Origin of the sequence: Rufibacter ruber (assembly GCF_014138425.1) — a bacterium.
GTDB classification, from domain to species: domain Bacteria; phylum Bacteroidota; class Bacteroidia; order Cytophagales; family Hymenobacteraceae; genus Nibribacter; species Nibribacter ruber_C.
In genome coordinates this window covers 344,121-401,791 of record NZ_JACJIQ010000002.1, presented here as the reverse complement: position 1 = coordinate 401,791, position 57,671 = coordinate 344,121, and the positions used below count along the sequence as shown (strand labels likewise).

At 54.2% G+C, this 57,671-nt stretch carries 37 protein-coding genes (2 of these 37 cut by a window edge); 25 read left to right on the top strand and 12 right to left on the bottom strand.

Translation table 11 applies throughout. From position 1 onward, the window contains the following. Positions 1-162: the 3' portion of a DUF72 domain-containing protein gene (locus tag FHS90_RS04175; RefSeq protein ID WP_182511975.1), read on the top strand. The gene continues 747 nt to the left of window position 1, outside the view; the window shows 162 of its 909 coding nt (coding positions 748-909); the start codon falls outside the window, past its left edge; its stop codon occupies positions 160-162. 397 nt (positions 163-559) lie between these two features. Here FHS90_RS04175 and FHS90_RS04170 read toward each other — a convergent pair whose 3' ends face one another. From FHS90_RS04170 to FHS90_RS04130, 9 genes are all read right to left on the bottom strand, one after another. Continuing rightward, positions 560-1,864 carry a sensor histidine kinase gene (locus FHS90_RS04170; RefSeq protein ID WP_182511973.1) on the bottom strand — a complete coding sequence of 435 codons (1,305 nt, stop codon included), beginning with the start codon at positions 1,862-1,864 and terminating at the stop codon, positions 560-562. Further along, on the bottom strand, positions 1,848-3,230 hold the full coding sequence (locus tag FHS90_RS04165; protein ID WP_182511971.1) for a sigma-54-dependent transcriptional regulator: 1,383 nt from the start codon (positions 3,228-3,230) through the stop codon (positions 1,848-1,850). Before FHS90_RS04165 ends, FHS90_RS04170 begins: the two co-directional genes overlap by 17 nt. 461 nt (positions 3,231-3,691) lie before the next feature. Continuing rightward, positions 3,692-4,876, bottom strand: coding sequence for an ABC transporter permease (locus FHS90_RS04160; protein ID WP_066839065.1), 1,185 nt, complete (start codon positions 4,874-4,876; stop codon positions 3,692-3,694). Next, the gene (locus tag FHS90_RS04155) at positions 4,873-6,114 is read right to left on the bottom strand and encodes an ABC transporter permease (protein WP_066839070.1); all 1,242 of its coding nucleotides are present in this window, start codon (positions 6,112-6,114) and stop codon (positions 4,873-4,875) included. Before FHS90_RS04155 ends, FHS90_RS04160 begins: the two co-directional genes overlap by 4 nt. 10 nt (positions 6,115-6,124) lie before the next feature. Then, positions 6,125-6,817: an ABC transporter ATP-binding protein gene (locus tag FHS90_RS04150; RefSeq protein WP_182511970.1), complete on the bottom strand. Its 693-nt coding sequence runs from the start codon at positions 6,815-6,817 to the stop codon at positions 6,125-6,127. Between the two features lie 333 nt (positions 6,818-7,150). After that, on the bottom strand, positions 7,151-8,641 hold the full coding sequence (locus FHS90_RS04145) for a TolC family protein (protein WP_246386652.1): 1,491 nt from the start codon (positions 8,639-8,641) through the stop codon (positions 7,151-7,153). A gap of 7 nt (positions 8,642-8,648) precedes the next feature. Further along, entirely contained in the window at positions 8,649-9,899 is a 1,251-nt protein-coding gene (locus FHS90_RS04140; protein WP_182511968.1) for an efflux RND transporter periplasmic adaptor subunit, read from the bottom strand. 522 nt (positions 9,900-10,421) lie between these two features. Next, positions 10,422-12,491 (bottom strand): insulinase family protein, encoded by a 2,070-nt coding sequence (locus tag FHS90_RS04135; protein WP_182511966.1) that lies wholly within the window; start codon positions 12,489-12,491, stop codon positions 10,422-10,424. A 33-nt stretch (positions 12,492-12,524) separates the two neighbouring features. Continuing rightward, a complete protein-coding gene (locus FHS90_RS04130) occupies positions 12,525-13,850 on the bottom strand; it encodes a M16 family metallopeptidase (protein WP_182511964.1) in 1,326 nt (441 codons plus the stop codon). A 218-nt stretch (positions 13,851-14,068) separates the two neighbouring features. Here FHS90_RS04130 and FHS90_RS04125 point away from each other — a divergent pair, with 218 nt between their 5' ends. The 24 genes from FHS90_RS04125 (at position 14,069) to FHS90_RS04010 (ending at position 45,802) form a co-directional block, all read left to right on the top strand. Then, positions 14,069-14,521, top strand: a complete 453-nt coding sequence (locus FHS90_RS04125) for a DUF4890 domain-containing protein (RefSeq protein WP_182511962.1) — start codon at positions 14,069-14,071, stop codon at positions 14,519-14,521. 601 nt (positions 14,522-15,122) lie between these two features. Beyond that, entirely contained in the window at positions 15,123-17,531 is a 2,409-nt protein-coding gene (locus tag FHS90_RS04120; protein ID WP_182511960.1) for a penicillin acylase family protein, read from the top strand. A gap of 209 nt (positions 17,532-17,740) precedes the next feature. Beyond that, positions 17,741-18,073, top strand: coding sequence for a hypothetical protein (locus FHS90_RS04115; RefSeq protein WP_182511959.1), 333 nt, complete (start codon positions 17,741-17,743; stop codon positions 18,071-18,073). Positions 18,074-18,399: 326 nt separating this feature from the next. After that, positions 18,400-18,909, top strand: coding sequence for a GFO_1088 family ECF-type sigma factor (locus FHS90_RS04110; RefSeq protein WP_066837784.1), 510 nt, complete (start codon positions 18,400-18,402; stop codon positions 18,907-18,909). Next, complete coding sequence (locus tag FHS90_RS04105; RefSeq protein ID WP_246386650.1) at positions 18,899-19,837, top strand: HEAT repeat domain-containing protein; 939 nt, start codon at positions 18,899-18,901, stop codon at positions 19,835-19,837. The genes FHS90_RS04110 and FHS90_RS04105 overlap by 11 nt, the downstream gene beginning before the upstream one ends. 20 nt (positions 19,838-19,857) lie before the next feature. Then, positions 19,858-20,691: a DUF4097 family beta strand repeat-containing protein gene (locus FHS90_RS04100; RefSeq protein WP_074987995.1), complete on the top strand. Its 834-nt coding sequence runs from the start codon at positions 19,858-19,860 to the stop codon at positions 20,689-20,691. Between the two features lie 152 nt (positions 20,692-20,843). Then, the gene (locus FHS90_RS04095; protein WP_182511957.1) at positions 20,844-21,563 is read left to right on the top strand and encodes a DUF4097 family beta strand repeat-containing protein; all 720 of its coding nucleotides are present in this window, start codon (positions 20,844-20,846) and stop codon (positions 21,561-21,563) included. Positions 21,564-21,857: 294 nt separating this feature from the next. Then, positions 21,858-24,302, top strand: coding sequence for a TonB-dependent receptor (locus FHS90_RS04090; protein ID WP_182511955.1), 2,445 nt, complete (start codon positions 21,858-21,860; stop codon positions 24,300-24,302). 255 nt (positions 24,303-24,557) lie between these two features. Further along, the gene (gene nagA, locus FHS90_RS04085; protein WP_182511953.1) at positions 24,558-25,709 is read left to right on the top strand and encodes an N-acetylglucosamine-6-phosphate deacetylase; all 1,152 of its coding nucleotides are present in this window, start codon (positions 24,558-24,560) and stop codon (positions 25,707-25,709) included. Between the two features lie 131 nt (positions 25,710-25,840). Further along, positions 25,841-26,773 carry a 1-phosphofructokinase family hexose kinase gene (locus FHS90_RS04080; RefSeq protein ID WP_182511951.1) on the top strand — a complete coding sequence of 311 codons (933 nt, stop codon included), beginning with the start codon at positions 25,841-25,843 and terminating at the stop codon, positions 26,771-26,773. 202 nt (positions 26,774-26,975) lie between these two features. Next, on the top strand, positions 26,976-28,619 hold the full coding sequence (locus tag FHS90_RS04075) for a TldD/PmbA family protein (RefSeq protein WP_182511949.1): 1,644 nt from the start codon (positions 26,976-26,978) through the stop codon (positions 28,617-28,619). A 79-nt stretch (positions 28,620-28,698) separates the two neighbouring features. Then, positions 28,699-29,106: a four helix bundle protein gene (locus tag FHS90_RS04070; protein WP_123131783.1), complete on the top strand. Its 408-nt coding sequence runs from the start codon at positions 28,699-28,701 to the stop codon at positions 29,104-29,106. Between the two features lie 39 nt (positions 29,107-29,145). Then, on the top strand, positions 29,146-30,462 hold the full coding sequence (locus FHS90_RS04065) for a TldD/PmbA family protein (protein ID WP_182511947.1): 1,317 nt from the start codon (positions 29,146-29,148) through the stop codon (positions 30,460-30,462). 252 nt (positions 30,463-30,714) lie between these two features. Beyond that, positions 30,715-31,335, top strand: a complete 621-nt coding sequence (locus FHS90_RS04060) for a DUF4159 domain-containing protein (protein WP_182511945.1) — start codon at positions 30,715-30,717, stop codon at positions 31,333-31,335. 92 nt (positions 31,336-31,427) lie between these two features. Beyond that, positions 31,428-31,928 (top strand): hypothetical protein, encoded by a 501-nt coding sequence (locus FHS90_RS04055; RefSeq protein WP_182511943.1) that lies wholly within the window; start codon positions 31,428-31,430, stop codon positions 31,926-31,928. Between the two features lie 49 nt (positions 31,929-31,977). After that, positions 31,978-32,973, top strand: a complete 996-nt coding sequence (locus FHS90_RS04050) for an AAA family ATPase (RefSeq protein WP_182511941.1) — start codon at positions 31,978-31,980, stop codon at positions 32,971-32,973. Between the two features lie 45 nt (positions 32,974-33,018). Continuing rightward, complete coding sequence (locus tag FHS90_RS04045) at positions 33,019-33,396, top strand: endonuclease domain-containing protein (RefSeq protein ID WP_182511939.1); 378 nt, start codon at positions 33,019-33,021, stop codon at positions 33,394-33,396. A 188-nt stretch (positions 33,397-33,584) separates the two neighbouring features. Next, a complete protein-coding gene (locus tag FHS90_RS04040; protein WP_182511937.1) occupies positions 33,585-34,469 on the top strand; it encodes a DUF58 domain-containing protein in 885 nt (294 codons plus the stop codon). A gap of 482 nt (positions 34,470-34,951) precedes the next feature. After that, on the top strand, positions 34,952-35,404 hold the full coding sequence (locus tag FHS90_RS04035; RefSeq protein WP_182511935.1) for an RNA methyltransferase: 453 nt from the start codon (positions 34,952-34,954) through the stop codon (positions 35,402-35,404). Between the two features lie 267 nt (positions 35,405-35,671). Next, entirely contained in the window at positions 35,672-37,228 is a 1,557-nt protein-coding gene (locus FHS90_RS04030) for a BatA domain-containing protein (protein ID WP_182511933.1), read from the top strand. Further along, the gene (locus FHS90_RS04025) at positions 37,225-37,743 is read left to right on the top strand and encodes a hypothetical protein (protein WP_182511931.1); all 519 of its coding nucleotides are present in this window, start codon (positions 37,225-37,227) and stop codon (positions 37,741-37,743) included. The genes FHS90_RS04030 and FHS90_RS04025 overlap by 4 nt, the downstream gene beginning before the upstream one ends. 412 nt (positions 37,744-38,155) lie before the next feature. Then, positions 38,156-40,381 (top strand): DUF4175 family protein, encoded by a 2,226-nt coding sequence (locus FHS90_RS04020; RefSeq protein ID WP_182511929.1) that lies wholly within the window; start codon positions 38,156-38,158, stop codon positions 40,379-40,381. Then, positions 40,378-42,162, top strand: coding sequence for a hypothetical protein (locus FHS90_RS04015; protein ID WP_182511927.1), 1,785 nt, complete (start codon positions 40,378-40,380; stop codon positions 42,160-42,162). Before FHS90_RS04020 ends, FHS90_RS04015 begins: the two co-directional genes overlap by 4 nt. A 340-nt stretch (positions 42,163-42,502) precedes the next feature. Further along, positions 42,503-45,802: a T9SS type A sorting domain-containing protein gene (locus FHS90_RS04010; RefSeq protein WP_182511925.1), complete on the top strand. Its 3,300-nt coding sequence runs from the start codon at positions 42,503-42,505 to the stop codon at positions 45,800-45,802. A gap of 429 nt (positions 45,803-46,231) precedes the next feature. Here FHS90_RS04010 and FHS90_RS04005 read toward each other — a convergent pair whose 3' ends face one another. The 3 genes in view from FHS90_RS04005 to FHS90_RS03995 are tightly spaced (at most 40 nt apart) and all read right to left on the bottom strand, a layout consistent with a single transcriptional unit that may run on beyond the window. Continuing rightward, positions 46,232-48,265 carry an OmpA family protein gene (locus FHS90_RS04005; RefSeq protein WP_082893791.1) on the bottom strand — a complete coding sequence of 678 codons (2,034 nt, stop codon included), beginning with the start codon at positions 48,263-48,265 and terminating at the stop codon, positions 46,232-46,234. 40 nt (positions 48,266-48,305) lie between these two features. Beyond that, complete coding sequence (locus FHS90_RS04000; RefSeq protein WP_066839025.1) at positions 48,306-49,262, bottom strand: PorP/SprF family type IX secretion system membrane protein; 957 nt, start codon at positions 49,260-49,262, stop codon at positions 48,306-48,308. 12 nt (positions 49,263-49,274) lie between these two features. After that, positions 49,275-57,671: the 3' portion of a PKD-like domain-containing protein gene (locus tag FHS90_RS03995; protein ID WP_182511923.1), read on the bottom strand. Its footprint extends 3,813 nt past the window's final position; 8,397 of the gene's 12,210 nt are visible here — the last part of the coding sequence; its start codon lies beyond the right edge, outside the window; its stop codon occupies positions 49,275-49,277.

Sequence of the window (57,671 nt, the reverse complement as noted above, 5' to 3'; positions counted from 1 at the left end):
GACCAAGGCCTGCAAACCGTGTATTTCTTCATGCACCAGCCAGAAGTACTGGACGCGCCGCCCACGCTCGTCTATTTGATGGAGCAACTAGAGAAGAGAACCGGCATTGCCCTGCCCCGCCCGCAAAAAGTGCAGCAGTTTGTGCAAGGGCAGCTTTTCTAAGCGCAAGAACGCCCGAAAGCTATTAGTGCGTTTTGGGTCTGTTTTTCTAAAAACATGCCCAAAACAGAAACCCCCTTCTGTCTCACCGGTTTTCAAAACCTGTAAGAACTTTTGTGTCAGGAACAGGATTTCCAGCATTGAGGTTGATTTTCAGGATTTAGTTAGCCTCTAAAATTGACGGAGACACTCGCCCTCTGAAAGACCCGGCCAGGTCTTGTGAGCAAGCGTTTTCAGGCTGTTTTAGCCAAAATAGCCCAAAAACGCACTTATATAATTTTCTCTCCCTTAGAAAAAGAGCGAGGGAAACCAAGATGCGTTTTCGGCCTGTTTTGGCCAAAACAAGCTAAAAACGCAACAGCAGAACTCCCTCATTGTGGGAGAGGGGCTGGGGGTGAGGTCAAGAAACAAACTGAGTCTGAAACGTAGTCACGCCGTCTGCGCCTGTCTGCAGGGAGAAGGGGAAACCGTGCTGCAGCAGAATCTCCCGCACCATGGTCAGGCCAATGCCCTGGCCGTTGGCTTTGGTACTGAAGAACGGGCTAAAGAGCTTTTCCTGCACCTCAGGCGCAATGCCTTGGCCGTTGTCCTGGATGAGCAGTTGTGGCGGGTTCGCTACCGTTTTCACCTTTACCCAGCCACCTTCCTCCACAGCTTCCACGGCATTCTTCACCACGTTAATGAGCACCTGCTCCAGTTGCTGCACGTCTACTTCCACCGTAGGTGAAACTGAGTCCAGCTCCCAGTGCCACAACACCCCTTTGCGCTCAACGCTGGGCAGCATGAGCCGTTGAATGCTGTGGAGCAGCTCATGCAGGCTCACAGGTTGCTTGGTAGGCGGCGGTATGCGCACCACATTGGCAAAGTTGGCCATGAAACCGGCCAGGTTCTGGTTGCGGGTGATGCACACCTGCAGCGCCTCGTCAAAGTCTGGGCGGGTGCCCGGGTCCAGTTGCGGTGAGAAATATGCGAAGGAGTGTAAAATGGAATTGACCGCGCCAATGGAGTTGTTAATTTCATGCGACATCATCCTGATCAGCTTCTCATAGGCGTTGCGCTCCTTTTCCAGCAGTTCCTGGGTGAGTTCCTCTATTAAAATAAAGTAGCGGTGGTAGCCTTTGTCTAGGAACCTGATTTTGCGGCAGCGGTACGTCTGAATGCCGTTGGGCCTGATGATGCGCTGCTCATCTTTAGGCAATTTTCCCAATGAAGCACCCCAATGCCCTGGCAGATCCGCCAGCGGTTTGGCCACCAGATCTCTGCCGCTGGCCTGCAGCAGCACCGCCGCCGCAGGGTTCAGGCCCGCCACGCGGTCGTGGCTATCTAATAGGATGATGCCCGAGGGCGAGGCTTCAATCAGGCGTTCCAGCAGAAAATGTTTCTCGGTCTGCACCACCCGCTCCTGCCGCAGCTCCTCCATCATCTGGTTGTACACCTCCACCAGCTGGTCTACCTCTTTTTGGCCCGTTTTCAGGAATTTGATCGAAAAATCACGATCCCTGATGGACTCCACGCCCGCGGCAATGAGGTTGAGCGGCCGCACGAAAGACGTGTACAGCTTCACGGTAAACAACAAACTGGCGACAATCAAGACCTCTGCGGCCACAAACAGCCAGCGGTTGTAGGCCACCAGCTGCCAGGCCAGCACCAGCATGGCGCCGTAAAGCAGCACGGCCACCAGTACAAACTTACTCCTGAGCGTCATACGGAATGTTGAACTTCTCCAGCCGTCGGTACAGCGCCCCGCGGCTCACGCCTAAAGCCTTGGCTACTTTGCTCACGTTGTTATGGTAATACGCCATAGATTTCTTAATCATGCTGGCCTCCAGCTCTTCCAGAGTCATGGCCCCTACACTGGGCAGGGCCTTCTCCTCCAGTTTTCTAAGGCCGCCCTGCAGTTGGTTCTGAAAATCCTCCACCTCCAGCAGGCTTTTGCCACTTACCAGCACCGTGCGCTCCACCAGGTTCTTCAATTCCCGAATGTTACCCGGCAGCGGCTGTTCTCTGAGCCATTTAAGGGCTTTATTACTCACCTGCAGCTCCTGCTTGTGGTAGGTTTTCTTGAGGTTGTTCACAAAATGCTGCACCAGCAGCGGTATGTCCTGGTTGCGTTCGCGCAGGGCGGGCAGCTTCACGGTAATCAGGTTGATTCTATAATAAAGGTCTTCCCGGAACTTGCCCTCGGCCACCATCTCCTGCAGGTTGCGGTTGGTGGCGCAGACCACGCGTATGTCCAGGTTGCGGGAGCGGCTGTCGCCGAGGACCTCATAGGTGCGGTCCTGCAGCACGCGCAGCAGTTTCACCTGGCTGGCCAGGTCCAGTTCGCCAATCTCGTCCAGGAAGATGGTGCCTTTGTTCGCCATCTCGAAACGGCCTACGCGGTCGGTTTTGGCGTCTGTGAACGCGCCGCGGCGGTGCCCGAACATCTCGCTTTCAAACAGGCTGGCCGAGATGCCGCCCAGGTTCACCTTCACAAACGGTGCCTTGCGGCGATGGCTGTTTTTGTGAATGGCCTCAGCAATGAGCTCCTTGCCCGTGCCGCTTTCGCCTTCAATCAACACCGAGGCATCTGTGGCGCTGATCTGACCCACGTTGCGCAGCACCTGCAGCAGGCCAGGGTCTTCGCCCACTAGCATGGAGAAGTCATACTGGTCGTTCAGCTGCTTGCGGGTGAGCTTGCCTGCGGGAACCTCAGTGGTAGGCTGCGCCAGTTCCAGCGCCGTCTTCACGCTCTGCAGCAGATGGTCGTTGTTCCAGGGCTTGGTGATGAAATCGGCCGCGCCGCCTTTGATGCCCTCTACCGCCAGGGTGATGGAACCCCAGCCCGTGATCAAAATGACCGGCACCTGCGGGTAAAGCTGCTTCAGCTGGCCCAGCAACTGCAGACCGTCTTCGCCCGTGGTCTCCATGGAAAAGTTCATGTCCAGGAGCATAAGCTGCGGGCGCAGGGTAGCCGCAGCCTGCAGCGCCTCGGCGGGGTTAGCCGCCTGGGCCGTGGCATAGCCCGCCTGTTTGAGCAACAAGCTCAGGGAAGCCCGCACGGCTACGTCATCGTCAATAATTAAAATCATGGGGTTCATTCAGCGCGTTGGTTGAAATTACTGTTTTTAAGCTGATTTCAGAAAAACAGGTCAAAAACAGCTTGTGCAGAGGCGCACATAAGAGCTGCGAGGTAAAAGGAAGTTCAGAGTTCTGAGTTTGATAATAGAAAAAGCTGGCGCGAGTCTCCAGACTCGTGCCTTGGGATAAGGGGTAGTCTCTGACTACCCTCGCTGCCCCGCAGCGACCGAGCGCATGGCTGAGCTACTTTCCGCTCTTGCCCAGAAAGAAATCCAATAGAGAAATTTCATGTAGCACCAGCTCTCGGTTCCCGGCGAGTCTGGAGACTCGCTTCATCCGTAGTCACGAGTCCAGAGACTCGCGCCAGAAAAATTTTGCGTTTTAGGGCTGTTTTCTGAAAAACAGCCCTAAAACGCAAAAACCTCACCCTCTGGCCCCCTCTCCGTGGGAGAGGGGGCCAGAGGGTGAGGTTTTACTCTTCATGCAAAGCCACGGCCGGATGAATCTTTGCGGCTTGCCAGCTGGGGTACACGGCACAGACAGTAGCCAGCAAAAAGATGAGCAGCGCGGCAGCTGCTATGCCTTGCCAGTAAATCTCCGTGGAAAGCTGGAACACATGCAGCAGCGGGAACTGCGCCGCCAGCAACAGGCCCAGCAGCAGCCCGAAGGTGGCCATCACCAGCACTTCGCCCACAAACTGGTTCCGGATTTGTTTGGTGGTGGCGCCCAGCGCTCGGCGCAGGCCAATCTCTGAGTAGCGGCGGTTGATGTTGTACCAGAGCACCCCAAACAAGCCCAGGGCCACGTTGAAAATCAGGAAACCGCAGACCACGCCCATGGCCACCATAGGCACCCAGGTTAATTTGGATTTGCTTTGGCGCATTTTCTCCAGCGTGGTGACTTCTATGGTCCAGTCTTTGGCAATGCGCGACAGGTCTTTCACCATCTTTTCTTCAAAGACCACACCCGTGCCCGGTTTTACCTTGATGAGCAAACTGGAGTACAGCTGATCGGGTTTGGCCTTCTCCAGGTTGATGCGCTGGAAAAGCGCGGGTTCCTCTTCGGCAAACTCGCTGTCGGCGCGGTAATGGGGCATCACACCCACCACGGTAAAACTGGTAGAATCATCTACCTTTATTTGTTTGCCCAGCGCTTCTCCCTCGCCAAACAGCCGGTCTTTCAAGACCTGGTTGATAACCACTGAAGGGTGGAGCGCAGCGGCATCCTGCGGCCCGAACCACCGGCCCTGGTCTACCGACAACTGGAAGACGTCTTTGTAGGCATCTTGCACCTCGTAATTATTGGTTTGCACCGATTCTTTGTTCCCGTAAGAAACCCCCATGCTCCAGCTGCTGAACGCAAAGGGAACATTGTTGTGGGTCAGAGAGGCGGCCTCTACCTCCGGGAAGGATTTGATGCGCTGCATCATCTGCTCCTGTATGGCCTTGGCCTGCCCCATGGAGTCTGCGTTGGACCTGAAGGAGAGCTGCCACACGTTCTGGTAATGAATGCCCAGCGGTTTCTTATAGTTATGGTAGTTGTAGAGCACAAAGCTGATGACTGCGAACAGCACCATGAATGAGAAGAACATTTCAGTGATGAGCAGGAAGTTGCTTTTCTTCCGGTTCCAGATCAGTTTAAATAAATGGCGTATCATTTGGAGCCTCCTCTCAAAGCCTCAACGGCGTGTAAACGTGACATTTTAAAAGCGGGGTACACCCCGGAAATCAACCCGAACACCAGGCACAGGAGCAGCCCCCAGGCGAACACCCGCAGATTCAACCCCAGTTGCGAATAGACGATAATGCCGCTGTCATTGATCAGCGCCAGCACCCCCGCCGAGAGCAGAAAACCCAGCACACCTCCTAGCAGCGTCAGGAAAACGTTCTCCACCACAAACTGCCCGATGATGGTATTAGACGAAGCCCCAAACGCCTTGCGCACGCCAATCTCAGAAGACCGCTCCATGATGCGGCTAATGTTGATGTTCACCAGATTGATGGTAGGCAAAAGCATGAACAGAAAGGCCGCCAGCGCTAACATGGTGTACAGGAAACCTACTTTGTCTTCTTTGCCGCTGCCCAAAAAACTCCGGGCGAAACTCTCCACAATGGTATCTGGGTAAGAGTGTACCTGCTTTTTCTCTTTGGGGTCCAATTGGCTCACCTGCCGGATTATGTGGGCGTATTCTTCCTTTATCTTAGGAATGTCTGACGCTTGTCGGGCTTTGATGGTGGCAAAATAACCGCCTCGCAGGCCGGTGTCTTTAAATTCCTGGCTTTTGAGGGTGATGGGCACCCAGACATCGGCGTAGGACTGGATTCTCAGCACCGGCACGTCTTCCACCACGCCAATGACCCGGTATTTCACCTGGTCTACCTCAATGGTCTGCCCCAGGGCCGGCCCCGCCCCGAAGTAGTTCTTGCGCGTCGTCTGGTTGATCACGGCCACCCGGCTGGCGTTCTTCACCTCCTGCGCCCCAAAGGGATTTCCCTCCAGAAAGTGAAAGTCCAGGATCTCCCAGAACTGCTGGTCTGTGTGTTTGATGTCCAGCGCCAGCTTTTTGTTATGGATGTAGCTGTTCACCTGCGTAAATACTGAGTGGACGGAGACTTTCTCGGGCGTTTGCATGCGCCGCACATAGCGGTTCAGGAAGTAATAGCTGGGCGGGCCGCTGCTGGAGTAGCCTTCGCCCTGTTCTTCGCGCAGGTTGTTCACAAACAGCAACCGGTCGGTCTCCCGCTCCGGCATCTGCGGCCCGAACACGTGGTCAAAGAGCGAGGTCACCACCATCAAAACCATCAACGTGAAACTGATGCCAAAAAGGCTGATGAAGGTGAAGAACTTCCGGCGCAGCAGGACCGCCCAGGCAATTTTCAGGTAATTCTTTAACATGGCCGTACGGTTAAATCTGGGCTTCTACTACCATTGAATCTGCCACCTGCTGCCCGTCAAAGAACCTGATGAGGCGGTTGGTCTTGAGCGCCATGTGCTCGTCATGGGTCACCATCACAATAGTGGTGCCTTCTTCCTGGTTCAGGCGCAGCAGAATGTCCATGATCTCGTCGCCCATCACGCTGTCCAGGTTTCCGGTGGGCTCATCTGCCAGGATAATCTCCGGGTTTCCCGCCAGGGCCCGGGCAATGGCTACCCGCTGGCGCTGCCCACCGCTGAGCTGGCTGGGGAAGTGCTTAGTGCGGGCACTCAGGCCTACTTTCTCCAGGGCCGCCAGCGCCCGCTTACGCCGCTCACCCGCGCTCACGTTCCGGTACAGCAACGGCAGTTCTACATTATCTACCACGCTCAAGTCATGAATCAAGTGATAGCTCTGGAACACGAACCCGATCTTCTCATTGCGCAGCCGGGCCAGCTGCTTGTCTGAATGTGTTTTCACCGGCTGCCCGTCAATGGCCACGTGGCCGCTAGACGGGTCATCTAGCAGGCCCATGATGTTGAGCAGCGTAGATTTTCCGCAGCCCGAGGGCCCCATGACAGACACAAACTCCCCACGTTCCACGAACAGGTTCACGCGGCTGAGGGCTACCGTCTCTATGGTCTTGGTGCGGTAGACTTTTTCAATGTCAACTAACTGTATCATAATGTATATGCTAAGGTGCTAATTTTTTAATGTGCTGTTGTGCTATTTTCTTAATGTATGCTTGTTCACTTCAATCTGTTACTTCAGAAGAAACTGCCCCATTGAAGGGGGACACCTGCCGGTCATGGCGTCCCCAACTATGGCGCGGAAGTTACTCCCGTGACTTTCATTATTAGTCACGGAAGTAACTTCCGCGCCATAAAAAAAATCTGGTTCAGCAATGTTTGCCCTCCTGTGTAAACATCCCTCCTTCGCCCTTCAAAGAGGGACTCACAACCAGAAGAGCTGTTCCCCGTTTTTGGCCTGTTTTAGCCAAAACAGGCCAAAAACACATTACCTGGCTCCCCTCTCCGCGGGAGAGGGGCTGGGGGTGAGGTCCGCCAGCGGTTGCCCGCGCTCAAAATCATAGAGGGTAAGCGCCCGAAGGCGGTAATAGGCTACCCAAAACGCTTGCAGGGCTTCCACGTAGGCGCGGCGGGCCTGGTCTTTTTCCTGCAGGGCTATGTTCAAATCTGTGATACTGATGCGGCCCACCAGAAACGTGGATTTGGTGATGTCATAGCGCTCCTGGGCAATGGAGTCTGCCGAGGCGGTGATGCGCAGGCGCTCTTTGAGCAGGTCAATCTGGTTCACCTGCGTGAGCACGCTCTGCTCAAAATTGGTCTGCTCCTGCTGCACGGTGTACTGCGCCAGCTGCAATTGCGCCTGCGCGGTTTTCACGTTGGCTTTCTGCCGCCCCCAGTCCACCAGCGGCACGCTAAAGCCTACCGTCACCTGCTGCTGGTTCTCTGGCCGCACATAACTCTCAGAAAAGCTGTTGGCGCTCTTGGTCAGCCCGAAGGTGGCATATACATCAGCGTTGAACCCGCCTTTGCCGCGCACCTCGGCCATCTTCTGTTCCGCCTCCAGCACCTGGCGCTGAAACAGGAAGCGCTCTTTCCGGTTCATTCTGGCCTGCGCCAGTGCCAACTGCTCCTCCACTACCAACGCGGGTACGTTCTGCGGCGCCTGCACCGTCACCTTTTCGCCCTGCGGCAGCCCCACGTACGCGGCAAACTGCATGGCCACGGTTTTCAGCTCAGTAGACGCCTGCGCCTGCGCCAGCTGGGCGTTCATGAGGCTGAGTTTGAGCTGCAGCAACTCATTCTTAGATAATCGGCCCAGCCGATATTTCTCTTCGGCCACCCTAAATAAGGCTTGGTTGTTCTCCACATTTTTGGTGGCAATCTCATGGTTCACCTGCTGCAGCAGCACCTCAAAGAAGCGCTGCGTGGCGGTAGTGGCCACGGTTTCGCGGTCTTCCAGGTACTGGCGTTCAGATTCCGCGTAGCGGAGGGGCTCAATCTTCTTGGCCCACGCCAGTGCATTGTAACCAAAAATAGGCTGGCTAAAGCCGATGATGGCGGGAAAAGTGTTGTAGCGCCTTACGCCCTGGTTGAAGTCATCAAACCGCTGGCTCTGCGAAGAAATAAAGAACTGCCCACCCGTGAGCCCCACCGCCTGACTCACCGACAGCGCCACGTCTGAATTGCTGATGGAAACCTCTTTGAATTCAGTTGTCCCGTCTGGCTGCACCACGGGAATGGTGCTCCTAGAGAAGTCTGGCAAGGTGCCGCTCAACGCCAGCTGCGGGCGGTAATTGGCCTTGAACGTGCGGTACTGCCAGTAACTGCTGGTTTGGTTGGTAGTGGCCTGCTTGGCCGCAATAGAAGAAGCCAAGGCCAAATCAATAGTTTCCTGCAGCGTGAGTGACCGGCGTAGCGGCTGCGCCATGGTCAGTGGCCCCAGCGCCCAGCACACTATATATAATAGAGTCTTTTTCATGGCAGGGTTAGTTGTCTGAGAGTTGCAGTTCCTTCAGGTGGGCGTACTCTTTGGTGCTGGAGATGATGATTTCTTCGCCCGCGGCGATGTCTCCCTGCAGCTCTACAAAGTCTAAATTATTAGCCCCGGTTCTGAGCATGCGCCGCACGGCCTTGTCGCCCTGCACCACAAACACCGCCTGCTCTGGGGTACCGGTGTAGAAGGAGCCATTTTTCACCCGCAACACGTTCGGCCTAAAGTCTGTGTGCACAAACACCTCTACCCGCAGGTTAGACCGCAGCGCCTGGTGGTTTTTCTCCTGCAACCGCACATAAAAGGTGATGATGCCGTTTTCCACCTTGGGCTGCACGCTGGCAACTTCGCCGCGCAGGTCTGTGTTGTTGACCCGCACCGTGACGGGGCCGCCGGTCTTCACCTGCTGGGCATACGAATCTGAAATAGTGGCTTTAATTCTGAAGCTGCTCAAATCTGCCACCCGCGCCACGGGCTCACCCGCATTCACACTAGCCCCCACTTCTTCGTTCACCCACGTGACCACCCCTTTTTTAGTGGCCTTGATGTCTGCCTGCTCCAGTTGCCGCTGCAGTTGGCCAATGTCCCGGCGCTGCATTTCCAGCTCAAAGCCCACGGATCTCATGCCAATCTGGGCGGCGGCCTGCTCGTCTTGTATCTGGCGCTGGAGCTGGGCTAATTCTAACCTGGCAACTTTGAGGTCTAATTCAGCTTTCTTCACGTTTTCCTGGGTGCCGCCGCCAATGGAGAGCAGGTATTGTTCATCATTGAGTGCCGCCTGGAGGCTTTTCACCCGGACCTCCTGCACCGCATAACGGGAACGCAATTGGTTCAAGTTCTTCTGGAGGTCGTTTTGGAGTTGGGCGGTTTTGTTCTGCTTGAGCTGCTGCTCGTCTCTGAGTTTCTCAAAGGCGGTTTGCGAGATTTGCTTGTCCAGCTGCAGGAGGGGTTCGTTGGCGGCTACGTGGTCACCGGCCCGGTGCAGCACGCGCTCAATCTTGGCCTGGATGGGGCTGGCAATGACCTCTTCGGTCTCTGGCACCACCGTGCCTGTTGCGGTGAGGGACGTTTCTACGGCGCCTACCTCTACGGTGGCATAGCGCAGGTCTGTTCTGGCCACCTCCGTTTCCAGCACCCACCGGAACGCGAGCACCGCCGCCAGCACCACCACCAGAGCCCCTCCCGCCTGCCACTGGCGGCGACGTCTGGTTTTCTGCACTACAGCCTGGGGTATTTCTCTGTCCATTTTACACTTTGGTTGGTGCAGGCTGGTATCCAAGGGTTATGCCAATTTATTACGCACTGATCAACAGCGCTTTATATTCAAGTCAAACAGTTGAAAGTGTCCAGAAGTGGACAGGGATTCCAGAAGTGGGCAGGATTGGGATGTGCGGAAATACGTTTTCTGTTTTGGGGCTGTTTTCTGAAAAACAGGCCAGAAACAGCTTCGCCTTCTATGTCAAAAGCCATTGTTAAAATAATCTAGCAAGAGCTTCTACACGTTAAAAAAGCACAGTAGCAACTGGTTTACCGTTCGCCCACTAGATCCTTTCAGGAGGACAAAAGGGAGGAGTAGTTTATCACCGGGGAGAATGTCAAGGAAGGAAAATAAAGGAAATGAGGGAAAAATGAGAGTATAGCTTGTACCTAAAACTGACGGATTATAGAGCCTGCATGATACATTTTGACATAAAAAAGCCGCTGCGTTTTAGGCCTGTTTTTGGGAAAACAGGCCTAAAACGCAGCGGCCCAAAGAGTAAAAGAAGAATTACTTCACCTTGAAGAGGTCATCTTTCAGGTTCTTGTTCACCTCCACGCTAGTCACTTTGGATGACAAAATCTGGCCGCCAATGTGCAGGTCAATCTGGTGCGGGAACTTAATGCCGTTCACCTCGCGGTAGTCTTTGAGGTCTGTGGTTTGGTTGGCGGTACCAATGCTGGTTTGCTCTGTGGCCACTTCGCGCACTTTCAGGCCGGTTTCTTTGTCAAAGTAGTGAAAGGATTTCTTTCCGCTGGGCAGGGTCAACTCCAGTTTATAGGCATCACGGCCTTCTACTTTTTCCATCTGGTTCAGGGCCAGCTTCACCCCCAGTTGATCATAGCTCAGGAAGCTCAACCAGTTGTCCAGTTTCTGGTCCTGCACCTCAGTGCCGTCCAGTTCTTTTACCTGCCCCTGGGTGTTGATGGCCCCTTTGGTGCCGTTGATGATGACCCGGTTGATCTCATTCTGTCCATAAGTGGTCACTACTAAAGATTTGTCTACGCCTTTCTGCTGCTGGGTCACCAGCAATTGGGCTCCTGGCACGGTCATGGTGCGTTTGATGGTCAGATCTTTTATTTTCTCCACGTTTGCTTTTCCGCCAAGGGCGTTCACGTAAGCGGCCAGCACAGACTGCACGGTCACGCCAGCAGGCAATGACATCAACGGGGCCTCGGTTTTCTGCCCGAAGGCGTCATAGTAGGCCAGCGGCTGGTTCACGTTGAAAGGCTTTAGCTTGTCAGCTATCTCGCGGGCGTTCCCTACGGCTAGCAGATAAGCCTTGTCTGGACGCAGGTACTGCTGGGCCACGCGCTGAATGTCAGCGGGCGTTACGGCGGCCACGTTCTTCAGGTAGTTGGCGTAGTAGTCTTTGGGCAGGTTGTACCGGGCGGTATTGATGGCGAACATGGCCACTGTCAGCGGGTTCTCCAGGGAGCGGGCAAACGAGCCGGTCATCATGTTCTGCACTTTCTTCAGCTCATCAGCAGAAACGGGCTCTTTGCGCAAGCGGTCCATTTCATACATGATCTGGGCAAAAGAACTGTCTGTCACTGAATTCCGCACGCTGGCATAGGCCACAAACCTCCCTGATAAGCGGTCTGTAGAGAGGTTGGAGTTAGACCCGTAAGTGTATGCGCGCTTTTCCCGCAGATTGGCATCTAACCGGGCGAAGGAACCGCCCAGAATGTTGTTCATCAAGGTGGCCGCAATGGCGTCTGGGCTACCCGGTTTCAGGTCAACGGCATAGGTAACAGAGATATTTGACTGCACCGAGTTAGGGCGGTCCACAATGGCTACCTGATTGGCGGTTAAAGCGGCCGGCGCCGGATACGCGGCCAGCTTTACATCACCCTTCTTCCACTTGCCAAAGTACTGCTTCACCAGCTTCTTGGCATCTTTGGCGGTAATGTCGCCTACAATGGCCAGGTAGCCAATGTTTGGCCTGAAATACGAGCTGTAAAACTGCTGCACATCAGCCACGGCAATGTTCTCAATGGATTTCTCTGTCAGGATTTCGCCATACGGGTGGTTCTTGCCATACAGCAGCGCTTGCTGCAGGTTGGTCTCCATGGTGGCCGGATCATCTTTAGAAGCGGCTAAGTTAGAGGCCATCTGTTTTTTGAACTTGTCCAGCTCCTCCTGCTTGAACTGCGGGTTGAGCAGTACATCTGCACTCAGCTCCATGAGCTTGGGCAGGTGCTTTTTCAGGCTGGAGGCCGAAAAACCGGTAGCCGAGGTGTTTAAGGTGGCACCAATGAAGTCAATCTGCTCGTCTAGCTGGTCTTTAGAGCGGGTGGTGGTACCGGTACGCATCAGATACGCCGCTGCGCCCGTCAAGCCTACTTTCTCACCTTCCAGCACAGGGTCTCTGTCCAGCACCAGGGTCATGGCCACTGTGGGCAGCTTGTGGTTTTCTACCACGTACACTTTTAAGCCGTTAGAGAGGGTGAACTGCTCTACTTTCCCCAGCTCAATGGTAGGGGCCGGGCCCGCCGCCGGCGGAGTTTGTTTTGTCTGCGCCACACTGCCTACTGCGGCAGATAGCGCCAGAAAGAAAATGGAAATATATTTTTTCATGGAAATCTCTGAAGAATAAAGGAAACCAACTGCTTATCTCGCTTGCGCCGCCTTAGGCAGGTAATGCAACACCGCCCGGTTTTCTTTGGTTAAATATTGGTTGGCCACACGCATCAAATCATCTTTGGTCACGGCCAGCAGTTTGTCCAGCTCAGTGTTGATGAGGTTGGTGTTGCCGTACAGCGCGTGGAAAGAGGCCAGTTTCTCTGTGCGGCCTTCCAGCGTGGCCAAGCCGTTGATGTACTCGGTCTCAATCTGGTTGCGCAGTTTCTGGAACTCCTGGTCAGAGATAGGCTCTTTCTTTACGCGGTCCAGCTCCGCATCTATGGCGCGCTCCAGCTCGTGTACGTCTACCCCCATGTTGGCCACCGCCAGGTTGATAAACAGGCCCGGGTCTTCCATAGACAACGGGATAGACGCCACCGTCACCGCCTTCTGCTGGTTATCTACCAGCGCCTTGTTCAGACGGGAGCTCTGCCCGCCAGAGAGCAGCGTGGTCAGCATTTTAATGGCATACGAGTCATCTGCCCCTTGCTTAGGGATATGGTACGCCTGCACCACCGCCGGCAGCTGAATGTTGTCAAACACCACCTTGCGGCCTTCTTCCACCTGCTTGGGCTCTTCTACACTGGGCCTGATGATGGGAATGGTGCCTTTGGGAATTGGGGCAAAGTACTGCTCCACCAGTTTCTTGGTCTGCTCCACATCCAGGTCTCCGGCAATGGTCAGCGTGGCGTTGTTGGGCACATAGAAGGTTTTGTAGAAGTCCATAAACTCCCGCAGAGAGGCTTTGTCAATGTACTGGGCAGAGCCAATGGGCACCCAGCGGTACGGGTGTACTTCAAACGCGGTGGCAAACGTGTTCTCCAGCAAAGTGCCGTAGGGCTGGTTGTCTATGCGCTGCTTCTTTTCCTCTTTCACCACCTGCCGCTGCGTCTCTACGCCTCTTTCGTCAATTTTGGCGGCCCGCAAACGGTCAGCCTCCATCCAGAGGCCCAGGGCCAGCTGGTTAGACGGCAGAATCTGGTAATAGTAGGTGCGGTCAAACGAGGTGTTGGCGTTCACCGCCCCCCCCGCAGACTGAATCATGTTGATGTAGTTGCCGCGTTCCACGTTTTCTGAGCCTTCAAACATGAGGTGCTCAAAGAAGTGGGCAAACCCGGTACGGTTCTGTGCCTCATTCTTAGAACCCACGTGGTACATCATGGTCACGGCCACGGTAGGGGTGGTTTTGTCCTGGTGCAAAATCACGTGCAGACCGTTGGGCAGGTCGTACTCTGTGAAGTCAATCTTGTTGCTTTGCGCGGCAGCGGTGAGGCTGGCACCCAGCAACAGGGTACTCAACAATTTACGTTTCATTCAAAAAGCGTTAAAAAATAAAAGGGTCTTGTTCAGTCAGTTTGGCGGGCTTACCGGTGGCTTCACGGGTAAACGTCCTTAAAATTAATTTAAATATTTGTAAAAGCGTTCCATTTCCTGATTGCCTTACTACCAGAATAAGAATTTTACGTATGGCGGTTAAACCAAACCCGCAGTTTCTGCTCTAAGCACTAAACTGTATTTAAGACAACATTTGTATGAAGACCCTGAAAAATCTCACCTCAGCAGCCCTTCTGGCGGTAGCCCTTCTTTTTGGCAGCACGGCTTTTGCCCAGCAAGGCCCGGGGGAAGGCCGCGCCAAGCTCACCTTAGAGGAGCGGGTGCAGGCGCAGACCAGCCGTTTCCAGAAGCAGCTGGACCTCACGCCAGACCAAACCACCAAAGTACAGGCCATCATTCTGGCCTCTGCCCAGGAAATTGACAAAATGCGCGCTGCGGGCAAGCCCAACCGTGAAGCCATGGTGGCCCTTAACCAAAAGCGCACAGATGACATCAAAGCCATCCTGACCCCTGCCCAGAAAGAGAAATTTGAGCAGCAGCAGAACAGCATGAGAGAGCGTGCCGGTAACGGCCAAAGCCAGGCGCCAGGTCCTGAAAAAGCCAAGAAAGACGGCAAGAAGAAAAAAGGCGGTGCCGAAACCGAAGGTTAAGGCAACAACTAGTTCTCCCAATGCACCAGAGAGCCGAGGCAAGTTGTCTCGGCTTTTTTATTTCCATACACTGCGTTTTTAGCCTGTTTTCCTGAAAACAGGCCGAAAACGCATTTCCCGGGATTCCCTCTCCCTGAGGAAGAGGGCTAGGGTGAGGGGGCAGCGCTGGCTATGCAGCAAAGGCTACTGGCGCAGACGCTCGCAGGTCCTCCAGACGCTACGAGGTCTTTTGAGCAGACGCTTCATCAACTATGGCGCAAAAGTTACTTACATGGTGTTCATCTTGCTTTACCAGTTGCTTTGCCACATGAACAGTTTCCCCCTCATCCTACCCTTCCCCCTCAGGGAGATGGAACTCTGCTGATCTGTTTTAGAGCTGTTTTTCTGAAAACAGCCCCAAAACAGAAAACCCTCCCAAGTTATGCCACCGTAAGGGCGCTGCTGGCAATACTTCTAGCTGCTGCCTTGCCTGTGGTGACCGTTTGTGTTTTGGAGCTGTTTTTGAGAAAACAGCCCCAAAACACAAACTCGCGCGCCCTCTTGCCAATGCCTGTAGAAGCGGCTATCTTACAGGAAGTTTCCAACCCCTTGCCGCACCGCTATGAAATGGATAAGAGCTCTTCTTGTCACCGCTTTCACCCTTGCCCTCGTGTATGTGCTGAACCGGACCCACGGAATTATTCCGGCGCTGGGGCCGCTGCTGAGCCCGTATGAAGGGTTCTGGCGTCACGAGACAGACCCTGATTTCCGCTCTGCGGAGTTATCCCTGGCGGGGCTGCAGCAGCCGGTGCAGGTGCGGTTTGACTCGTTGCGGGTGCCGCACATCTTCGCGCAGAATGACCATGACCTGTACTTTGCGCAGGGGTACCTCACCGCCAGAGACCGCCTCTGGCAGATGGAGTTCATGACCCGCGCCGCCGCCGGCAGATTGTCTGAGGTGATTGGCGCGCAGACCCTGGAGATGGACCGCTACCAGCGCCGCATGGGCATGGTGGTCTCAGCAAAGGCCTCTCTCCAGCGCATGCAGGCAGATCCGCAAAGCAGAGCCGTGATGGAAGCCTACACCGCCGGTGTCAACGCCTACATTGACCAGCTTTCGCCGCGCGATTACCCCTTTGAGTACAAAGTACTGCATTACGCGCCCGAGCGATGGTCGGGCCTCAAGATTGCCTTGCTGCTCAAGATGCTGGCGTTTGACATGACGGGGTACTCAGATGACCTGCGCATGACCAACACGCTGCGCAAATTCGGCGCAGCCGTGGTGAAAGACCTGTTCCCCCACTACCCTTTCCGGGAGGAGCCTATTGTACCGGCGGGAACCGGCGCTGCTTTCACCCCGCTGCCTGTTCCGCCTACGCCGGCGCAGTACCTGGCCGGGGCCGCCGCACATGCGCTGGAACGGCAGAAGCCTGAGAACCTGGGCAGCAACAACTGGGCGGTGGCGGGCTCTAAAACGGCCAGTTGTTACCCGCTGCTGGCGTCAGACCCGCATCTGGGCCTCAGCCTGCCCTCTATCTGGCACGTGGTGCAGCTGCATGCGCCGGGTATCAACAGCTACGGGGTGATTATTCCCGGGGCCCCGGGCGTGGGCATTGGTTTTAACCGAAACATAGCGTGGGGCATGACCAACGTGGGGGCCGATGTGCTGGACTGGTATGAGGTCAAGTTTCAGGACGCACGGCGGCAGGGTTACTGGCACAACGGCAGGTTAAAACCAGTTAGGCACCTCATAGAGCGCATCAAGGTAAAAGGGGGCCAAACGGTGGTTGACACGGTTCTTTACACCCACCACGGCCCCGTGGCGTATTTGCCCCATGAAAAGCCGTTCAGAAGCAGTAGCACCCCCACCGGGCACGCCATCAGGTGGACCGGCCATGACACTCAGAACGAACTCAAGACGCTGTACGCCGTGAACCGCGCCCAAACCTATCCGCAATTCCGCGAAGCGCTGAAAACCTGGGCCGCCCCTGCCTTTAACTTCGTCTATGCAGATTCGCAGAACATTGCCATAATCTCTAATGGGCTGTTTCCGCTGAAATGGCCGGGCCAGGGCCAGTTTCTGCTGGACGGCACCAACCCCGCCCATGACTGGCAGGGTTGGGTTCCCATGGAGCAGGTGCCGCAGGTGCTGAACCCGGCGCGGGGCTTTGTGAGCTCGGCCAACCAGACGCCTGTCCACCCGAAGGACTACCCGTACTACCTGGGTTCCAGCTTTGCGGGCTATGAACGCAGCGCGCGCATTAACCAGCGCCTTTCGGCCATGACGCAGGCCACGCCAGACAGTTTCCGGCGGCTGCAGACAGACACCTACAGTTTTGTGCCCCAGAATGTGCTGCCCACGCTGTTGCAGTTGATCCAGCAGGAATCTCTGAATGCCAAAGAGAAAACCGCCTACCAAACCCTTTCCCGCTGGAACTACTTCTATGATGCCGACCAAACGGCGCCGTATCTGTTTGAGCAATGGTGGCAAGCGTTCGCAACGGCGGTCTGGGCCGATGAATTCCCCGCAGACACATTCAAGGCCCCCGGCCGCGACCGCCTGGTGCAGCTGCTCTTACACGAGCCCAACGCCCGCTGGTTTGATGACGTGACCACCCCGCAGAAAGAAACCGTGACGGACGTGGCTGCTACCACTTTTAAGAAGGTGGTAGAAAACCTGCCTGCTGCTGCGGCGCAACTACGCTGGGGCAAAGCCAAAAAATCTGCCATCAGGCACCTGGCGCAGCTGCCGGGCTTTGGGCAGGAACTGAATACCGGCGGAAGCGCCAACTCCATTAACGCCCTCAACGGCAGCCACGGCCCCTCCTGGCGCATGGTGGTGCAGCTGGGGCCGCAGGTGCAGGCGTGGGGCGTGTTCCCGGGTGGCCAAAGCGGCAACCCCGGCAGCCGTTTCTATGATAATTTGCTAGATGACTGGCAGGCGGGCAAGTTGCACCGGTTGCTGTTCTTGCAGGGTATAGACGATAGAAAGGAACAGACAGGTGTGGTGTGGGTAATGAAGGGGGAGTAAATTTAGTTGTTCGTTATCCGTTCTTAGTTGTTCGTGGAGATGCTTGCCTTATTAATTTCTTCCCCGCTCTTGTCATTCTGGAAGAATCTTGTGGGCGAATTAGAAAAGCCTTTGGTGATAGCTACTACCGTTCGCCACCAAGATTCTTCCAGAATGACAGAAGAATGTAAAAAACACATTATAGAACTTGCTACCAAAACCAACCCGTTATGCTCTTCCTCTTCATTCTTCTCTTCAGCCTCCTGGCCCAATTCTTCCTGCCGTGGTGGTCTATAGCCGTGATCTGTTTTGCCATGGCGTTCTGGAAGGCACACCGCGGGGGGCAGGCGTTCTTTTCTGGTTTTACCGCCATTGCGGTGACGTGGCTGGGAGCGGCGCTGTTCTGGCACGTGGTGACAGACGGTATTCTAAGCACGCGGGTAGCAGCCATGTTCAGCCTGAACTCGCCGTGGCTGTTGCTGGCGGTAACGGTGCTGTTGGGCGGGATTGTAGGTGGCTTGAGTGCATTGTCTGGGTTTCTGGTGCGGCGGGCGCTGGCGTAGTGTTTTTGGCCTGTTTTTAGGAAAGTAGGCCAAAAACGCCAGTTCAAAAGACCTTGTAGCGTCCGGAGGACCTGCGGGCGTCTGCGCCAAAAAACCAACCTACAACACCACTAGCCTCTTAGTTCAGTCCATGGCGTTTCTGGGCTGTTTTTCCCAAATCAGCTCGGAAACAGCCGCATCCCAAAGCCCCAACCTCTTTTATCTGAACAACAATTTCAAGCTAAAAACCCGCTTTCTTACCCAACCAGAAGGCTTTTCTCACTTTCCTGTAAAAAATTTCTTAACCCGCTGTAATGACTTCCGCCCTTGGGCGTCTCTGTATTTGAATGGACTTACAAGAGTTTAAAAGCAAAGTACTCCCAAGCAAGCAGAAGCTCTACCGGCTGGCGCTGTTCATGCTCCAGAACAAGGAGGAGGCTGAGGATATTTTGCAGGACGTGTTCCTGAAACTCTGGACCAACAAGCACAAGTTGCATGCCTACGCCAGCATTGAGGCGTTTGCCATGAGCATCACCAAGAACCTGTGCCTGGACAAATTGAAGAGCCGCAAGAACAAGCAGATGGTAGACGTGAGTGACATGGACTTGAATTCTGGGGAGCAGACGCCCTACCAGCGCTATGAACTGGCAGACCAGGTGCACAAGGTGCAGGAACTGGTGAAGGAACTACCAGAGCAGCAGCGGGTCATTCTGCACCTGCGCGACGTGGAAGGCTACTCATATGAGGAGGTGGAACAGGTCACCGGCATGAACGTGAACGCCATACGGGTAGCCCTGTCCAGAGCCCGGAAAAGCGTGCGGGACGGACTTTTAAAGCTAGAAAATTATGCCCTTTGAACAGATAGAAGCCTTACTGGAGAAATACTACCTCGGCGAGACGTCATTGGAAGAAGAGAACCAGCTCAAGGAATTCTTCCGGCAGACCCAACTTTTGCCAGACCACCTCAAGGTGCACGCCGTCCAGTTTGAGCACTACGGCCAGGAGCAGGAGGTAGAACTGGACAAGTTTCTCTCAGATGACTGGCTCTTTGAGAAGATTGAGCAGCCCCAACTACAAGTTTCTTCGGCGGCGCCGATGCAGCAGCACTGGTTCCGGCAATACTCCTGGCAGATAGCGGCCAGCATCACGTTACTCCTGGTGGCGTTCTGGGCAGGCAACTACTTCCGGCAAGACGCCCCGTTCAGCCCAGCCCCCAAAGATGTAGCGGCCGTGCAGCAACAGCCTAAGGCGCAGGAAACAACGCCTATACAGGCAACTGCACCTGCCCCGGAGAACACGGCCCTGACCACCGCCGCAACAGCAACAGAGGCAGATGTAGAGAAGAAGCAAGAAAGCAATTTCACGCCATTGGCGCGGCAGAAGCCCAGAACCGTATGGGCGGCCAGTACTACGGTGAGAGCCTCGGCCAGCGACCGGCTGCAGCTGGTGACCCAGGAGCTGGAAACCAACGGCCTCACGCCAGACGAGAGCAGGAAGGTGATCAGGCAGCTCATCAAGACCATGAACCATGACAACAACGTGAACGTGCGGCTGGCGGCCACTGAGGCGCTGTACCAGTTCAGGGAGCAGCCCGAGGCGCGCAAAGCCATTATTCAGTCGCTGGGCAACCAGACAGACCCTATGATGCAGGTCACATTGATTGAGATGATCATCAGCCTGAAAGAGAAAACCGCCATCCCGCACCTGCAGAAACTCACCGGCCGTGATGATCTATTACCTATTGTAAAATTCAAAGCACAAGAGGGTCTTGGCACCCTTATCTAACCTCATAATCAGTTACCCACATGAAAAAATCAATAGCACTAGCATGGGCCTGCCTCCTGCTTACCGGAACTTGCTTTGCGCAAACCGCCACGGGCGGCGGCAGCAAAACCGCAAAAACCGCTGAGAGTAATCTTAGAACCTATAAAATCAAGCTGGGAACCGGCAAAGACAAGCAGGTGCAGCTCACCATGTTCAACAGCGAAGTAGCCATTGAAGGTTACAACGGGGACGAGGTGATCATTGAAACCAGAGACTACACAGCCCCGCCCAAACGCGCCGAAGGCCTCAAGCCCCTCTACAACCAGATGGAAGACAACACTAATCTGGGGCTGTCTGTAGAGAAGAAAGGCAATATTGTAACCATTGCCAAAGCCTCCAGGAACGATGGGAAATTCACCATCAAAGTACCCAGGAACGCGTCTGTGCTGTACAAGGAAACCAACTGGACGGGCGGCGACCTCACCATCTCCAACCTGGACGGCGAGATTGAAGCCAAACTGAACAACGCTGAGGCTACCTTCACCAACGTCTCGGGCCCGGTGGTAGCCAACACCACCGCAGGCTCCCTTAAAGTAGTTTTCTCTGCTATAGACCAAAACAAACCCAGCGCGCTTTCGTCGGTGGCCGGGGAGATAGACGTTACCCTGCCCGCCAACACCAAAGCCAATTTCAAGCTCAAATCTCTGCAGGGCGAAATCTACACAGACTTTGACATGGACCTGAAGCGCAGTGACAAAGGCAACCTGGCCGTGATTGGCGGCGGCGGCAACATTGACGGCAAAACCAACGGCGGCGGCGTAGAAATCAACGTGCAGAGCATCTCCAGCGACATTTACATTAGAAAGAAGAAATAAGCCCACCCCAATGGGAGAAGCATAGGGACCGGGGCATGCGCCAGACATAACGTGCACCGCCTGCCCTTCCCGGCTTCTTCCAGCACCGCCCCAGAAAAGACCCCTCCCGCTTCTGTCTTTACAGTCACCCCTCCTTCTAACCTATTCATCTTATGAAAAAATTAATAATGGCCGCCCTGCTGCTGTGGGGCTCCCTGGCCGCGCATGCCCAAAAAAAAGTGGTGGAGAAGACCTTCGCCCTGCCTGCCTCCAAGAAAGTGAACCTGCACCTCAAGTTTGCCAATGACATTAAGCTCACCGCCTGGGACAAAAATGAAGCCCTCATCAAGGTGTGCTATGAAATCAACGGCGGTCAGCTGAACGAAGCAATGGTCCTGACCTTTGAGGACGCCCCAGACCAGCTAAACGTATTGGCCAACCTCAAGCATGAGCTGTTCAAAGACGTTAAAAGTGACAGCCTCCACTGCCCAGACGGGTACAGCCGCAACTTTGGCAACTACAACACCAAAACCGGCAAAGCCACCAACTTCGCCTGCACCCGCATTGACTATGAAATTTTCCTACCCCGCCACGCCAACGTCACGCTGGAAACCATTAGCGGCAATGTGGAGGTGCGTGGCCTCACCGGCCCCGTCAGCGCCAAATCCATCAGCGGGTTTGTAGACATGGACTGGCCCACCCAGCAGGGCGCCGCCGTCTCCCTCAAAACCATCACCGGTGAAGTGTATTCAGATCTGGAGATTGCCCTGAACGGGAAACACCAGGAGGCGCCCATGGTGGGCTATGACCTGAAAGGGAAAGTACAAGAAGGCGGCCCCACCGTGAAACTGGAATCTATCAGCAATGACATTTACTTCCGGCGGAAAAAGTAAGGGCGTTTTGGGGCTGTTTTCAGAAAAACAGCCCCAAAATAGAAAACTGCCCTTTACCCCGCCCGCAGACTTCCCGCCCGCCAGGGCTGGCTCCCAATGATCCACGTGGAAACGCAGCCAGAAAGGTCTTCCTTCCCATTTTACACATGTGCCCTCTGGCTTACCGGTGTCTCCTGCCAGAGGGGAGAAAATAGAAAAACCTGTTTTTGACCTGTTTTTCAGAAAACAGCGCCAAAACGCACCGCCTCTCAGAGCCCCCACCCTATCCCCTAAAAACCTTATTCCGCTGGAACTATGAAAAAAAGATCCCTCTTTTTGCCGGGTCTGCTATGCCTTTGCCTTTCGGTTTTGGTGGCAAGCCTCGCCCAAGCCCAGGCACCACCGTCAAATTCCCTTTCCGCCAAGGGCGAAGGGAAAATCTCTGGCCTGGTCAAAGATTCCATCAGCGGCAAGCCGGTGGCCTATGCCACGGTGGCGCTGATGAAGAAAAACACCACCCAAACCGTAGACGGCACCCGCACAGACGGGCAGGGGCAGTTCAACTTCTCCGGAGTGGCCGCAGGAGAATACACGGTCATGTGCAGCTTGCTTGGGTATGCGGCCAAAACGGTGCAGAGCGTACCTGTCACGGCGCAGAACCCAACCCTGCACCTGGGGGAAATACAGCTGACCCCCGCGGTGAACCAACTGCAGGAGGTGACGGTGGTGGGGCAGAAACCGCTCATAGAAGACAAAGGCGACCGGCTGGTGTACAACGCAGACCAGGACCTCACCAACACGGGCGGCAATGCGGCAGACGTGCTCCAGAAAGTGCCGTCGCTCTCGGTAGACGGGGACGGGAACGTGCAGCTGCGCGGAAGCTCCAATGTGCGGGTGCTCCTCAACGGCAAGGCGTCTACCATTCTGGCCACCAACCTGGCAGATGCGCTCAAGCAGATTCCGTCTGACCAGATCAAGAGCGTAGAGGTCATGACCACGCCATCGGCCAAATATGACGCGGAGGGCACGGCGGGCATTATCAACATCATCACCAAGAAGAACCACCGGCAGGGCGTGAGCGGGAGCGCGGGATTCACGGCCGGCACCCAGAACAACAGCCTTTTCAGCAACACCAGCCTGCGCCGCCGCCAACTGGGCATCAACGTGAACCTGAACACGTTCCATTATGCGGTGCCCAGGGGGTACGGCATGTACCGTGCTGAGAGAACAGAAGGCGTTGAGCGCCTCACCACCCAGACCGGCGACGGGAAAGTGTACGGCGGGGGCGGTTCGGCGCAGCTGGGCCTGGAGTATGAACTGGACTCTATGAACTTTCTAGCCGCGGGGTTTCAGCTCAATCTGGGCCGCTACCAGGGCAACGGGCAGCAGGAAACGCTTTCCCCGGAACCGGCGCCCCTGCACCGTATTTCCCACACCAGCGCCTTTGAGTTTGTCCCCTTCAGCACAGATGCCAACCTGGAGTACACGCACATTTTCAGCCCGCGGCATGAATTCACCCTGCTGGGGCAGCTCAGCCGGTTTGACTTAGACAACCTGGTGCGGCAGGAGCAGCTCAATGCCCGTGACCAGCTGTTCTACCAGCAGCACAACACCAACGCCAGCCTGAACCATGAAACCACCCTGCAGGCAGATTACACGCACCCGTTTTCGCCTAAAACAACCCTGGAGGTGGGCGCAAAAACCATCATCCGCCGGGCGGAAAGCAACGCGCAGTATGACATCAGGTTCCCGCTGGAGAACCGCGCCGCGCCAGAAGACAACATTTTTGAGTACCGGCAGCACGTGCTGGCGGGGTATGCAACCCTGGCCTTTGCGCTGGGCAAGAAGAACCACCTGAAAGCGGGGCTCCGGTATGAGCGCACCCGCCTCAACGGCGACTTTTCCAGCACGGGCACCTTTTTAGAGGAAACCTACCAGAACATGATTCCCAGCGTGACCCTCTCCCGCACCGTAAAAGAAAACCAGACGGTGAAACTCAGCTACACGCAACGCATACAGCGGCCCCACATTTTCCTGCTGAACCCGTACCGGGACAGCCGCGACCCCAAGAGCATCTTCTTCGGGAACCCTGAACTGGAGCCAGAGCTCACCCACCTCTATGAAGCAGGCTACAGCACCTTCTTCAAGACCAGTTCGGTAACCACCAGTGTGTACCTGCGCCAGGTAGACAACGCCATACAGCCGGTCACGCCGGCCATTGAAGAGGGCGTGGCGCAGAACACCTATGGGAACGCGGGCAGACTCCTGAGCTACGGCCTAAATGTGGCCGGCTCTACCAAACCGGTGCCCGCCTGGAACCTTAGCGGCAGCGCCAATGTGTATTTCAACCAACTGCAGGGGGAAGGCTACAGGAACAACGGCTGGCAGTACAACCTTACCCTCAGCACCGGCTATGACCTGGGAAAAGGCTGGAGCAGCCAGTTCTCCGGGGGCTTCAATTCGGCCAGGGTTACCCTGCAGGGCCACGCCTATGCCACAGGCTACCACAGCCTGGCGGTGAAAAAGGAGCTGTTCCAGAAGAAAGGCAGCGTGACGCTGGGCCTGAACAACCCGTTTACCGCCTACATCAACTCCGGCTATGCGTTAGAAACCGCCGCTTTTACCCAGAGAAATGAGAACCTGAACTACAACCGCGCCGTGCGCCTGAGTTTTGACTACAAATTTGGCCAGGCAGATGCGAAGAAGGCCCCGCGCAAGAAGAAAACCATCAGGAACGATGATCTGAAACAGGGCGAGTAGTGCAATGAGGAAGAGAGAGCATGAGTGAATGCGGGCTCAGAATAAATTTCCTAAAGAGCCTGCCATCTCCATGGCCCTGTACACACTAGCTCAGGGAGAAAATGTAGTTTTGTTTGGGACAGCGCACGGTTTCCGGTTGGAGCCGTGCGTCTGTTTTAGGCCTGTTTTCAGAAAAACAGCCCGAAAACAGAAATTCCCTTGCCGTTTCTGGCCTCTTTTCCGCAAATTGGGCCTAAAACAAAAACACTTCCCCTCATGCGGTACGCGCTCACCAACGGCACCATCTACTCTGGCTACACCACCGCCCAAGGCTATGCAGTCTTGTTTGAACAGGACAAAATCATTGGCGTGGTGCAGACCGATGAAATTCCGGCAGACACCACGCGCCTAGACGCGCAGGGCGGCCTCATCTGCCCCGGCTTTGTAGACCTGCAGGTGAACGGCGGCAACGGCATTTATTTCACCCAGTTCCCCACGCCAGACAGCCTGAACTCCATCAGAGACGCGCACCTGCAGTACGGCACCACCAGTTTTCTGCCCACGGTCATCTCCGCGTTTCAGGACCGGATTCTGGAAACCATTGAAGCGGTACGGGCAGCCATGCAGCAATACCCCAGCACGTTTCTGGGCATGCACCTGGAGGGGCCTTTCTTCCATCCGGAGAAGCCTGGCGCGCATGACGTGGCCTGTATCCGGAACGCCACCCATGAGGAGCTGGATGTGCTTCTGGAGGCAGGCAAACAGGTGATCAAATACCTGACCCTGGCCCCGGAATGCGCCGAGGAAAGCGTGTTGCAGCGGCTCGCAGACAGCGGAATAGTTTTATCCGCCGGGCACAGCCTGGCCACCTATGACCAGGCCATGCATTTCTTCCGGAACGGGGTCACCGCCGTCACCCACCTCTACAACGCCATGTCTGGCCTAGACACCAAAAGCCCCGGCTTAGCTGCCGCTGCCTTAGATTACGGCCAGGCCTGGACGGGCATTATTGTAGACGGCGAACATTGCCACCCCTACGCCGTGCGGCTGGCCAAGAAGATGCTGGGCGAGAAACTGCTGCTGGTCTCAGACTGCGCCGCCTGTGTGAACTCAGATATTGAATACTCAGAGTTCGGGAATTTCAAGGCCTACTACCGCAACGGCCGCTGTGAAACCGAAGACGGCCGCCTGGCCGGTTCTGCCCTCACCATGCTCCAAGCCGTGCAGAACACCGTGAACATGGTTGGGCTGGAGCTGGATGAAACGCTGCGCATGGCCACACTTTACCCCGCCCAGGTTCTACACATGGAGCACCAGGTAGGGCAGTTGGTGGCAGGGGCCGCGGCCAACATGGTAGTCCTGAACCAGGAACTGGAACTGCAGCAGGTGTGGGTAGACGGGCAGCCGGTACCGCTGACTCCCAGATAAGTCGCACCCGTTTTGGACCTCTTTTGGGAAAACTAAGCCAAAAACGGAAACTTCTTCGTTCTTGAAAGACGAGGACTGGGAAACCAGCCTTGGTGTAAAAGAAATGTAAAGCCTTTACTGAAAACCACCCTATGAACATCATCACCATCACCCTGAACCCCGCCGTTGACAAAAGCACCCGCGTAGAGGCGGTGGCCCCAGAGAAAAAGCTGCGTTGCGAGAAACCCGTCTTTGAACCGGGCGGCGGCGGCATCAACGTCTCCCGCGCCATTAAAAAACTGGGCGGCGAGTCCTGCGCGTGGTTCTTATCTGGGGGTGCCACCGGCGAGAAGCTGGGCGAGTTGCTGCAGGCCGAAGGTGTTTCTTTCAGAGCCTTCGGCTGCGCCGAAGCCACCCGCGAGAATTTTGCCGTGTATGAAACCTCCTCGGGGCAGGAATACCGTTTTGGCATGCCCGGCCCGGAGATTGCCGAGCACGAGTGGAAACAATTGTTACAGGCCTTGGAGGAACTGGAAGACGTGCCCCAGTTTGTGGTGGCCAGCGGCAGCCTTTCGCCCGGCGTGCCTGATGATTTTTACGCCCAGCTGGCCGAGGTAGCCGTGAAAAAAGGCTTCAAACTGGTAGTAGACACTTCGGGAGCCGCGTTAATCAAAGCCGCCGGGGCGGGTATCTACCTGCTCAAACCCAACCTGAACGAACTGGCCGCCCTGGCCGGCAAAGAACATATCACCGCCAAAGAACAGGAAGAACTGGCCCAGCAGGTGCTGGCAGAGGGCAAAAGCCAGGTGCTGGTGGTTTCTTTGGGTGCCCGCGGTGCCATGCTGGCCACCAAAGACGGGTTTGAATATGTGACGCCGCCCACCGTGAAGCTGCAAAGTGCCGTGGGCGCCGGCGACAGCATGGTAGGCGGTATGGTCCTGAAGCTCTCAGAAGGCTGGGCGTGGCCAGAGGTCATCCGGTACGGCGTGGCCACGGGCACCGCCACCACCATGACCCCGGGCTCTGAACTCTGCCGCAAACCAGATGTAGAGGAAATCTATGCCTGGCTGAAAGCCCGAAGCTAGTTTGTCATCTTTCCTCAGAAGCATTCTTTGATTTTCTGTTTTCGGGCTGTTTTTGGAAAAATAGCCCGAAAACAGACTCCCCCCCCCTTTCCCTCCCCAAGAGAATCTAGTTGATTCTTGCATTCCTGCCTAACATGCATTAAACTTAATGTGGCAAACCTTTCTTGCCACACCACCTGATACTCCACTAACCAAACAAACCTTGAAACGAAGAGATTTTATTGGATTGACCGCCATGGGCGTAGGAGGGCTAATGCTTTCTGGCATCCCCACGTTCGGTCACGAGATTGACCCCGCGCGCGCCCTGGAGCCGGTAGACGTAGCCCTGCACAAACGCCTGGCAGACGTGGCTCTCAATTCCGCCAAAAGTAAAGGTGCCACGTACGCCGATGTGCGCATTGGCCGGTACCTGGCCCAGAACATGTTCACCCGTGAAAAGCAGGTGCAAGGCATTAGTACCACCGAGTCTTACGGCGTGGGCGTGCGTGTGATTGCCAACGGCACCTGGGGCTTTGCCGCCACCTCAGACGTGAGCGATAAAGGCATTGCCAAAGCCGCCGAGCAGGCTGTGGCCATCGCCAAGGCGAATTCTAAATTGCAGAAGGAGCCGGTGCAACTGGCCCCGCAGCAAGGCTACGGCGAGGTGAGCTGGAAAACGCCTATCCAGAAAAACGCCTTCGCGGTACCGGTTTCTGAGAAAGCAGATTTGCTTTTAGCGGCCAACGCGGCTGCGCTGGCCGGTGGCGCCAACTTCGTAAACTCGGCGCTGTTCCAGATCAATGAGCAGAAGTATTTCGCGTCTACAGACGGTTCTTACATTGACCAGGACATTCACCGCATCTGGCCTAACTTCACTGTAACCGCCGTAGACAAAGCCTCTGGCAAATTTAAAACCCGTGAGGCCCTGAGCGCGCCCATGGGCATGGGCTTTGAGTACCTCACCGTGAAAGCGCCCACCATGAAAGGCCCCGAAGGCACCGGCCTGATTGGCTATGACAAGTACTATGATATTGTGGCAGACGCCGGTTTAGCCGCCAAACAAGCCCGCGAGAAACTCACTGCTAAGTCGGTAATGGCGGGTAAATATGACCTGGTACTGGACCCTAACCACCTGGGCCTGACCATCCACGAAAGCGTGGGTCACCCGCTGGAGCTGGACCGCGTGCTGGGCTACGAAGCCAACTACGCCGGAACCTCCTTCGCCACCCTGGACAAGTGGAAAACCAAGAATTTCCCGTACGGCAGCAAGCACGTCACCATCTTCGCCGACAAAACCCAACCTGGTTCTCTGGGCGCGGTAGGTTATGACGATGAAGGCGTGAAAACCAAGCGCTGGGACCTCATCAAAGATGGAACATTGGTGAACTACCAGGCCACCCGTGACCAGGCCCACATCATTGGGGAGAAAGAATCGCACGGCTGCTCGTACGCCGACAACTGGAGCTCCGTGCAGTTCCAGCGCATGCCCAACGTGTCTTTGGCGCCGGGCAAGCAGAAACTGAGCGTGGATGAGATGATCAAAGACGTGAAACGCGGCATTTACATCGCGGGACGCGGCTCTTACTCCATTGACCAGCAGCGCTACAACTTCCAGTTCGGGGGCCAGCTGTTCTACGAGATCAAAGACGGCAAAATTGTGGGTCCATTAGAAGACGTGGCCTACCAGAGCAACACCCAGGAATTCTGGAACTCCTGCGCCGCCGTCTGTGACGAGAGCGATTACCGCCTGTTCGGGTCGTTCTTTGACGGCAAAGGCCAGCCTAGCCAGGTGAGTGCTGTTTCGCACGGCTCTGCCCACACCCGCTTCAACGGCGTGAACGTGATCAATACAGGAAGAAAAATCTAGCGATTTTCCTTCCTGTATTGATCAGTCCTGAGTTCTGAGTCTTGAGTCCTGAGTTGAAAGTGTAGAAAGAAGCACATTTATGGCTGAAAGTATCATTGCTGCTAAGTCTTATAGTTTCGCTTTGCGGATGATTAAGTTGTATAAGCATCTGCAGAAAGAACAGCGGGAGTTTTATGTTTTGACCAAGCAAGTCTTGCGCAGCGGCACCTCTATTGGAGCCAATGTGGAGGAAGCATTGGGTAGTCCCTCTGGGGCTGATTTCAGAAATAAACTGACTATCGCTCTCAAAGAAGCCCGTGAAACCAGCTACTGGCTCAGACTTTTGAAAGACTCAGAGATTATATCTGTTACATCTTTTGACAGCGTGCACAATGACTGCCAAGAACTCATTAAAATCCTGAAGAGCATTATTCTCACTTCAAAGAAGAACGAAAAGAAGGAAATTACACCACCCACTCAGGACTCAGAACTCAAGACTCAGGACTAATACCAATCAGTTTCAACCAACATCAGACGTATCCCAACAATGGCAATATTATCAAAAGATCAAGCCCAGGCGCTCCTCAAAAAAGCCCTGAGCTACTCCAAAGCCGATGAGTGTGAGGTAAACCTCAGCGGCTACAAGGGCGGCAACATCCGCTACGCCCGCAGCACCGTTTCCACCAGCGGTGAGGAAGAAAACATGTCGCTGGCCGTGGAAGCCCGCTTTGGCAAGCGCTCTGGCGTAGCCACCATCAACGAGTTTGATGATGCCTCTTTAGAGAAAGTAGTGCGCCGCGCCGAAGAGGTGGCCCGCATTGCCCCGGAAAGCCCGGAGTACGTGCCCATGCTGGGACCGCAGAACTACCTGCCCAGCAACGCCTGGTTTAAATCCACGCATGACATTGACCCGGAATACCGGGCCAACGCCGCCGCCAAAAGCATGCAGCTCGCCGACAGCAAGAAACTGACCGCCGCCGGCTTCTGGGAAGACCGCAGTGGGTTCAGCGCCAAGATGAACTCTAAAGGTCTGTTCGCCTACAACCAAAGCTCGGGCGTAGATTTCTCCGTGACCATGCGTACGGCAGACGGCACCGGTTCTGGTTACGTGACCCGTGACGTGAGCGATGTTTCAAAACTGGACACTGGCGCCGCCTCTGAGATCGCCGCCCAGAAAGCCTTGACCTCTGTGAACGCCAAAGCCGTGGAACCTGGCAAATACACGGTCATTCTGGAGCCCACCGCCGCCGTAGATTTATTGCAGAACATGTTCCGGAGCATGGACGCCCGCTCTGCGGAAGAAGGCCGAAGCTTCCTGAGCAAACCCGGCGGCAAAATCAAGCTGGGCGAGAAAATGTTTGATGACCGCGTGAACATCACCTCTGACCCCACCAACCCAGAAGTTCCTTCCTCTACCTGGTCCGGTGACGGTCGTGCCCACGAGAAAGTGACCTGGATTGACAAAGGCGTGATCAAGAATATTCCGTATTCCCGCTTCTGGGCCGAGAAAAAAGGCGTGAAAGGTTTGCCTTCGCCGGGCGGTTTCATTATGGCCGGTGGCAACCAAAGTCTGGAAGACCTCATCAAAGGCACCCAAAAAGGCATTCTGGTGACGCGCCTGTGGTACATCAGAGCCGTTGATCCGCAGACCCTGCTCTACACCGGCCTCACCCGCGACGGAACCTTCTATATTGAGAACGGCAAGATCAAGCACCCTGTGAAGAACTTCCGCTTCAACGAGAGCCCGGTGATCATGCTCAACAACCTGGAGGCCCTGGGCAAGCCGCAGCGCATTGGCGGCAACCTGGTGCCCCCCATGAAGATCAGAGACTTCACCTTCACCAGCTTGTCTGACGCGGTATAAGACCTCACCCCAACCCCTCTCCCACGGAGAGGGGCTTTCTGTTTTTGGCGTGTTTTCTGGAAAGTAGGCCAAAAACGAAGTTAAGTTGTTTAATGCAAGACTAAATTAGCGTACACCTTTCAGGTTAACTCCCTCTTTTGTCATTCTGGAAGAATCTTGTGGGCCAACTAGAAAAGCGCTTAGTAAACGCTACTACCGCTCGCCCACAAGATTCTTCCAGAATGACAAATAGCGTTAGAAGTGCTTAGTTCAATGCCCACGCCTTTCACTTTCGCCCGCCTGCAATACCGCTCCGGCAACTGGGACACTGACCAGCGCATGCCTTCTAACCTGCTGCACTCGCTGGTGGAATATACCACCGTGCCCGTGGTGGAGCAGGAGAAGATTATCAATCTGGAAAGTACCGAACTCTTTAAATATCCCTTCTGCTACCTGAGTGGCCACAAACTGGTGCAGTTCAACGCCAAGGAGCGGATCAATTTTGAGAAGTATGTGCAGAACGGCGGCTTCGTGTTTGTGGACGATTGCAACCATGACATTGACGGTCTCTTCGCGCGGTCCTTTGAGGAACAGATGCGCGTCTGCTTCGGGCCGAAAGCGTTGAAGAAGATTCCCAATACCCACGCCCTGTACCGCTCCTTTTTTAAGTTTGAGGAAGGTCCGCCCACCACGTCTTTTGAGCTCAACGGCTGGGGCGATGACCTGGTACATGATTACCTCAAAGCCTATGAAGTAAACGGCCGCATTGCCGTGTTGTATAGCAACAAAGACTACGGCTGCGAGTGGGATTATGATTTCAGGAACAAGCGTTGGCTGGCCGAGGACAATACAAAGTTCGGGGTGAATATCCTGATGTATGCGCTCACCAGTTAATTCCGTTTAGAGCCTGTTTTTCCTAAAATAAGCCAAAAACGGCAAGTCATTTCAGAAACAATTATTGCCTAGCTATCAAAGATTCTTGACCAATGAAAAAATACCTACTCCTGGTTACATGCGTTATTTTATGGACACCGGCTTTCTCATGTTCCTGTGGAACTGCGGCTAACTTTATAAGAGCCACAAAAAAAGCGGATATTATTGCTTTGGTGAAAGTCCAAGAATACCAAGACTTCTTTATTTTATCAGCGGCAAGTCCAGAATCAAAAAAACAGTCCCTATCTACCAGAGTAGAAGTTATCCAACTCCTAAAAGGCAAAGAAGAGAGGAAAGAAGTAAAAATATCAGGAGATAATGGCATACTATGCAGACCTTATATTGATGTTCTAAAAAAGGATCAATACTATGTTGTTGGCCTATACAAGGGAAATAGTGAGCAAGGAGAGGACTATTATATTTCAATTTGTGGAGAGTACTGGATTAATTACAACCCAACTGATAAAACAGTGAAAGGATTAATTAAAGAACAGTCAAAAAAACCTAAAGCAATGCTCTTTACTGAATTACAAGCACTTATTGCAAAAGGTTAAAATTAAATTTATTCGGTTTATCAGTAGCTTAATTTCACAATCTGACATAGTGACCACCCAAGAAGTAACCCAGCTTTTAAACAAACTCCCCGCCCTACGGCAGGAAATAAGTAAAATCATTGTCGGTCAGCAGGAAGTACTGGACGAAGTGCTCATTACGCTGCTGGCGGGCGGCCACGGCTTGCTGGAAGGCGTACCCGGTCTGGCGAAAACGCTGTTGGTGCGCACCCTGGCCAGCGCCGTGGATTTGCCGTTCCGCCGCATTCAGTTCACCCCGGACCTCATGCCCACCGACATTCTGGGCACCGAAGTCTTAGAAGAGGACCACACTACCGGCAAGCGGTTCTTCCAGTTCAACGAAGGCCCCATCTTCGCCAGCATCGTGCTGGCAGATGAGATTAACCGGACGCCGCCCAAAACCCAGGCGGCGCTGCTGGAGGCAATGCAGGAGTTTGAGGTGACCTACGCAGGCAAAACGTACCCGCTACCGCGCCCGTTCTTTCTGCTCGCCACCCAGAACCCCATTGAGCAAAGCGGCACCTATCCCTTGCCCGAGGCGCAGTTAGACCGCTTCCTGCTCTACATCAAAATCAAGTACCCCACAGAACTGGAGGAAATCTCCGTCCTGAAAAGTACCACCGGCGGCAAGCGCGAAGCCGTTCAACCCATTCTGTCTGGCGACGAAATTCTGGCCCTGCAAAGCCTGGTGCGCGAAGTAAGTATTTCAGATGAATTAGTAGCCTACGCCGCCCGGATAGTGCGTGCTACCCGCCCCGCCGAAAGCTCGGTGCCCTTTGTGCAGGAATTTGTGCGGTGGGGAGCCGGTCCGCGCGCCGGGCAAGCGCTTATTCTCACCGCCAAGGCGCGCGCCCTGCTGCAAGGCCGCTTTGCTGTGACGTTACCAGATTTGCAGACGATGGCCTATCCTGTGTTACGGCACCGTGTACTCGTGAACTTCACCGCCGAGGCCGATCATATTACCACCGACAAAGTGGTGGAGGAACTGCTGAAAGGAGTGGAGCTGCCCAGGGAAGTACTGCGGTAGTTCAAATAACAGTTAGAGCGCATAAAGAAGGGAACCCTTGTTTATATGCCTGACAACCACCACTACAACAAGCACCTGAAGCCGCTCGCCAAAGTGCATCGGGCAGATTCTACCAAAGCCGAAATCAGGTTGTGGTGCGAATTACTGAGTAAAGGAAAAATGGGCGTTTCTTTTCTTCGGCAGCGCCCCATTGGCAATTACATTGCAGACTTCCTATGCAAAGAATTAAAGCTGATTATTGAAGTGGATGGTTATTCCCATAACTTCAAAACAGACGAAGACACAGCAAGAGATAAAGAACTAACTGCCCTCGGCTTTACTGTCCTTCGGTTTACCGATGCAGAAGTCATACATGACTTCCCCAACGTGCAACGAACTCTAGAAACCTGGATAGCAGAGAAGAAAGGAAACGCTTCAATGTAAATGCTTCTGCACGCATTCCGTCCCCCTTTGAAGGGGGTAGGGGGATGATTACTCGTGCCGAGCTCCGCATTCCCGAAGCGGATTATTTATTTTTCAGCATTGAATAAATCAGTTCTAACTTCAGCGGCCCTTGTCATCCCCCTACCCCCTTCAAAGGGGGACGGAAAAGTACCTAAATTAAGCCAACTATGCCCCACCGCCTGCTCAACCCACAGACGTTTGCCGCGATCAAAGACCTGCGCCTCATTGCCAAGGCGGTGGTAGATGGGTTCTTGCTGGGGCAGAACCAGAGCATTAGGCGGGGGGCGGGCATTGAGTTCGCGCAGTACCGCAGCTATCAACCCGGCGATGATCTGCGGCAGCTGGACTGGAAGATGTTCGCGCGGTCAGACCGGTACTACATCAGGGAATCTGAGGTGGACAGCAGTGTGGCCGTGCGGTTTGTGGTAGATGCCAGCGGCTCTATGGCGCACCAAGACGGCACTCTCACCAAGTTGGACTATGCCCGTTTTCTGGTGGCAGCCCTGGCCTACCTGGCCACTCAACAGGGCGATGCCGTAGGATTGTTCGTGCTCCAGGAAAACCAGCTGGTACAACTAGCGCCGCAGCAAACGAGCCAGCACCTGCAACGGTTCTTCCATCAGCTGGAGCACGTGAAACCTACTGGCTCCTTCCCCGCCCCCGACCGTTTAGCGCCTGTTTTCGCGAAAAAACGGCAAAAGGAGATCACCGTCCTCATCACTGATATGTACGAGCAGGCATCTGAGATTTCTGAAACGCTGCGCAAGCTGGGGGCCCGCGAGAAAGACACGCTCCTGTTCCACCTCATGGGTCAGAACGAACTGGAGTTTTCTTACCAAGGTCAACTCAGCTTTCAGGATTTGGAGACCGGGCAAACGGTGCAGGTGAACGCAGAAACTCATCGTGAAGCTTATTTACAGAACCTGCAAACCTGGCTCCGCACCCTAGAAACCGACACCCGCAAAAATCAAATACATTACGAGCGCTTCCACCTGCATGAACCGCTGGACAAAGCGCTAAGAGCGTTTCTGCAAAGCCGCGCCAGGCAATAAGGAAGGAGTTCTGAGTCTTGAGTCCTAAGTTCTGAGTGGAATTCAGTTTAGGGGCTCTTTTTCCAAAAACAGGGCAAAAACGGATGCTTCTTCGGCAGAAATTTCTTCTTCTAGGTACACCTTCGTCCCCCTTTGAAGGGGGTAGGGGGATGACTACTCGTGCTGAGTCACTCATGCAGAATTACGCATTCCCGAGAATCATCTATTCTTTTACTTTAAGCTGAAGGTTCTTCAACCGCCCTTATCATCCCCCTACCCCCTTCAAAGGGGGACTGCTCGGGAATGCGCATAAAAATATTTTATCAAACCTCCGGCAACAGCGCCTGCTCCAATGACCTCGTAGCGTCCGGAGGACCTGCGAGCGTCTGCGCCAATTCCTGTTTTTGGCACCATTTCCGAAAAAGGGCCGCTAAACAGAAATCTTGCTGCCTATCTTTACCCCAACATTCACCCATTCACTCCATCACATACTCACTCATTACATGACAGGCTACTTTGGCATAGGCATTTTTATGCCGAAGAACGAGACCAACATGGGCACCTTGTGGCGGTCGGCGGCTATTTTGGGCGCGAGCTTTATCTTCACCATCGGCAAGCGCTACAAGAAGCAGAGCACCGACACCAACAAGAGCTGGACCGAGATTCCGCTGTACCATTATACAGATTTTGAGGATTTCTTTCGGCACTTGCCGTACAGCTGCCAACTGGTGGCCGTGGAACTGGACGAAAAAGCCGTGCCGGTAGAGCAATTCCAACACCCAGAGCGCTGCGTGTACCTGCTGGGCGCCGAAGACCACGGTTTGCCGCCTACCGTCCTCGCCAAGTGCCACCACCTGGTACAGCTGCCCGGCGAAACGTCTCTGAACGTGGCCTCGGCGGGAACGGTGGTGTTGTATGACCGTCACCTCAAAAGCGCCTTAGTGAAACAGCTGTAAAAAGCCTTCGTCCCGAAGGAACTCAGGTAGAAATGAGGCTGATGGCAGCTATCACCACCAACGGAGGGTAGGATCTGCACAGGTGGCAGGTAAATGTCCCCTCTTTGGAGAGGTAGGGTGGGTTAAGATGGACGGCAAATCTCATCACTGGAGGCAAATAGTACCGCTCAAGCAGTAGGAATTCTGCCCAATCCCGTTTATCTTTCCTTTTCCAGACCAGGCCCGTCTTGTGTCTTTTGTCTTACGTCTTGTGTCTAAAAAGTAGCTTTGTTCCAGTTTCTCAATCCGGTTTGGTTATGGGCGATGGCCAGCGTGGCGGTGCCCATTGCCATTCATTTATGGAACAAGCGGCAGCCCAAGACCGTGCAGGTGGGCAGCATTCGGTGGCTGCAACCCTCAGAAAGCCGAAAGCTCAGCAGTCTGCGCCTCACCCAGCCCTGGCTCCTGCTCCTGCGGTGCCTCCTGCTTCTGCTGCTGGCGCTGGTTCTGGCCCAACCGCAGTTCAAGCGCCAAGTGCCCGCCGTCCCAGAGAAACACGCCTATCTGCACCCTGCGCTGTTCCAGGCCAACGCCTTGCCTCTGGTAGCCGCCACCGTAGATTCACTGGCGCAAAAAGGTTGGCAAATCCACACATTGCAGCCGGGTTTCCCCGCGTTGCCGCTGAACCAGGAGAATTCAATCCAGAAATTCCAGTCAGATTCTTTGGTGGCAGATACCACCAACGCCTGGGCCATGCTTCGGGTACTCAACAGAAGCCTCCCTTCCCACGCCCACGCCTGGATTTTCACCTCAGACTTGCTGCGGCACCACCGCGGCAAGTACCCCCAGCTGCGCCCTAACTTCAAATGGGTTCCCGTGCCCGTGCCGCAAACCAATGTCTGGCTGCAAGAGGCTTACTACACCAGTAAAGGCCAGCTGCGGTTGCAGTTCGGGCGGAGCGATGCCCAGGAAGTCACGTTTCTGGAACGAACGGTAGCCAAACCCGCGCCCGGCCAAACCCTCTCGGTGCCTGACTTGCCTGCCGTTAAATTTTCGGCGCACGCCGAGGCGGATTCCCTCACCCTGCAAGGCGGAGCCCGAAACACCATACCGCTGGCCAAAGAACCCTTGCGTGTGCTGGTGCGCTACGCTAAATCCCGGCAAGCCGATGTCAAATACCTGCGGGCGGCTCTGCAAACGGCGCTAGAATACCGCGGTGTCGCATTTGAGTTGACTGTTTCCGGAGAGCCGCAGCCGCTGCCCACCGTCGCGCCCAACTGGGTTTTCTGGTTCACCGATGAACCGCTGGCTCCGTTTTTGGCCCGTTTTCCCAAAAACAGGCTAAAAACGCTGCAAGACGCCCCAGCCTCCGCCCGCGTGCAGAAAAGTGAAAGCTGGCTTCAGATACCGGGCCTCGCAGCACACGTGCCTTTGCACCAGCGCACCCAAGCCCCAGAAAACCCCACGGCCCAGGTTCTGTGGCAAGACGGCTACGGCCACCCCATGCTCACGCAGCAGCTAGATTCGCTCCAGACGCATTACCGTTTCTACAGCCGCTTCCACCCCACCTGGAGCGCCCTCCCCGATAATGGCCAGTTCCCCGAACTGCTCCTGCGTCTGCTCTTTCCTGAGAACACCGCCTGGCAAACGTTCTATGACACCCGCACTCTTCCCCAAGAGCTAGAACAGCCACGGGCGTTTAGCGGCTCTTTTTCAGAAAACAGCCCGAAAACGGAAGAAGTACTGGATTTGAAACCGTGGCTGGTGGGATTGCTGGCGTTGCTGTTGGCGGTAGAGCGGTGGTTGGCGGGGAGGGGGAGTAAACCAAAACAGGCCACAATATGAAATACCTCCTCACGTGCCTAATCTTGTTTTTAACTGTTGAGGCATCTGGTCAATCTACAGTGGAGCAATTGCCGTCTAGTGCTTCTACTTCTACATGGTGGGACACTAAAAAAGTCAAACCCCGCGTGGCACTTGGATATCAAAAGTCGTTTTTTACTGAAGTGGGAGTTGCGAAGCATTGGTCAGGCGGTGATATGGTTATCCCTCGCTCTACAGCACTATACTCTTCACTGGAATGGGCGCCCTCTAGCACAGGTAGCGTTTACGGTATTAAAGTTGGAGCTGAAACAATTAGCGGCATGGGTATCGGCGGGTTAGAGGTGAAATATCAATCTAATTTAAAAGTTGATGATATTGTGATAACCCCCAAACTTGGGCTTAGCTTATTGGGTTCATTAAGCATTTTCTACGGCTACAATATCTCTATCAACAAATCACCTTTTGACCATGTTGGAAGGCACCAGTTTTCTCTAGCTTTGCTCTATGACAAGTCAGATTGGAAGGATATCTTTTGAACAATGACGTCATTTAACCTATTCTCCTTTTGTCATCCTGAAAGGATCTTTTGAGCGAACTAGAAAAGCTTAGAATAACTGCCATTACCGTTCGCCCACAAGATCTTTTCCAAGATGACAAGCAGAGAGAACTTAATAACTGACGTTACACTAGATGGTATAGAACGCAGACCTTTTTAAGATTTTATGAGTTATCTGATCGTCCCCCTTTGAAGGGGGTAGGGGGATGACAAGGCTATGAGAAGAACCATAAGCTTAAAGCAAAGGAATGAAAAGATGAATTTCGGGAATGGATAACGCTGCATGAGTGGCCCAGCACGAGTAGTCATCCCGGGCCTTCAAAGGGGGACGATCAGATAAAGTGCGTAACGTCAATTAATAAAAAGTAACTTACAGAGACCTTAATAACCCCTTGAACCACCCCACCTCCCATACCGCCCCAACTGCCACGGTCCTGCAACACGTGCGGGCGCAGTACCTTCAGAAGAAGGCGTGGCTGTATGCGCTTCAGGCGGTGGCGGTGGGGCTGCCCTTGGCGATGTGGGCGTATAGAAGTTGGCAGCATGGAACCGGGGAAGCCAGCATAGGCGCGGGCATTTTAATTGTGCTCAGCATCGGGTTTCAGGTGGTGCGGTGGCGGGAGGTGCGCAAGAAAACCAGCCTACTGAAAGTGGCCCAGCACCTGAATCGGAAGTACCCGCAGCTGGAGGAAAGCGCGGAACTGCTGTTGCAGCCTGAAACGGAATTGGGTTTGCTGGCCAACCTGCAGCGGAAACGGACGGCAGAAACGGCCACACAGATTTCCACCGCCGAAGCCTCTCAGGTGAACTTCCGAAACGGTTGGCTGATGTTTTTGGCGGGGCTGATTCTAGCGGTCATTATCTGGTTTGTGCCGGCGCTTGTCACTATACAGCCCTCGGCGGAGCCGTTGCCAGAAGAAACTACTACCAATGTCAATGCGCCCGTGGCCCAGCTGAAGGCCATTTTACCCGCCATAGAGCAGATGCACGTACGCATTTCGCCGCCCGGCTATACGCGCAAAGATCGCTATGCCGTCACCACGCCCTCGTTCAAGGCTGAAGTGGGCGCAAAGGTGGAATGGACGTTGCAGACGAATCAACCTGTCAAATCATTGCAGTTGGTGTTGGGTAACCAGAAACCTGTTCCGCTGAGGGCGGTGGCGGGGCAGGCGCATACGTACTCCGCCGCTATTACCGTAACGCAGTCCACGCTGTACCACCTCCAAGTGAACGGCCAGAACTCTGATTTTTATTCCATAGAGGCCATTCCAGACGAGGCACCCGTTCTCACCGTGAAGAAACCAGCACAGTACACCGAGATTCTCTTTGGGGAGCCGCAGCGGGTGACGGTGCAGGCCACCTTGCAGGATGATTACGGCCTCAAAACGGCAGATTTGGTAGCCACGGTGGCCAAAGGCGAGGGCGAGGCCGTCAAGTTCAGGGAGCAGCGCATTCCGTTGCGGGTGTCGTTCAACGGGCAGCCGCGGCAGGTGCAACTGAACCAGACCCTGAACCTGCAGCAACTGGGCATGACCTACGGCGATGAGCTCTATTTCTACCTGCAGGCCTACGACAACCACCGCGGCTACACCCGCACCGAGGCGTTTCTGGTGGAGATTGAAGACACTACCATTGTGGAAACCATGGACGAGCTATCGCTGGGTGTGGCCCCTAATCCCGAGTATTTCCGGAGCCAGCGGCAGATTATCATTGATACCGAGAAACTGATTCAGGAGCAGAAAAGCCTTACCCAGCCTGTTTTCGCGGAGCGGTCCAACAACATCGGGGTGGACCAGAAACTGCTCCGGCTGCGCTACGGCAAGTTCCTGGGCGAGGAATTTGAGTCGAACATCGGCGCAGCCGCCCTACCGGAAGGTTTAGCCGAAGGCCACAGCGCAGATGACGGCCACGACCATTCGCCTAAGAAAGGCGAGAGTGAGCACCAGACCCAGATGAACGAACTGCTGGACCCGTACCTGCACAAGCATGACCAGGAAGAAGCCGCCACCTTCTTTGAGCCCGCCATCAAAGCCCAACTCAAAGGCGCACTGGCCCAAATGTGGGAGGCTGAGCTAAGACTGAGAACGGCGCGGCCGAAAGAAGCCCTTCCGTTTGAGTACAAGGCGCTCAGAATGCTTAAAGACGTGCAGCAGAAATCACGGGTGTACGTGAAGAAAAGCGGGTTTGAACCGCCGCCGCTCAAAGAACCCGAGAAGCGCCTCACCGGCGACCTGAGCAAAGTGCAGACCGTGGCGCTCAGTCGGGAAGAAAAGCCCGAGGCTTCTTATCCCGTGGTTCGGGCGGCGCTGCAACGCGTGGAGAGCTTGAAACGAGGCACCAAACCGAAAGCAGACGATGCTGCGTTGCTGGAGCGGGCCGGGCAGGAGCTGGGCAAAGCCGCCGTGCGCGAGCCTGGGCAGTACCTAAAAGCCTTGCAGAAAGTACGTCACATAGTGCAGGATATTCGGGCGCAGCAGGCCGTTTGTGCAGACTGTCTCCTGCGCGTGGAAAGTGCGCTACACCGTTTTTTGCCTGTTTCTGAAAAAAGAGCCGCTAAACGCACTTCGCCTGCTACTGAGAAAAATTTAGCCCAAGACTATTTTAACCGCTTAGATTGACCGTGAACCTTCCGCTGCCGCTTGTTCTTTCTTTGGCGCTCCTGCTGGGCGCGTGGCTCACGTGGCTGGCCGTGCGCCGCGCTGACCGCAGGCGGCTGGTGGGACGGCTAGTGGCTTCTTGGGTAGCGGTGGCATGTCTGGCGCTGTTGGCTTCACCGCCTAAGATTACCCGTACCTACAGCGCCTCAGAAGCCATTCTGCTCACAGACGGTTATAGCCCAGATACCTTGCAAGCGCTGTTGAACCATCTGCAACCCAAGCCTCAGGTCTTCGCTTTTGAGACAGAGGCCGTTCAGGCTGAACCTATCACAGACTTTGCCGCTTTTAAGCAACAGCAACCCGCTGTGCAAACGCTGCATGTGCTGGGGCACGGTCTGGCGGAGGAAGAGTTGGCGAGTCTGTCTTCTTTGCGCTTGGTGCCGCACCTTTCGCCGTTGCCTGCGGGGGTGCTTTCGGCCTCCTGGCCGAAGAAAATCACGTTAGGCGAGCCGGTGCAGGTGCAGGGAATCTTCACTTCGCCAGAAAAACCGGTGACCCTTTATTTACAGGCGGCAGGCGGCAACCGTGACTCCATTGAAGTGAAGAAAGGAGCGGGGCAGGCGTTTCAATTGGCCTTCACGCCTAAAACCAGCGGGCAGTTTGTGTACCAGTTGCAGTGGCAGGAAGAAGATTCGCTCCGCCGGGAGGCTATTCCCGTTCTTGTGGAAGAGCCGCGCCCGCTGAATGTACTGCTGCTGTCCTCGGCACCGTCGTTTGAGGTAAAATTCCTGAAGAATGCACTGGCGCAGCAGGGGCATGGCGTGGCGGTACGGCAGGAGGTGAGCCAGAACATCTACCAAACTGAAACTATTAATCTCTCCAAACAGTCGCTGAACAGGTTAACGCCCGCTTTGCTCCAGAACTTTGACGTGGTGCTGCTGGAGGAGGCTACACTGCAAGGTTTAAGTGCGCAGGAGAAGCAGGCGCTGCAACAGGCGGTGCGGCAGCAGGGGCTCGGGATTCTGACTTGTTTTTCCCAAAACAGCGCCAAACCAATTCCTTTCTTCGCCGAGGCTGGTTTTAGGCTGATTTCAGAAAAACAGGCCAGAAACGCACCCGTTCGCTGGCGGGGGAACGCGTCAGCCCAAGCGGTTCTTCCGTTGCCGGGGGCAGTCTTGCAGCTATCCCAGGGGCAAAAGCCTCTGGCGTGGGGGCAGCACCTGCAGCAGGTGCTGGTGGCCTACGGCCGAAAAGGGCTTGGCCATGTGGGCGTGAGCCTGCTGCCCCAAACGTTCTCCTTAGCTTTAGAAGGGAAAGATGCTTTGTACCGCCAATACTGGTCACAGGTGTTGAACGCCCTGGCGAAACCTGAAGAAGGAGTACCTGCACCCGCTTTCCCTTCCCTTTCCCCGCAAAGGGTGGGGCAGGCAGTTCTGTTTAGCTCTGCCATTCCTGTCCATTCTTTACAGGTAGGCTCCCCCCCCTCTCTGGGTACTGTAATTTCAACGGCCTCTTCTGGTTCTCCCAGGAGCTTCCTGCACCAGTTCTTCCCTGACCAAAGCGGCTGGTTTATTTCCCCTCCAGGTCAGGACTCTATCCGTCCATTGTTTATCCATTCTGCTTCGACCTGGGCACGCCAGAACATACAGTTCCGGCACAGGCAACTTCTTGCCATAGCACAGAAAACAGATGCCCCTGCACCAATGCTAGCAATTCCAATCCAGGTGGAGATTCTGCTGTGGCCGCTATGGTTAGCCTTAGTAGGAATGCTGGGATTTCTATGGCTAGAGGAAAAATTCTGATTATTGTCTTTGGCTTATATCATTTTGCATTCCGCCACGTTAAAGGCTAAATTGTCCTTCTTAGCGTGAAATACCCGTGCTTTAACGAATTACCTGATTCTGCTGGCAAGACAAGCCTACCTTTGCCATAGCAACGGCTCTCACCAGCACAGCACAGCATCTTGAATATTAGCCCCTTACTAATTTCTGTATGAGACTTTCTCTACCCCCCTTTTTCGGCCTGCTTCTTTTTATCTGTTTTGTGCAGGTTGCTTCCCCTTTGGCAGCCTCTGCTCAAACCGTTACAAATTTTATTCAGACCCAACCCATACAGGGCTCCCCGTTTTGTGTTGGCAGCACTGTGACGGTTCCCTTCACCACAGATATTTCTTTTCCCGAAGGCAATGTGTTCACCGTACAGTTGTCTAGTACCACAGGAAGCTTTGCCACCCCCAGGTCTTTAGGTACTGCGGCTGGCACCGGGGCAGGTTCTATTCAGGTTACGCTGCCCACCAACTTAACTGCTGGCACTGGCTATAGAGTACGGGTAACTGCCTCCCAGGCCCCCAATGGGACCACGGTACTAGACAATGGCAGCAATCTAACCATTGGTGTACCACCGGCCACGCCCACCATCACGGCACCTGATATCTGCGCAGGAAGCACCCTTTCCTTAACCGCTAACAATGTCAGCGGCGCCACCTACACCTGGACCGGCCCTAACAATTTCGCGGCCAGTGGGAGAGTAGTCTCAATCCCCCAGGCAGAGACAACAGCCTCTGGGGTTTACACAGTGACCCTTAGCCTTAACGGTTGTTCTGCTACCGCCAGTAAAGAGGTCACGGTGAGGCCGGCAAGCGCCAATGCCGGACCAGACATTGTTACCTGTCCCGGGCAGTCTGTGCAGCTCACCGCAACAGGGGGCGTGAGTTACAGCTGGGCACCCAGCGCTACTTTGAATGACGCCACCATAGCCAACCCTATCGCTACGCCTGCTGCCACCACTACGTATACGGTGACCGTTACCAATGCCAACGGCTGTGTGCGCACAGACCAGGTACTAGTCACTGTAAGCCCGCTCCCCACTATTGCCATTGCCCCAGCCACACCCGCTGTCTGCCCCGGCTCCTCTGTCCAGTTGACCGCTTCTGGTGCGGTTTCATACTCCTGGAGCCCCGCCATTGGTTTGGATGACCCCACCAGTGCCACTCCTGTGGCCAGCCCTGCCCAAACCACTACATATACTGTAACCGGCACCTCTGCCGCAGGTTGCACGAACACAAGAACTGTAACCGTTACCGTTAAGGTACCCCCAGTGGCCAACGCCGGGTTTGACCGCACAATTTGCTCTGGCCAGGCCCTGGTTATTGGCAGTACCACCACCTCGTCTGGCACTTACTTGTGGGAGCCCGCTATCGGCTTGTCCAGCGCCACTACCAAAACCCCCACCCTCACCCTGGTGAACAATACGGCCCAGCCTGTCAGCCACACCTATAAATTGACGGTGATCTCAAACGGCTGTGTCTCTACAGATGAGGTAGTGATAACAGTTAGCCCGGCAGTGCAGGCCAATGCCGGGCCAGATGTAGCCATCTGTGCGGGAGGCAGCACCCAGCTAAACGCCACCGGCGGCACCGTTTACAGATGGAACCCAACGACCAACCTGAGTGACCCCAACAGCCCCACCCCGGTAGCCTTCCCTACGGCTACCACGCGGTATATTGTCACCATTACCAATGCTGAAGGCTGTAGCCGGAATGACACCGTTTTTGTCAATGTAAATCCACTGCCTGTGGTCACGGTAACTCCTGCCGCTCCCTCTATTTGTGTGGGTTCTTCTGTTCAGCTACAAGCCACTGGCGCTGTCACCTACCAATGGAGCCCGGCAGCAGGATTGAGTAATCCGGCCATAGCCGACCCGGTGGCGTCACCTACAGAAACAACCACCTATACCGTTACCGGCTATTCTGCCACAGGCTGCGCCAGTGTTTCCAAAACAGTGACCGTAAAAGTGAACCCTTACCCCATTGCGAATGCTGGCCCTGACAAAGTAGTTTGCTCCCGGCAGAGCACCACTATTGGCGCCCCTGCAGTTTCTGGCTATACCTACTCCTGGTCACCTGCCCTTGGGCTTTCTAATGCCAAGGCAGCAAACCCTACTCTAACGTATCCTGGGGATAACCTCCAACCCATAACCGTAGAATATACACTTACCGTGACTGCCAATGGGTGCTCCTCATCAGATGTGGTGCAGATTACCGTCAACCCCACCGCGTATGCCGGGCCTGCTGTTGCTATCTGCCAAGGAGCAAGTACGCAGTTGCAGGCAACCGGAGGTATTACCTATAGCTGGAGCCCGGCCACGGGGTTGAGCAACCCTACAATTGCCAACCCTATTGCTTCGCCTACGGCCACTACCACTTACACCGTAACCGTTACAAACCCTAATGGCGTCTGCAGTACCACTTCATCTGTACGGGTTACGGTCAATGCCCCGCCTACGGTCACTGCCACCGCTTCTTCGTCTACGGTCTGCGCCGGTAGCCCTGTCACCCTTACGGCTACCGGGGGTACCAGCTACTCATGGTCTCCGGCAACAGGGCTTAGCAACCCTACCAGCGCCACCCCTACCGCTACCCCTTCGGCTACCACTACGTACACGGTAACCGCCACAGATGCCAGAGGCTGTTCTAATACGGCAAGTGTAACGGTAAATGTCACCACTGCCACGGCCACCATTCAGGCAAGCGGGCCTACCACCTTTTGTCCCGGTGGAAGTGTTACGCTCACAGCATCACCAGGTACTGCGTACTTATGGAGTACTGGCGCCACCACCCCTTCCATCACCGTAAATACAGAAGGATCTTACACAGTGAGGGTCTCTAACTCTGCAAATTGCCAGGTAACCTCTGCCCCTACCGTAGTGACTGTGTCTGCGGCCCCGGTTGCCACCATTCAGGCAAGCGGGACTACGGCTTTGTGCTCTGGGGCCAGTGTCACGTTAACGGCCTCGCCTGGCTCCTCCTATTTATGGAACACAGGTGCCACCACCCCTTCCATCACCGTAAGCACGGCTGGTTCTTATTCAGTTACAGTGACCAATGGCTCTAACTGCCAGGCTACTTCTACCCCGGTTGTGGTGACTTCTTCCGGTGGCCCAGCGGTTAGCTTTGCCCCTGTTGGGAACATCTGTAAGGACCGCAGTACGTTTGCCTTGACAGGAGGGGCGCCTGCAGGAGGCACATATAGTGGCCCGGGGGTAAGCAACAATCAGTTTAGCGCGGCTGTGGCAGGTGTTGGGGTACACACTCTCACTTACACTTATACCTCACCTGAGGGTTGTTCTAACACAGCCACCCAAACCATCACGGTAGAAAACTGCCTGAGCGCGGCCGATGAGTTGCAAGCGGCCTCTTTGAATGTGTATCCTAACCCGGCCACGTCAGAATTAACGGTCTCTGTTAAGCTCCTCAAAAAGGAAAATATCCTGGTGCGGTTAACTGATTTGCGGGGCAAGGTGGTATATGAAACCATTTCTGCGGCCCCGGCGGGAGACTTCCGGCAGACCATTCCTGTCCAAACGTTACCGGCAGGCATGTACCTTCTCCAGTACCGGGCAGCAGGTGCCTCAACCTCCAGAAAAGTGGTTATCACCAGATAGATTCACCTTCTCTACTAAAACAGCAACGCCAGGCAAATTGCCTGGCGTTGCTGTTTTAGTGATGTTTTGATCTCCTTATGCGGAGAAGCGCAGCCGTTAGAAAAGGAGCTTGCCCCAGAGCGCAAAGGTGGTGCCAAGCAGCAGACGAGCACTTCGCTTTCCTGAGCGCGTTCTCTTAGCCCCGTTAATTAATGCCTGCCATCTCCTGTCTGTGATTGCCTTAGTTGACCAAGAGTACTTCCCTGCTGTACCCACTCACCTTCAGCCAACCCTTCTTTCGCAGCAAAAGTGAACTTCCTGATTTTAGCCTAAAGGAAAGGATAACGGACGCTTTAAAGGTTGCTGTTAAACAGTCGGCTCCCGTTTTTGGCCTGTTTTTGTAAAAACAGGCCAAAAACGGGAGCCGACTGTTCTCTACCTTGTATGGGATTAGCGTAAAATCTTGAATTCGGTGCGCCGGTTGAGCTGATGGTCTTCTTCTGAGCAGGAGACCCCATCTTTACAACGGTTCAGGAGTTTGGTCTCCCCATAGCCTTTCGCGATGATGCGTTTAGGCGCTATGCCTTTTGAAAGGATGTATTTCACCGCGGCAGCTGCCCGCATTTGGGAGAGCATCTGGTTGTATCTGTGTGACTGACGGCTGTCTGTGTGAGAGCTCAGCTCAATTCGCACCTCAGGGTTATCCTGCAGCATGGCCACCACTTTATCCAGTTCTAAAATTGCCTCTGGGCGTAAATCATACTTGTCCAGGTCATAATAAATGTTCTCAATCCTGATAGGAATGTTAGGCGTGCTTCGGTTGAGCACCATCTCCATTTCTACCGTATCTGTGACTTTTCTACAGTCTGGGGCCACCAGAATGGTCTGGTTGAGGTACCCGCGCTTACTGCCTTTGATCGTGTAAACAGTGTTCGCCTTAACCGGGAAATAAAATTCTCCCTTCTTATTTGAAACAACCTGGATTATCTGGGCAGAGTCTGGCCCCTTCACAGAGACGGTCAGTTTCACGCCTTCTACAGAAGTTTTTTCAGTACGGCCCTTCTTATCTGTTACTTTCACAAAGGTAACGCCAGAAAGGTTGCAAGGAATGTACTTCGGTTCAAAACGGTAGATGTTGTCTGACCCTTTATCAGATTCCCGGTTGGAGGAGAAAAAGCCGTTTTTGCCGTCTTTTTCATAAATTAAGCCAAAATCATCACGGGGCGAGTTGAAGGGATAGTAGAGATTGCTGATCTCCTTCCACTCATTTTTGCTCCCTACGGCTGAAAAGATGTCCAGCCCCCCCATGCCAATGTGCCCATCTGAGGAAAAGTACAGCTTTCCGCTGGCGTCTACTACAGGGAACACCTCTTTCCCGGGCGTATTGACGGCGGGGCCGGCGTTCACCGGTTTTGACCATGATCCCCCCACCCGCTCACTGAAATATATGTCTGTCTCGCCGTATCCGCCGGGCATGTCAGAGACAAAGTACAGGATCTGGCCGTCTGGGGAAAGGGCCGGGTGCCCCAACGAATACTGCTCTGCCTGGTTATGCGGGAAAGGCTGGGCCTCTTGCCATTTGCCGTTCCTAAGGGTGGCGCTGTAGATCTCCAGCTTGTTGATGAACTTGTCATTTTTGGAGTATTTCTGCCAACTACTGCCACCGGCTACCTCTTCTGGGAGCACTTTGTTTTTCACCTGCATGGTACGGGTAAAGAATATTTCACTAAAGTTGCCGGTGAAGGTGGCAGTTGCGTTGTGGTACTCACTGTTTATATTCTTATCCAGGAGCTTTGGCTCTCCCCATTGGTTTTCCCCTTTACGGGGGGCATAGTAAAGTTGCAGGTAGGGCGTACCTGTCCAGCCATAGACTTTCTGGTCTTTTGCCCCTACCCGGTCAGACGAAAACACGATTCCCTGTTGAAAGAAAGCGGGGCTGAAATCTGCATAGCCAGAGTTTAGCGCCTCTTCTTGTTTTACCTCAAAAGCCATGGGTCTGTCAATCCAGGCCATGGCCCAGTCACAGCCTTTAGCAAGCCGCAGGGCCTCTGTTTTTCTGGCCGGCTCCCGTTCAGCAAACTGGAGGTAGTACTGTTTAGCCGTGACATAGTCTCCATTCTGCTTACTTGCCTCTGCCAGATAAAAGAGGTTGGCGGGGGGGTACTCAGGAAAGGCCAGGACCTGCCTGTACCAAAACTCGGCTTCCTTGGGCTGGTTCATAAAGCGGTAGCAGTGGGCCACCCTTTCCACCAGGGACAGGGTAGGCTGGCTCTTCTCCAGGATGTCTTTATATTTTTCCAGGGCCAGCGCGTACTCAAAATCAGAGAAGTGCTTATCGGCTTGCCGGGTATCTGTCTGGGCAGTTGCCACCAGAGACGTGAGCCCGCAGCTTATCAGTAACACCAACAGGAGGAATACGGTCTTCACAGACAAGGCACGTGTCTCAAATTCAAAAGGACTCAGGTACGTGTGGTTTTCTCTCATTTTCTCAAAACCAGGTCAGAAACGAACTGGACAAAAATTATTAGAAATAACGGGGGGTTAACATTCTGCCATACACACTCTTCAGGAAGTAATACCCTACTGAGATTTCATGGCTGGAGTAGTTGGTGAGATCTCCTACTGAAAAATCATACGAATACCCAAAGCGTAATCTTGGGGTGGCATATATCTCCACAATGCCAGCAATGGCATTGCCTAAGCGGGAGTTAGGGTTATAGGTATCACTGTTCAGCAGGTTGACGGTTGTCCGGAAGGACCCTCCCAGCCAGATGCGCTCCTGAAACAGCAGAAAAGCATTAAGGTCTATGGCAGCGGGGCCGCTGAAGTCTTCTTTTAACAAAAAGCTGGGTTTGAATTTCAGGCTTTTATTGAGGTCTATCACGCCCCCCGCAGTAAGGAACAGGTGGGGAGTGGGTGCCACCGGAATGTCATTTTTATAAAAGAAGAGATTTCCCAGGGAAGCTCCCACATAGAAGAGGTTGCTGTACAGGTACGCGCCTACTTTTGCGGTAGGTCTGAACGCCCGCTCTATACCGTAAGGAATTGCCTGGTCATCCCGTTCTGCCGGGGTGAGTTTGGTGCCGTCTAGCACCTGTTGCGCAGCTCCCAGGGCTATTCCCACAGCCACTCTGGTCTTTCTGTTTAGCTGAATGTGCGCGGCCATGTTCCCTGAAACTTCTGTGTACCGCTGGGCTCCCAGCCTGTCATGCGAGACAACCACTCCACCGGCCAGTGTTTTGTTCAGGTTACCGTCAAAGCTAACGGTCTGACTGAGTGGCGCTCCGTCAAAGCCGGTCCACTGGCTTCTGAAGGAACCACTGAAGCTTGTTACCCCTTTGCTCCCCGCATAGGCGGGGTTTAAAAGCAGCCCGTTGAACATATACTGGGTAAACTGTGGGTCCTGCTGGGCGCGTGCTTTCTCCCCAAAGGAGAGAAGCACCGCCATCAGCAAAACTGAAATACATAAACTCTTCTTCATTCTCTTATTCTTCTAGCGGGTCAGCATCAGGTAGCCTTTGTACGTCACCTCGCGGTTATCACAGAGGCGCACTTTCAAGATGTAGAAGTACGTGCCTTCTGCCAGCCCTTTGCCGTCCCAGTTATTTTTATAGCCTTTCTGCCGGAAGACTTCACTCCCCCACCGGTTGATCACCACCAGTTCATTGTCTGGGTAATTCATCAGACCGTTGACTGTCCAGCGTTCATTCTTCCCATCATTGTTGGGAGAGAAGGCGTTGTACACCTTAAGCTCATCTTCTATGCCCACCTGGCCGGGTTCTACGTCAAAGGTAAGCGTGTTAGAAGTACATACCCCATTGGCAGATTTGGCAACCACTGCAATTTGTACAGGAGACGTGATGGGCCCAGGGCTTTCTAAGGTAACACTTGCTGAACCTTGCCCGTTGATCTTCCAGCCGGCCGGAACAGTCCAGACATATTCACCAGCTCCGGCAATAGGTGCAACTGAGAACTTATACCCGGCACACACGTCTGTCTCATTGATAATTCGGTCTAATACACCCACACTTGGCGTTACCGTAACGGCTCGGGTGGCGGCGGCACTTTGGCTACAACTTACGGCTCTTACTGATACGGTAGTAGTAACTGCCCCTACATTGAAAGCCATTTCTGAAGAGCCCTGTGCTGAAGCAAACTGCCAGTCTGACCCTGCTGAAAGCTGCCATTCATACCTCATTCCGGCAATAGGGTTTTGTACAGTGTACTTCACTCCCCGGCTGCCCGCACAAACAGACACGGTCCCCTCAATGCCATCTGGCCCTGCTGGCACGGTACCTGCGGGTACAACATTCATCGTTTTTGTAGCATTAGAACAAAGATTGGCAACAGATACAGACACAGTTCCAGGAGTAGCAGTTGTCCTGAGAACAATACTACGGCCGTTTACGGGCCCTACAGGAATCCAGCCGGTTGGGTATGTCCAGGAATATCCGGTAGCACCAACGCCCGCTACAGCGTCTACCGAGAAAGTTACCTCCTGGTTCACACAAGGTGTCTTAGAACCCGCAATTTCTGAAATACCAGCTAACGGTTGTACTACTGTTACCGCAATGGTTCTATTAGTTGCACCACAAGCATTGATGGCCTCTACCTTTAGATCACCGCCAGTTGCCCCTGGTACTACAGTAAGGGTTTCTGTGTTGTCTGGCCCAACAATTGTCCAACCATTGGGGACTGTCCACTTATACCTATCTGCCCCTGCCACCGGCTCAATATGGTATTGCCTTTGGTTAGAAGAGGCGCAGAACTCAGCAGGATCTCCTTTGATAGCGCCTACTGTATTGGGAGCCCCTTGTGTAACCGTGACATTTTTCACAACAGTGCTGGTAGTGAAGCCGCAGCTATTCGCAGCTTTCACCGTCACCTGACCAGAAGCTGACCCCATCAATATTCTGATTTTGTTTGAATCAACGGGCCCTATGGGGCTGGCTCCGGAAGGCCAGGTCCAGGTGTAGCTGGTAGCACCGTTTGCAACTGGTACCTCATACACAGCCTCTGTGTTGGCACATACTCTATCTGGTCCAAGAATTGACGCTAACGCATCTGGTGCCGTTGTGGCAATGGCAACTGCCAACGTCTTCACTGTCTGGCCGCAGTCATTAGAAGCCGTCACGGTGACTACACCACCTTGGTTATTGGTGGAAACTTTGATGGAATTCCCCAGATTTTCTGTAATAGACCATCCGGTTGGCACATTCCAGTTCCAAACTGTTGCGGTGCCGGCAATACTGTACTCCACCTGGGTGGAGTTAGGGCAAAGAGTTGTTTGCCCTTGAATATTAGCAGCCAATACGGGAGCACCATTTACCGGAGTTACGGCAAAGGTAGTGGCAGTACTGTTTAAACAGCCTTCTGCATATACCTCTATGTTTCCAGCAGTTGCGCCTATTGTTACAGTTAACTTGTCTGTGCCCTGCTGCCCTGTTACAGGCCCCCACCCTGCTGGATAGGACCATCTATAGGTCATACCCGGAACGGGGCTTTGCACGCTATAGGTCCTGGACGTTCCCACACAAGGATTTGCGTCACCTGCAATACCAGCTGGTGGCGTGGGAGCGGTTCCCGTTGGTGTGACAGTCACCACTGATGCCGGACCTGGCCCACAGGTGGCATTGGCCACTTTAACAGATAGCTGACCTCCGGCTGCACCCGTCTTTACCGTAACTTTTTCAGAATTCCCCCCACTGGTTATGACCAGGTCTCCGGTTACTTCCCAGATGTACTGGACACCTGTAATGGGAGTGACAGAATACTCCAGATTGCCCTCATTGAAGCACGGGAAGAGCTTACCGGCAATGGCCCCAGGAGCCGTGGTGATAGGATCTTCCACCTTGACAGCCCATGACCGGGTCTGGGTGTCACAGGAGTTGGAAGCTTCTACGGTTAGTGCACCACTCACGCCATTCGTTCGCAGGGTGATGCTGGTAGTACCTTGCCCAGCTACATACGTCCAAGCATCCGGATAAACCCACTTATATTCTTTTGCTCCTGTTACGGCATTGATAGCATAGGTTTTATCAAGGGCGTCAGTAGAGCAGAGCGAGATTTCTCCTGCCACCAATGGTCCAATGGCCACTGGTGGTGAAGTTGAAAGCTCTATAGAATGAGTCAGTTCTTTGAAGTTCCCACAGTTGTCAAAGATAGTCACCTTGATGTCACCGGAGACGCTGCCCATTTGTGCGGTAATCTCATGGGTGCCCTCCCCTCCTCTTAAAGTGGCACCAGCTGGTAGCTCCCAGAAATAATCAGTTGCCCCCTCCGGTTCAGGCACAGAGAACGTTAACACCTCATTTGCGCAACCAGCCGTGTTGCCTGTAATGGGGCCAACTACTGTGGGGAGAACCGGTACACCTGTGACAGCCAAGGTCTTCACCACAGGTTGCCCGCAACCATTTTTGGCGGTTACTTTGATGATTCCGCCAGTAGCACCGGCCGTAATCTGCACACTGGCCGTTCCATTACTGACCACACGCCAACCGGCAGGAACTTCCCAGAAAATATCCTGCGCTTCAGCAGCGGCTGTAATGGAATACAATCTAGTGGTTCCCTCACAGGGGTTCGCAGATCCAGAGATGGCACCGCTCAGAGCTGGCGTTCCGTTTAACACCCCAACTGCTTTGAAAGTAGCCGCACTAGCAAGATTACAGGTATTGGTTGCGGTTACGGAGATAGTGCCAGGTGTGGATCCAACTACTACTGTGATTTCTGATGAACCCGTACCATTAACGGCGCTCCAATCAGCCCCAGGAAGTGTCCAGTTGTAAGTTATGCCAGCCTCAGGGTTTAGCACTTTGTACACCTGGGTACTTCCTGCACAAGAGGAGGCTAACCCTATGATTCCGGCTGGTGCTGTTGGCACCCCATCTACCGGAGTTACGTTCAAACTAGCCCAGTTACTATCACCTCCGCACTCAGCAGATGCATACACAGAGACAGAGCCGCTGTTTGAACCAACTTCTACCTGAATAGAGGCCCCTGTTGCATCTCCAACTGGTTTCCAACCGAGTGGCAGCAACCATGTATATTTTTCAGCCCCGGCTACTGCATTCACCCTGTAAGTGACTACACTACCAACACAAGGGACCGCTGTTCCTTCAATAGCAGAAATAGTTTTAGAAATCTGCGGCGCAACAGTAATGGCGACCGCAGTTGTGGTTGGAAGGCAGTTGGTGGAGGCATTTAATGCTTGAACAGAAACTATACCACCAGTATTGCCAGGCGTAAGAGTGATACTGGTGGTACCATTTCCACCACTAACCTGGGTCCAGCCAGCCGGAACAGACCATTTATAATCTGTAGCTCCGTTTACCGGAGCAATGGAATAAGTCTGGTTTGCCCCCTGTGCGCAAACAGTAGTTTTCCCTGCAATGGCACCAACTGCATCAGGTCCTGCTTTGGGGGTATTGATCGTTCTTGTTACTGGCACAGAGGCCCCACAGCCATTTTTGGCATAGACAGATATTTGTCCGCCAACGGTGCCAAGTTTCACTGTAATAGCGTTTGAGCCTTCACCAGACTCAATTGTAGCTTCAGCAGGCAATGTCCAGATGTACTCATCTGCATTGGCAACCGCAGGCACAGAGAAGGCAATCACCTCCTTCACGCAACCGTCTGCCGGACCAGTAATAGCGCTAAGCGCCGAAGGAACCGTAGATGACACGGCAACTGCCAAAGCTTTCTCTGTTCTGTCACCACAGGCATTTAAGGCTGACACTTTGATTACCCCGCCTGTACTGCCAGGAATTACCTGAAGCGTAGCAGCATTTTCTCCAGAGACAATATTCCATCCTGCTGGCACCTCCCAGTCAATATCTTTGGCCCCAGCTGAAAGAGTTACAGCATAAGCAACAGCAGTAGAAGCCCCCCCGCAGACAGATGCGCTGCCGGTAATGGCGCTAGTAATAGCAGGAGCATTAGATGAATTGGAAACGGCTACCGTAACTGGCGCACTAGTACCGCAGCCTCCTGCAAAAGAGGCGGTGACAGAGACATTCCCCGAGGCTGCCCCTATATTCACAACTAGCTGAGAAGTACCTTGGCCGGAGACGTACGTCCACTCAGAAGGGTAAGCCCAGGTATAAACTACCCCGGCCACCGGACTGTCAATTTTAAATGTCTGCTCAGAATTAGAACATGGGGTTGCCGTCGTGATCACTCCGGCGGGTTTAGCTGGTGCCGCTCCAGAAGAGGTAACGGCAACACTCGCTTCTGGCCCTGGCGCACATGCGTTTCTTCCGGCTACGGCAACCACCCCACCGGAGGTGCCAGCGGTCACCTCAATTGAAGCCCCTTTGTCATCACCTATAATATTCCACCCAGATGGCACTGACCATACATAAGAAGTAGCCCCAGGCACCGCAGCAGAAATACGATAGGTTACGGTTTGCCCCGCACAAGGAGTAAAGTTACCTACAATGCCGGCTGGCGCGGCAGTCACTGGGGTTTCAAAGGCCACGTTTACAGATTGAGAGGTAAGCCCACAGCTATTTCTAGCCTCTACTGTCAACGTACCGGCAAGCCCGTTCTGCTGTACTTCAATACTTGTTCCAGTTTTATCTCCTATCACCGTCCAGGCAGCAGGCACCTTCCAAAGGTAGCTTTCTGCCCTGGCAACCGGATCTATAAAATATATTTGGCTGCCTGCCGTACCGCACAGCAGCCGTTGCCCTTTGATGTCAGCAATTGAGGCAGGCCCTGAGGCAGAAACTGTAACCGCCAAACTTGCCACAGGCCCTTCACCGCATTGGTTGGCGGCTTTTACTCTTACCTGGCCCCCTACGGTGCCAAACCTGATTTTTACAGCATTTGTGCTGGAGCTTCCTACCATTGATGCCCCGGCAGGGAGTTCCCATTTATAAGAGGTAGCGCCTGAGACAGCTGGCACAGAGAACTCTATTTCCCCGTTGGCACATACTTCAGTAGCAGTTGCGGTAATCGCCCCTATGGTGGCAGGGCTTCCGTTGGTAACCGTAATGGCCAAAGCACGTTCTGTGCTCTGGTCACAGCTGTTTTTTGCGCTTACTTTAATTACCCCGTTACCGGTGCCTACGGTAACTTTCAAGGTGCTTGTGCCCTGCCCAGAGACAATACTCCAGTCAGAAGGCACATCCCAGAAGATTGAATTGGCACCCGCCAGTACGTTGATGGTGTATATTTCAACGGTGCCGGCACAAGCTTTATCGCTTCCTGCAATACTGGCCCCTAACGGGGCCGTACCCACAGATGGGGCTACCTGTTTGGTGATGGCGGTGCTCACACCACAACCGTTTTCAGCGGTTACAGAAATATTTCCGGCAGAGGTACCTGCCGTTACTGTAATCTCAGCACTACCTTCCCCTGTTACTGTTACCCAATCACTGCCAGGCAACACCCAGTTGTACGTCATGCCCACTACCGGATTCTGCACCCGGTATTTCTGTTGACTACCCACACACGGGTTGCCGTCTCCATTGATTGCAACCGGAGCCACCGGAGGAACGGTTGAAATAGTAACGGCTAAAGAGGCAGTGATGACACCACACCCTCCGCTTCCTTTTGCTGTCACCTTCACCTCACCACTTGCGGCACCAGCAGTTAACGTGATGCTGGTACTGGAAGCAGTCCCCCCGGCTGTACGTACCCAGTCAGACGGGTATATCCATTCATACTCAACGGCACCAACAACCGGATCAATGGAATAAGTAAGCCCTGCCTGATCTTTACAAGGTGCCAACCCTGCGGCGGTGGTTTTGATAGCAATTGGCCCCGTTGGGGCTTGACCGGTAATAGTCACGGCCAAGGTAGAAGCAGCGCCGTACCCGCAGCTATTCCGTCCTCTTACACTAATGGTCCCGCTGTTAGCATTTGGTTTAACGGTAATACTATTAGTGGTTTCACCAGAAACAGAAATCCAGCCAGCGGGCAGTGTCCATTCATAAGAAGTGGCACCATTCACAGGAGGTACAGTATATATTTTGGTTGTGTTGTCAGCACAGTAGTTGTTATCCCCCCCAATGGATCCCGCTGCCACCGGAGCAGCAGTGAATACCGTTACATGAAGGGTAGCCGGCGTGTTGTTCGCCCCGCAAACATTTGAAGCTATCACAGAAACTTCTCCTGTATCACCTATTTCAGCTGTCAAAGTAGAAGAACCTTGGCTAGAAGTGATGGTCCAGGAGGCAGGTACACTCCAGGTGTACGTAGTACCAGCCACTGGTGAAGATACTTTGAAAGTTGCAGTATTATCAGTGCTGCAGACTTGGGTGGCACCGGTGATTCCAACTGGTGCTTCTGGTATAGCAGGCACTCCTTCTACTGCCATAGTCAAGGCATCTCCTACCCCACAGCTGTTTTTCCCTCTCACTGAGATGAGACCGGAGGTACCCCCTACTGTTACGGTGATAGTAGAAGACGTATCATCTCCTACAATTCCCCAACCCGCAGGCAATGACCATTCATAAGAATCTGCCGCTGACACCGGAGTGACAGCATAGGTACGTGTTATACCCTCACAGGCTGTTTTATCGCCATTGATTGGCCCGGCGAGTACCGGTTTCCCAGCTCTTGGGGCAACTGGCAGCATTGCTGCACCCGGACTAAGCCCGCACCCGTTACTCGCCGTAACAGAAACGTTACCACTGGTGGTACCCACGGTAAACACCGCTTCAGAAGTACCTTCCCCTGAAATCAGGAGCCAGCCTGCTGGGTAGCTCCAGGAATAGACAACTTGCGCAACGGGTGAGTCAACCTTATAGGTAATTGTTTCTCCGGCGCATGGATCTTGTACTCCTGAGATGGCGGCAGGGGTAGCGGGGACAGAGGACGCCGGTGTCACGGTATAAGTTCTCCAGCCCCCCCATCCGCATTCATTTTTTGCCCTTACAGCTATCTCTCCTACCATTGAACCGGCAGTTAATGTAATACTGGTACTGGTAGAAGTTCCGCCACTGGTAACGTTCCAGTCTGCAGGATATCTCCACTCATAAGCAGTAGTACCGGCAATAGCAGTAATGGAGTACGTGAGGTTTGTTTGCGCCACGCAGGGATTGCTGGCAAAGGCACTGGCCAAAATAGCCCCTGGTGCCGGTGGCACGGCACCTACCACTGTTACCTGCTGGGTACTGGTAACGGCAGCCACGTTACACGGGTTAGAAACATGCACTGTTACAGCCCCACTGGAGGTGCCTGGTATAATGACCAGCGTATTGCTATTCAAACCTGAAACGGGTTGCCACCCCGCCGGGAAAGTCCAGGCATAGGTAGCCGCAAGCGGAACCGAAGGAACAGTAAAGGTAACAGGATCACCTAAGGCACAGACAGCGCCAGGCCCGGACACAGCGCCTACCGAGAGCAGTCCCGGAGGGAACACCCTGGTATTAAACACAGCCTCCTCACTTCCGCCACAGCCGTTAGAGGCTTTTGCTTTTAATACATAAACGCTTCCTGAAGAAGAGCCAATTTTTACAACCAATGTATTGGTCCCCTGGCCAGAAACTTCTTCCCAGTCTGCGGGTATGTTCCAGATATACTGGGTGGCATTGGCCACATCATTTACTTTGAACGTGTAGGTATTCCCTTCACACAGATCTTCTGGCCCGGTGATAACAGGGGCCGCATCTGGTTTTACGGGGGAAGCAACAACTGACAGTTCCTTGACAGTGGCTAGATTGCAACCGTTGGTGGCCACTAATCTGATGACCCCTGTTCTTGCCACCTTAAATGAAACGGTAATTTCATTTGTACCAGATCCACCCACAATTTCCCAGCCTAAGGGCACACTCCACTCATAGTTAGAGATATCTGCACTGGCAGGCACCTTATAGGTAAGCACACCGCCCCTGCAAACGTCCTTCAACCCCTCAATATTTCCTGGGATAGCCGGAGGCCCTGT

What these genes read in the sequence shown, in the direction of transcription:
- nagA (WP_182511953.1), top strand. Translation starts at nt 24,558, where the DNA reads ATGCGGTACGCGCTCACCAACGGCACCATCTACTCTGGCTACACCACC.
- FHS90_RS04090 (WP_182511955.1), top strand. Translation starts at nt 21,858, where the DNA reads ATGAAAAAAAGATCCCTCTTTTTGCCGGGTCTGCTATGCCTTTGCCTT.
- FHS90_RS04120 (WP_182511960.1), top strand. Translation starts at nt 15,123, where the DNA reads ATGAAATGGATAAGAGCTCTTCTTGTCACCGCTTTCACCCTTGCCCTC.
- FHS90_RS04125 (WP_182511962.1), top strand. Translation starts at nt 14,069, where the DNA reads ATGAAGACCCTGAAAAATCTCACCTCAGCAGCCCTTCTGGCGGTAGCC.
- FHS90_RS04135 (WP_182511966.1), bottom strand. Translation starts at nt 12,491, where the DNA reads ATGAAAAAATATATTTCCATTTTCTTTCTGGCGCTATCTGCCGCAGTA.
- FHS90_RS04040 (WP_182511937.1), top strand. Translation starts at nt 33,585, where the DNA reads ATGCCCCACCGCCTGCTCAACCCACAGACGTTTGCCGCGATCAAAGAC.
- FHS90_RS04130 (WP_182511964.1), bottom strand. Translation starts at nt 13,850, where the DNA reads ATGAAACGTAAATTGTTGAGTACCCTGTTGCTGGGTGCCAGCCTCACC.
- FHS90_RS04145 (WP_246386652.1), bottom strand. Translation starts at nt 8,641, where the DNA reads ATGAAAAAGACTCTATTATATATAGTGTGCTGGGCGCTGGGGCCACTG.
- FHS90_RS04045 (WP_182511939.1), top strand. Translation starts at nt 33,019, where the DNA reads ATGCCTGACAACCACCACTACAACAAGCACCTGAAGCCGCTCGCCAAA.
- FHS90_RS04025 (WP_182511931.1), top strand. Translation starts at nt 37,225, where the DNA reads ATGAAATACCTCCTCACGTGCCTAATCTTGTTTTTAACTGTTGAGGCA.
- FHS90_RS04000 (WP_066839025.1), bottom strand. Translation starts at nt 49,262, where the DNA reads ATGAAGAAGAGTTTATGTATTTCAGTTTTGCTGATGGCGGTGCTTCTC.
- FHS90_RS04110 (WP_066837784.1), top strand. Translation starts at nt 18,400, where the DNA reads ATGGACTTACAAGAGTTTAAAAGCAAAGTACTCCCAAGCAAGCAGAAG.
- FHS90_RS04080 (WP_182511951.1), top strand. Translation starts at nt 25,841, where the DNA reads ATGAACATCATCACCATCACCCTGAACCCCGCCGTTGACAAAAGCACC.
- FHS90_RS04140 (WP_182511968.1), bottom strand. Translation starts at nt 9,899, where the DNA reads ATGGACAGAGAAATACCCCAGGCTGTAGTGCAGAAAACCAGACGTCGC.
- FHS90_RS04170 (WP_182511973.1), bottom strand. Translation starts at nt 1,864, where the DNA reads ATGACGCTCAGGAGTAAGTTTGTACTGGTGGCCGTGCTGCTTTACGGC.
- FHS90_RS04105 (WP_246386650.1), top strand. Translation starts at nt 18,899, where the DNA reads ATGCCCTTTGAACAGATAGAAGCCTTACTGGAGAAATACTACCTCGGC.
- FHS90_RS04115 (WP_182511959.1), top strand. Translation starts at nt 17,741, where the DNA reads ATGCTCTTCCTCTTCATTCTTCTCTTCAGCCTCCTGGCCCAATTCTTC.
- FHS90_RS04070 (WP_123131783.1), top strand. Translation starts at nt 28,699, where the DNA reads ATGGCTGAAAGTATCATTGCTGCTAAGTCTTATAGTTTCGCTTTGCGG.
- FHS90_RS04005 (WP_082893791.1), bottom strand. Translation starts at nt 48,265, where the DNA reads ATGAGAGAAAACCACACGTACCTGAGTCCTTTTGAATTTGAGACACGT.
- FHS90_RS04035 (WP_182511935.1), top strand. Translation starts at nt 34,952, where the DNA reads ATGACAGGCTACTTTGGCATAGGCATTTTTATGCCGAAGAACGAGACC.
- FHS90_RS04065 (WP_182511947.1), top strand. Translation starts at nt 29,146, where the DNA reads ATGGCAATATTATCAAAAGATCAAGCCCAGGCGCTCCTCAAAAAAGCC.
- FHS90_RS04055 (WP_182511943.1), top strand. Translation starts at nt 31,428, where the DNA reads ATGAAAAAATACCTACTCCTGGTTACATGCGTTATTTTATGGACACCG.
- FHS90_RS04155 (WP_066839070.1), bottom strand. Translation starts at nt 6,114, where the DNA reads ATGTTAAAGAATTACCTGAAAATTGCCTGGGCGGTCCTGCTGCGCCGG.
- FHS90_RS04095 (WP_182511957.1), top strand. Translation starts at nt 20,844, where the DNA reads ATGAAAAAATTAATAATGGCCGCCCTGCTGCTGTGGGGCTCCCTGGCC.
- FHS90_RS04100 (WP_074987995.1), top strand. Translation starts at nt 19,858, where the DNA reads ATGAAAAAATCAATAGCACTAGCATGGGCCTGCCTCCTGCTTACCGGA.
- FHS90_RS04060 (WP_182511945.1), top strand. Translation starts at nt 30,715, where the DNA reads ATGCCCACGCCTTTCACTTTCGCCCGCCTGCAATACCGCTCCGGCAAC.
- FHS90_RS04160 (WP_066839065.1), bottom strand. Translation starts at nt 4,876, where the DNA reads ATGATACGCCATTTATTTAAACTGATCTGGAACCGGAAGAAAAGCAAC.
- FHS90_RS04165 (WP_182511971.1), bottom strand. Translation starts at nt 3,230, where the DNA reads ATGATTTTAATTATTGACGATGACGTAGCCGTGCGGGCTTCCCTGAGC.
- FHS90_RS04150 (WP_182511970.1), bottom strand. Translation starts at nt 6,817, where the DNA reads ATGATACAGTTAGTTGACATTGAAAAAGTCTACCGCACCAAGACCATA.